The organism is Clostridium sp. CS001 (genome assembly GCF_020443565.1).
In the GTDB taxonomy this organism is placed as follows: domain Bacteria; phylum Bacillota; class Clostridia; order Clostridiales; family Clostridiaceae; genus Clostridium_AD.
The window spans coordinates 1-57671 of sequence record NZ_JAIZZN010000020.1 but is presented as its reverse complement, the minus strand read 5'-3'; the positions used below and the strand labels follow the sequence as shown (position 1 = coordinate 57671).

General features: G+C 31.6%; 45 protein-coding genes and 2 riboswitches (1 of these 47 running past the window's edge). Of the genes, 39 read left to right on the top strand and 6 right to left on the bottom strand.

What is annotated here, in order from left to right; genetic code table 11:
• The 3 genes in view from LGK97_RS13300 to pyrE are tightly spaced (at most 8 nt apart) and all read left to right on the top strand, a layout consistent with a single transcriptional unit that may run on beyond the window.
• Positions 1-387: the 3' portion of a dihydroorotate dehydrogenase electron transfer subunit gene (locus LGK97_RS13300; protein WP_413228439.1), read on the top strand. Its footprint begins 345 nt before the window's first position; 387 of the gene's 732 nt are visible here — the last part of the coding sequence; its start codon lies off the left edge, out of view; it ends in the stop codon at positions 385-387.
• Positions 380-1276: a dihydroorotate dehydrogenase gene (locus LGK97_RS13295; RefSeq protein ID WP_226260254.1), complete on the top strand. Its 897-nt coding sequence runs from the start codon at positions 380-382 to the stop codon at positions 1274-1276. The genes LGK97_RS13300 and LGK97_RS13295 overlap by 8 nt, the downstream gene beginning before the upstream one ends.
• 8 nt (positions 1277-1284) lie before the next feature.
• The gene (gene pyrE, locus LGK97_RS13290) at positions 1285-1854 is read left to right on the top strand and encodes an orotate phosphoribosyltransferase (RefSeq protein WP_319001566.1); all 570 of its coding nucleotides are present in this window, start codon (positions 1285-1287) and stop codon (positions 1852-1854) included.
• 101 nt (positions 1855-1955) lie between these two features.
• Here the strand turns inward: pyrE and pflA are convergent, their stop codons facing one another.
• The gene (pflA, locus tag LGK97_RS13285; protein WP_226260252.1) at positions 1956-2705 is read right to left on the bottom strand and encodes a pyruvate formate-lyase-activating protein; all 750 of its coding nucleotides are present in this window, start codon (positions 2703-2705) and stop codon (positions 1956-1958) included.
• A gap of 64 nt (positions 2706-2769) precedes the next feature.
• Positions 2770-4998, bottom strand: coding sequence for a formate C-acetyltransferase (gene pflB, locus LGK97_RS13280; protein WP_226260251.1), 2229 nt, complete (start codon positions 4996-4998; stop codon positions 2770-2772).
• A 550-nt stretch (positions 4999-5548) separates the two neighbouring features.
• On the opposite strand from pflB, the gene LGK97_RS13275 reads away from it, so the two are divergent.
• From LGK97_RS13275 to LGK97_RS13230, 10 genes are all read left to right on the top strand, one after another.
• Positions 5549-6376 (top strand): tRNA (guanine-N1)-methyltransferase, encoded by an 828-nt coding sequence (locus tag LGK97_RS13275; protein WP_226260250.1) that lies wholly within the window; start codon positions 5549-5551, stop codon positions 6374-6376.
• 224 nt (positions 6377-6600) lie between these two features.
• Positions 6601-7893, top strand: coding sequence for a trigger factor (tig, locus tag LGK97_RS13270; protein ID WP_226260249.1), 1293 nt, complete (start codon positions 6601-6603; stop codon positions 7891-7893).
• Positions 7894-8052: 159 nt separating this feature from the next.
• Positions 8053-8637 carry an ATP-dependent Clp endopeptidase proteolytic subunit ClpP gene (gene clpP / locus LGK97_RS13265; RefSeq protein WP_226260248.1) on the top strand — a complete coding sequence of 195 codons (585 nt, stop codon included), beginning with the start codon at positions 8053-8055 and terminating at the stop codon, positions 8635-8637.
• 19 nt (positions 8638-8656) lie between these two features.
• The gene (clpX, locus tag LGK97_RS13260; protein ID WP_226260247.1) at positions 8657-9949 is read left to right on the top strand and encodes an ATP-dependent Clp protease ATP-binding subunit ClpX; all 1293 of its coding nucleotides are present in this window, start codon (positions 8657-8659) and stop codon (positions 9947-9949) included.
• 231 nt (positions 9950-10180) lie between these two features.
• Entirely contained in the window at positions 10181-11845 is a 1665-nt protein-coding gene (lonB, locus tag LGK97_RS13255; RefSeq protein ID WP_264175041.1) for an ATP-dependent protease LonB, read from the top strand.
• A 170-nt stretch (positions 11846-12015) separates the two neighbouring features.
• On the top strand, positions 12016-14349 hold the full coding sequence (lon, locus tag LGK97_RS13250) for an endopeptidase La (protein WP_226260245.1): 2334 nt from the start codon (positions 12016-12018) through the stop codon (positions 14347-14349).
• Complete coding sequence (gene yihA, locus LGK97_RS13245) at positions 14339-14962, top strand: ribosome biogenesis GTP-binding protein YihA/YsxC (RefSeq protein ID WP_226260244.1); 624 nt, start codon at positions 14339-14341, stop codon at positions 14960-14962. The genes lon and yihA overlap by 11 nt, the downstream gene beginning before the upstream one ends.
• A gap of 288 nt (positions 14963-15250) precedes the next feature.
• On the top strand, positions 15251-15670 hold the full coding sequence (locus LGK97_RS13240) for a hypothetical protein (protein WP_413228438.1): 420 nt from the start codon (positions 15251-15253) through the stop codon (positions 15668-15670).
• 105 nt (positions 15671-15775) lie between these two features.
• Entirely contained in the window at positions 15776-15994 is a 219-nt protein-coding gene (locus LGK97_RS13235; protein ID WP_226260243.1) for a hypothetical protein, read from the top strand.
• 54 nt (positions 15995-16048) lie between these two features.
• The gene (locus tag LGK97_RS13230; RefSeq protein ID WP_226260242.1) at positions 16049-16948 is read left to right on the top strand and encodes a hypothetical protein; all 900 of its coding nucleotides are present in this window, start codon (positions 16049-16051) and stop codon (positions 16946-16948) included.
• A 322-nt stretch (positions 16949-17270) separates the two neighbouring features.
• Here LGK97_RS13230 and LGK97_RS13225 read toward each other — a convergent pair whose 3' ends face one another.
• Complete coding sequence (locus tag LGK97_RS13225; RefSeq protein ID WP_226260241.1) at positions 17271-18230, bottom strand: VCBS repeat-containing protein; 960 nt, start codon at positions 18228-18230, stop codon at positions 17271-17273.
• 107 nt (positions 18231-18337) lie between these two features.
• Between LGK97_RS13225 and LGK97_RS13220 the strand changes: the two genes are divergently transcribed.
• Positions 18338-19591, top strand: coding sequence for an ABC transporter substrate-binding protein (locus LGK97_RS13220; protein WP_226260240.1), 1254 nt, complete (start codon positions 18338-18340; stop codon positions 19589-19591).
• Positions 19592-19697: 106 nt separating this feature from the next.
• Here the strand turns inward: LGK97_RS13220 and LGK97_RS13215 are convergent, their stop codons facing one another.
• The gene (locus LGK97_RS13215; RefSeq protein ID WP_226260239.1) at positions 19698-20105 is read right to left on the bottom strand and encodes a Fur family transcriptional regulator; all 408 of its coding nucleotides are present in this window, start codon (positions 20103-20105) and stop codon (positions 19698-19700) included.
• A gap of 179 nt (positions 20106-20284) precedes the next feature.
• Between LGK97_RS13215 and LGK97_RS13210 the strand changes: the two genes are divergently transcribed.
• From LGK97_RS13210 to trmB, 6 genes are all read left to right on the top strand, one after another.
• Positions 20285-21661 carry a PhoH family protein gene (locus LGK97_RS13210; protein ID WP_226260238.1) on the top strand — a complete coding sequence of 459 codons (1377 nt, stop codon included), beginning with the start codon at positions 20285-20287 and terminating at the stop codon, positions 21659-21661.
• Between the two features lie 164 nt (positions 21662-21825).
• Positions 21826-22830 carry a phosphodiester glycosidase family protein gene (locus tag LGK97_RS13205; protein ID WP_226260237.1) on the top strand — a complete coding sequence of 335 codons (1005 nt, stop codon included), beginning with the start codon at positions 21826-21828 and terminating at the stop codon, positions 22828-22830.
• A gap of 49 nt (positions 22831-22879) precedes the next feature.
• Positions 22880-23908: a hypothetical protein gene (locus LGK97_RS13200; protein WP_226260236.1), complete on the top strand. Its 1029-nt coding sequence runs from the start codon at positions 22880-22882 to the stop codon at positions 23906-23908.
• Positions 23909-24132: 224 nt separating this feature from the next.
• Positions 24133-27684, top strand: a complete 3552-nt coding sequence (locus LGK97_RS13195) for a 5'-nucleotidase C-terminal domain-containing protein (RefSeq protein ID WP_226260235.1) — start codon at positions 24133-24135, stop codon at positions 27682-27684.
• Positions 27685-27953: 269 nt separating this feature from the next.
• Complete coding sequence (locus tag LGK97_RS13190) at positions 27954-28580, top strand: site-2 protease family protein (RefSeq protein ID WP_264175042.1); 627 nt, start codon at positions 27954-27956, stop codon at positions 28578-28580.
• A 213-nt stretch (positions 28581-28793) separates the two neighbouring features.
• Positions 28794-29447: a tRNA (guanosine(46)-N7)-methyltransferase TrmB gene (gene trmB, locus LGK97_RS13185; protein ID WP_226260234.1), complete on the top strand. Its 654-nt coding sequence runs from the start codon at positions 28794-28796 to the stop codon at positions 29445-29447.
• Between the two features lie 92 nt (positions 29448-29539).
• On the opposite strand, the gene LGK97_RS13180 is transcribed toward trmB, so the two are convergent.
• Positions 29540-31540: a methyl-accepting chemotaxis protein gene (locus LGK97_RS13180; protein WP_226260270.1), complete on the bottom strand. Its 2001-nt coding sequence runs from the start codon at positions 31538-31540 to the stop codon at positions 29540-29542.
• 342 nt (positions 31541-31882) lie between these two features.
• Between LGK97_RS13180 and LGK97_RS13175 the strand changes: the two genes are divergently transcribed.
• From LGK97_RS13175 to cbiT, 12 genes are all read left to right on the top strand, one after another.
• Positions 31883-33055, top strand: coding sequence for a permease (locus LGK97_RS13175; protein ID WP_226260233.1), 1173 nt, complete (start codon positions 31883-31885; stop codon positions 33053-33055).
• Between the two features lie 73 nt (positions 33056-33128).
• Positions 33129-33977 (top strand): TIGR03943 family putative permease subunit, encoded by an 849-nt coding sequence (locus LGK97_RS13170; protein WP_226260232.1) that lies wholly within the window; start codon positions 33129-33131, stop codon positions 33975-33977.
• 50 nt (positions 33978-34027) lie between these two features.
• Positions 34028-34206: riboswitch (cobalamin riboswitch) on the top strand.
• Between the two features lie 155 nt (positions 34207-34361).
• The gene (locus tag LGK97_RS13165) at positions 34362-35903 is read left to right on the top strand and encodes a cobyric acid synthase (RefSeq protein ID WP_226260231.1); all 1542 of its coding nucleotides are present in this window, start codon (positions 34362-34364) and stop codon (positions 35901-35903) included.
• A 123-nt stretch (positions 35904-36026) separates the two neighbouring features.
• On the top strand, positions 36027-37019 hold the full coding sequence (gene cbiB, locus LGK97_RS13160) for an adenosylcobinamide-phosphate synthase CbiB (RefSeq protein WP_226260230.1): 993 nt from the start codon (positions 36027-36029) through the stop codon (positions 37017-37019).
• Positions 37016-38209, top strand: a complete 1194-nt coding sequence (gene hemA / locus LGK97_RS13155; RefSeq protein WP_226260229.1) for a glutamyl-tRNA reductase — start codon at positions 37016-37018, stop codon at positions 38207-38209. Before cbiB ends, hemA begins: the two co-directional genes overlap by 4 nt.
• A complete protein-coding gene (locus LGK97_RS13150; protein ID WP_226260228.1) occupies positions 38173-38832 on the top strand; it encodes an NAD(P)-dependent oxidoreductase in 660 nt (219 codons plus the stop codon). Before hemA ends, LGK97_RS13150 begins: the two co-directional genes overlap by 37 nt.
• Positions 38833-38845: 13 nt before the next feature.
• Positions 38846-39721 carry a hydroxymethylbilane synthase gene (hemC, locus tag LGK97_RS13145; protein ID WP_226260227.1) on the top strand — a complete coding sequence of 292 codons (876 nt, stop codon included), beginning with the start codon at positions 38846-38848 and terminating at the stop codon, positions 39719-39721.
• Between the two features lie 93 nt (positions 39722-39814).
• The gene (cobA, locus tag LGK97_RS13140) at positions 39815-41272 is read left to right on the top strand and encodes a uroporphyrinogen-III C-methyltransferase (protein WP_226260226.1); all 1458 of its coding nucleotides are present in this window, start codon (positions 39815-39817) and stop codon (positions 41270-41272) included.
• A gap of 119 nt (positions 41273-41391) precedes the next feature.
• Positions 41392-42357 carry a porphobilinogen synthase gene (hemB, locus tag LGK97_RS13135; RefSeq protein ID WP_226260225.1) on the top strand — a complete coding sequence of 322 codons (966 nt, stop codon included), beginning with the start codon at positions 41392-41394 and terminating at the stop codon, positions 42355-42357.
• Positions 42358-42393: 36 nt separating this feature from the next.
• Entirely contained in the window at positions 42394-43674 is a 1281-nt protein-coding gene (hemL, locus tag LGK97_RS13130; RefSeq protein WP_226260224.1) for a glutamate-1-semialdehyde 2,1-aminomutase, read from the top strand.
• A 142-nt stretch (positions 43675-43816) separates the two neighbouring features.
• On the top strand, positions 43817-44731 hold the full coding sequence (locus LGK97_RS13125) for a transposase (RefSeq protein ID WP_226260223.1): 915 nt from the start codon (positions 43817-43819) through the stop codon (positions 44729-44731).
• 270 nt (positions 44732-45001) lie between these two features.
• Entirely contained in the window at positions 45002-45583 is a 582-nt protein-coding gene (cbiT, locus tag LGK97_RS13120; protein WP_226260222.1) for a precorrin-6Y C5,15-methyltransferase (decarboxylating) subunit CbiT, read from the top strand.
• A gap of 13 nt (positions 45584-45596) precedes the next feature.
• Here the strand turns inward: cbiT and asd are convergent, their stop codons facing one another.
• Positions 45597-46673, bottom strand: a complete 1077-nt coding sequence (gene asd, locus LGK97_RS13115) for an aspartate-semialdehyde dehydrogenase (RefSeq protein ID WP_226260221.1) — start codon at positions 46671-46673, stop codon at positions 45597-45599.
• Positions 46674-46988: 315 nt separating this feature from the next.
• Here asd and speD point away from each other — a divergent pair, with 315 nt between their 5' ends.
• The 7 genes from speD (at position 46989) to LGK97_RS13080 (ending at position 57455) form a co-directional block, all read left to right on the top strand.
• Complete coding sequence (gene speD / locus LGK97_RS13110; protein ID WP_226260220.1) at positions 46989-47807, top strand: adenosylmethionine decarboxylase; 819 nt, start codon at positions 46989-46991, stop codon at positions 47805-47807.
• A gap of 391 nt (positions 47808-48198) precedes the next feature.
• A complete protein-coding gene (gene glgB / locus LGK97_RS13105) occupies positions 48199-50100 on the top strand; it encodes a 1,4-alpha-glucan branching protein GlgB (RefSeq protein ID WP_226260219.1) in 1902 nt (633 codons plus the stop codon).
• A 56-nt stretch (positions 50101-50156) separates the two neighbouring features.
• Positions 50157-51311: a glucose-1-phosphate adenylyltransferase gene (locus LGK97_RS13100; RefSeq protein ID WP_226260218.1), complete on the top strand. Its 1155-nt coding sequence runs from the start codon at positions 50157-50159 to the stop codon at positions 51309-51311.
• 17 nt (positions 51312-51328) lie between these two features.
• Positions 51329-52447 carry a glucose-1-phosphate adenylyltransferase subunit GlgD gene (gene glgD, locus LGK97_RS13095; RefSeq protein ID WP_226260217.1) on the top strand — a complete coding sequence of 373 codons (1119 nt, stop codon included), beginning with the start codon at positions 51329-51331 and terminating at the stop codon, positions 52445-52447.
• 47 nt (positions 52448-52494) lie between these two features.
• A complete protein-coding gene (gene glgA, locus LGK97_RS13090; protein WP_226260216.1) occupies positions 52495-53922 on the top strand; it encodes a glycogen synthase GlgA in 1428 nt (475 codons plus the stop codon).
• Between the two features lie 28 nt (positions 53923-53950).
• Positions 53951-56383 carry a glycogen/starch/alpha-glucan phosphorylase gene (locus LGK97_RS13085; RefSeq protein WP_226260215.1) on the top strand — a complete coding sequence of 811 codons (2433 nt, stop codon included), beginning with the start codon at positions 53951-53953 and terminating at the stop codon, positions 56381-56383.
• Positions 56384-56508: 125 nt separating this feature from the next.
• Positions 56509-56610, top strand: a riboswitch (purine riboswitch).
• Between the two features lie 263 nt (positions 56611-56873).
• Entirely contained in the window at positions 56874-57455 is a 582-nt protein-coding gene (locus LGK97_RS13080; protein WP_226260214.1) for a xanthine phosphoribosyltransferase, read from the top strand.
• Positions 57456-57671 lie beyond the last annotated feature (216 nt).

Here is a 57671-nt window from a genome sequence, read left to right as displayed (position 1 = left end):
TTAATCAAAAGCCTAACAAATTGCGAAATAGATTTGTATGCAGGATTCAGAACTGTGGACTATTCTGTGGATACTGTGGAAGAAAATGTAAATAGAATTTACTTATCCACAGAAAATGGTAAAATCGGTCATAAAGGATACATAACTGATATAATTAATCCACAAGAATATCAAACAATTATATGTTGTGGACCGGAGATTATGATGAAAAAAGTTGTAAGTATGTGCAATGATGCAAAGGTAAATGTATATGCGTCAATGGAAACTCATATGGCTTGTGGAATAGGTGCATGCCTTGTATGTACTTGTAAAACTAAGGATGGAAATAAAAGAACTTGTAAGGATGGTCCAGTTTTTAATGGGAAGGATTTGATTTTTAATGACTAACATAGAATTGTGTGGTATAAGTTTAAAAAACCCTGTTATAGCTGCATCGGGTACCTTCGGCTTTGGCGAAGAATATAAACAGTATTTTGATACGTCTATGCTGGGGGGAATAGCTTCTAAGGGTCTTACGATTAATGAAAAACAAGGTAATGATGGTATACGTGTGTATGAAACTCGTGGTGGAATGCTAAATAGTGTAGGTCTTCAAAATCCAGGTATAGATAAATTTATAAATATAGAACTTCCGAAGATGCAAAAGTATAACACAGCTATAATTGCCAATGTTGGAGGAAACACTATAGAAGAATACATAGCGGCTATAGAAAAATTAAATAATGAGGCTATAGACATACTTGAATTAAACATATCTTGTCCTAACGTAAAATGTGGTGGGATGGCCTTTGGTATTAATTCAAAGGTAGCTTATGATGTCGTTCGCGAGGTGAAAAATATTTGCAAAAAGCCTCTAATGGTTAAGCTCTCACCAAATGCAGAGGACATAGTGGATATGGCATACAAGTGTTGTGATGCTGGGGCGGATGCATTATCCCTAGTGAATACTTTTAAAGGTATGGCAATAGATATTTATGGACGCAGAGCAATATTTAATAATATTTATGCAGGAGTATCAGGACCGGCTATAAAACCCATGGCTCTTAGAATGGTTCACGAGGTATGCAAAGCTGTAAATATACCAGTTGTAGGTATGGGTGGTATATGCTGCCACGAAGATGCAATAGAGTTTATAATGGTAGGGGCACAAGCAGTACAAGTTGGAACTGCTAATTTTATAAAGCCTGATATCTGTAAGGATATAATAGAAGGAATAGAGAAGTATATGTTAAAAGAAGGTATTTCTAATTTAAGTGAGATTAGAGGAATTATTTAGGAGGGGTTATTATGAATATAAATGTTTTAGATATATTAAAAGAATCAGGTGCGTTACTTCAGGGTCACTTCTTACTGTCCTCGGGAAGACATAGCGACAGGTATTGCCAATGTGCAAGACTACTTCAGTATCCTGATAAGGCGGATAAAGTACTAAGTGTAGTTGTGCAAAAGATAAAAGATATAGAGTTTGATGTAGTAGTTGGTCCTGCTATGGGTGGAATAATAGTAGCCTATGAAGTAGGTAGACAAACAGCAAAGCCTGCCATATTTACTGAAAGAGTTAATGGAAAAATGGAACTTCGTCGTGGATTTGAAATTGTTAAAGGACAGAAGGTTTTAATTGCAGAGGATGTAGTGACTACTGGAAAATCCTCTTTAGAAACCATTGAATCATTAAAGGAACTTGGAGCAGAGGTAGTTGGAATATGTTGCATTGTAGATAGAGGAAGTAGCACTATTGATTATCCTATTTATAGCTGCATAAACTTAGAAATTCAAAGCTACGATGTGTCAGAATGTCCACATTGTAAGGCAGGAGAAGCTTATGTGAAACCAGGTAGTAGAGAGATAAAATAAAGTTTAAATCCATAAAATAGGCAAAGACCTCTAGCTTAAAAACTAGAAGGTCTTTGTGTATTTTGAGCTATAATATTGCAGCACCGCAGGTGATGATTTAACTATGCTATTAAAGATTTTGATTTTTCTTTAATGTTAAGTAGATCTTCTAAGAATGTTTGAAGCTCTCTAGTTTTATCTTTATCCATTGGTTCTACACCCTTTAACTTATAAGGAATGGATAGAGATTCATATTTATTTACCCCTAGAACATGATAAGGAAGAAGTTCAATTTTATCTACATTAGGAATTTCTTCACTAATAATTTCAGCAATACTAGTTAGGTGCTCTTTAGAATCTGTATACCCAGGTACAATAACGTGCCTTACCCAAACTCTAGTTTTTGATTTCCTTAATGCATGTAAAAATAAATTGACATCTTTAGTATCTTTACCAGTTAAAGTAACATAACCTTTGCTATTTGAATGTTTTATATCTAAAAGTACTAGATCTGTATATTTTAATATATCAGTATAATCACCTTTGCCAAAACCAGCTGTATCAATAGCAGTATGAATACCATTTTGCTTACATAATTTCAAACACTCAAGTAAAAATTCAGGCTGGACTAGTGGGTCTCCACCGGAGAAAGTAACGCCTCCGCCAGAGTTTTTAAAATAAGGTTTAAATCTAATGATTTTTGAAACAAGTTCTTCTGGAGTCATTTCTGTACCGCCACTTAGTTTCCAAGTATCTGGATTATGACAATATGCACATCTTAATTTGCAACCTTGAAAGAAAACCACTGTCCTTACTCCTGGACCATCAACTAGTCCCATGCTTTCTATAGAATGAATATTACCCTTTACCATATATACTCCTCCTTTGTGGCGACCACAAAAATTTTAAACTAATCTTTATATAAGTTTTTAGAAGTTACATTCTCTCGTGGAAGGTTCTGCTAATAACTTCAAGTTGTTGAGTTTTTGTTAATCTATTAAAGTTAACGGCATAACCAGATACTCTAATAGTTAATGTAGGATATTTATCTGGATTCTCCATTGCATCTAATAATGTTTCTCTGCTGAGTACATTTACATTTAAGTGGAAGGCACTTTGAGCAAAGTATCCATCCATTATGGATACGAGGTTAGTTATTCTTGTTTCTTCATCTTTTCCAAGAGCATCAGGCACTATTGAAAATGTGTTAGAAACACCATCTTGACAATATTCTCTGTATGGTATTTTAGCTACGGAGTTTAGTGATGCTAAAGCACCATTTTCATCTCTTCCGTGCATTGGATTAGCACCTGGTGCTAATGGTTCACCAGTTTTTCTTCCATCAGGAGTAGCGCCTGTTTTTTTACCATATACTACGTTTGAAGTTATTGTTAATACAGACAAAGTATGCTCTGCATCTCTATAAGCTTCATGTTTTTTAAGTTCATTTGAGAATTTTTTAACTACTTCAACAGCTATATCATCAACTCTATCATCATCGTTTCCGTATTTCGGGAAATCTCCTTGAATTTCAAAGTCAATAGTTATACCTTCATTGTTTCTTATTGGTTTAACTTTTGCATACTTTATAGCACTTAATGAGTCTGCAACCACAGATAATCCTGCGATACCAAAGGCCATAAATCTTTTTACTTCTGTATCATGAAGAGACATCTGACCAGCTTCATAAGCATATTTATCATGCATGTAATGGATAGTATTCATAGTGTCAACATATACAGTTGCAACATACTCCATTACTTTCCAGAAACTATCTTTAACTTTTTTATAGTCAAGTACTTCATCTTCCATTTTAGCTATATTTGGAACCACTAATTTGGACTTAAGCTCATCGGTTCCCCCATTAACAGCATATAATAGTGATTTCGCAAGGTTTGCACGGGCTCCAAAGAATTGCATTCTTTTTCCAAGCTCCATAGCGGATACACAACAAGCAATACCGTAGTCATCTCCATATATAGGTTCCATTATATCGTCATTTTCGTATTGGATAGAGTCCGTTAATATTGACATTTTAGCACAATATTTCTTGAAGTTTTCTGGTAATTTTTCAGACCATAAAACAGTCATATTTGGTTCTGGTGAAGGATCTAGGGTAGTTAGTGTGTGTAGGAATCTAAAAGTTGTTTTAGTTACTAATGGTTTTCCGTTAGTACTAATACCACCAAGACACTCTGTTATCCAGTTAGGATCTCCAGCAAATAAATCATTGTATTCAGGAGTTCTTAAGTGTCTTGCAAGTCTTAACTTAATTACAAATTGATCTATAATTTCTTGAGACTGTGCTTCGGTTATAGTGCCATTTCTTAAATCTCTATCCATATAGCAATCTAGGAAAGTTGTAACTCTTCCTAAAGACATTGCAGCACCATTATTTTCTTTTATAGCAGCAAGGTATCCAAAGTATACGAATTGAACAGCTTCGGTAGCATTGGCAGCAGGTTTTGAAATATCAATTCCGTATGACATAGCCATGTTTTTAATGCTTGTCATAGCTCTTAGTTGCTCGTTTAATTCTTCACGGCTTCTAATTAATTTTTCACTAGCATGACCAGTTAGAGCTTTAAGATCTTCCTTCTTTTTTTCTATTAAAAAATCCATGCCATAAAGTGCTATTCTTCTATAGTCACCTATTATTCTTCCTCTTCCATAAGCATCAGGAAGTCCAGTTAAAAGACCAACATTTCTAGCTACTTTTGTCTCATCAGAATAAGCATCAAAAACTCCTTGATTGTGTGTTTTTCTATATTTAGGGAAATACTCTGCTATATCCTTATCTAATTTAAAACCATAAGCTTCTAAAGATTGTTCTACCATTCTAAAACCACCAAATGGGTTTACTATTCTTTTTAGTGGTGCATCTGTTTGTAGTCCAACAATTACTTCATTCTCTCTATCTATATATCCAGGACCAAAATTATCTATACCTGAAATTTCGCTAGTTTCTACATCTATAACACCTTTTTTAATTTCTTCTATAATAAGTGAATGAGCTTTATCCCAAACCTTAATGGTTTTGTCAGTCTTTTCTACTAAAAAACTATCATCACCCTCATATAAAGTATAATTTTTTTGAATAAAATCTCTTACATCTATTTGTTCTTTCCAAAGTTCACCTTTGAAGTCTTCCCATTGTTTAAACATTTTTTATTCCTCCTTTTATATATTAATCTCTACGTAATTGTGAATTCTTTTACATATATAAATTATTGATATATATATTAATAATAGTAGGTAAAAGGTAATAAATATTATTTTAATATATCATAGAATATATTTTCTCGTTGGTTGTTACGCAAGCTAAGTTCATAAGAAATTAACATTAAATATATCAGCTTAAGCATAACTTGCTTATAGGATATATTGTAATATTAAAAATGAAACAGTACAAGTAGTTACATAGAAGTTGTAATATTTAGAAAATTCAAATAGGTTATTAAACACTGATATAAGAGGGGCGTGGATATAAAAAAAGTTTAAAATTTCAAATAAAACAGAGCAAATAAAAAAAATGAAACAACCTTAATGTGTAATATTATTTTTAGTAGTGAAAGATATAATTATGAACAAGAGTTGCAATTATCTGAAATATATATTTTACAAAAAAGTATTATTGTTTTACTGCATAATGGGGTATAATGAATATTGGATGGGTTAAGATAAATGTTAAATTAATTAAATGGAGGTTCTTAATGTGAGTAAACCTAGCATATTTAGTAAGGATTACGCTAAAGAAATGAAAAGGCGAAAAAGAAACATATTTTTATTAATTATTGTACCTATAATAGGGCTTACCATATTTTTAACTACAGGCTTTAATGGTTTATTAAGTAAAGGAATAAGTATAAAAAACAGTATCCTATTAAATAAATCAAAAGATGATACAAAGGATGAAAAGAGCAAGGTAGCGGAAGCACCAAAAAAAATAGAGGAATCTATAAAACCACAGCCCGGTGCTGAAGCCCCTAAGGTGACACAGGAAGCTGTAACAAACAATGAAATTTTTCCGATTTCATTATCTGATGGGCAAAAAATCAATATTGAATATACCATATCTGGAACTGAAAAAACAATAAAGGGTGTATCAGTCGGTAGCAACATATCATATGATATAAGTCCAAGTAAAAAAGCAGTAGTTATCCAGAGTGTAAGGAATCAGGATATGATATATCTTGATTCAAATAGAGTTAGTAAAGACATTACAAGAAAGGTACACACATCAACAAAAGGGCAGGTCTTTTCAAAGGACCAACAACTTGAAAAGCACCCCAATTATGTTTGGTCAATTACACCTAAGTTTATTGATGAAGATAATATTGCTTACGTAAGTGAGCTGCCATGGATAAATGAAAATGCAGTTCAATTTATATGGAAGGTAAATTTAAAAGATAATACACATATACAAGCAAAACCTGCATCTGGAAAAAGTATTACTTTTAAAAATATAGACCCAAAGGGACTAGGTACAGTTGTAGACGGAAATGAAGTATTTGTAACCTCAATGGGAGAAGTAATCCAATAAACAAAAGGAAAGCTTCCAAAAATTATTTTAATAATTATTGGTGAAAAGTGTTAACAAATTTTAATAATGCTAAAATTATGTTGTAAATTATAAATGGTTTGGTTATAATCAGTAATATTAGAGTAAAAAAGTAAAAGTGCTTAATAATATTTGTAAGAACATTACTAACTATGTTATAATGTTGTAGTTAATAAGCATTTGTGGTAATTAGGAGGAGTAATATAATGAACGTTAAAATGGAAAAATTAGAAAAGAATATTGTTAAATTAGAAATAACTGTAGAAGCTAAGAGGTTTAATGAGGCTTTGAAGAAGTCTTGTGCAAAAAATTCAAAAACTATGAACATACCTGGTTTTAGAAAAGGTAAAGCACCAATGAATATAATTAAAAAGTTTTATGGCGAAGGTGTTTTCTTTGAAGATGCTATAAATTTCTGTTGTGATGATACATATCCAGAAGCTTTAAAACAATATGATATAAATCCATTGGACTATCCTCAAATTGAAATTCTTGAAATAGGTGAAGGTAAAGAATTTATTTATACTGCATCTGTATCAGTAGTTCCAGAAGTTCAAGTTGGAGATTACAAAGGTCTTGAAGCTAAGAAAGTTGAATATAATGTAACAGATGAAGAAATTGAAAATCAATTAAAAGGATTACAAGAAAAGAATGCTAGAATTGAAGAAAAGATAGATGGAACTGTTGCAATGGGTGATATAGCTACAATAGACTTCAAAGGGTTTATTGAAGATGTAGCTTTTGAAGGTGGAGAAGGAACAGATTTCGAACTTGAAATTGGTTCAGGATCATTTATAGATACTTTTGAAGATCAGCTAATTGGTTTAAAAGCTGGAGAATCTAAAGAAGTTAACGTAATGTTCCCAGAGCAATATGGCAGAGACGATTTAAATGGAAAACAAGCAACTTTCAATGTATCTGTTAAAAGCATGAAAGAAAAAGAATTACCGGCTATTGATGATGAATTTGCTAAAGAAGTATCAGAATTTGAAACTTTAGAAGAATTAAGAAATGATATTAAAGTAGCACTTGAAAAATCATGTAGAGATAGAGAAAAGAAAGAATTAGAAGAAGCTGTAATTGAAGCTCTTTGCGCTAATGTTGCAATGGACATTCCAGAGGTTATGATAAAAAGAGAAACAGATATTATGCTAAAAGATTTAGAAATGAAATTAAAATATCAAGGATTAGACCTTGAAGCATATTATCAGTATACAAATAATACTGAAGAAAAAGTTAGAGAATTCATGAAAGAAGCTGCTGAAAAAAGAGTTAAAACTGATTTAGTAATAACAGAAATAGCTAAAATAGAGAAAATTGAAGCTACTGAAGAAGAATTATTAGAAAAAGCTAGAGAAGTTGCTAAGCAGTATGGAGACAAAGATTTAGACAAAACTGCAGAATTAATCATGCAGGCACAAAAACAATATCTAATGATTGACGTTGTAAATGAAAAAGTAATAAAAATGTTAGTTGATAGCGCTAAAGTTACTGCATAATATATACAAAAAATGATTGCCAGATATTTATCTGGCAATTAATTTTAAATATAGGATAGAATTATAGGGTTAGAAAATAATCATTTAGGATAGAATTAAGTAGTAAGAATAAAGTACCTATTAAAGTAGTTCTGTTATTAGAGTAGAGGAGGGAATTATATGAGCTTAGTGCCAATGGTTGTTGAACAAACCAACAGGGGAGAAAGATCTTATGATATTTATTCAAGATTATTGAAAGAAAGAATAATTTTCTTAGGAGAAGAGGTAAATGATGTAACTGCTAGCTTAATTGTTGCTCAATTATTGTATTTAGAGTCTGAGGACCCTGATAAAGATATTTATTTATATATAAATAGTCCAGGTGGATCAATCACAGCAGGTATGGCTATTTTTGACACAATGCAATTGGTAAAGCCACAAGTTTCAACTACTTGCGTTGGTATGGCAGCATCTATGGGAGCTTTTTTATTAGCAGCTGGACAAAAAGGAAAAAGATTTGCACTACCCAATAGTGAAGTTATGATACACCAGCCATTAGGAGGATTTCAAGGTCAAGCAACTGATATAGATATCCATGCAAAACGAATTCTTAGAACCAAAGATACATTAAATAAGATATTAAGTGAAAGAACTGGTCAATCAATAGAGAAAATTCAACATGATGTTGAAAGAGACTATTTCATGAGCTCGCAAGAGGCTATGGAGTATGGATTAATAGATGAAGTTATAACTAATAAGAAATAACATTAATTGAGGTGAAAATATGCCAAAGTATGATGATAAAAAACAACTTAAATGTTCTTTCTGTGGTAAAAATCAAGACCAAGTTAGAAGATTAATTGCAGGACCAGGAGTGTATATCTGCGATGAGTGTATAGAACTATGTTCTGAGATAATTGTAGATGAATTTCAGGGAGATGTTGAGCTAGACCTAGGGGCATTACCGAAACCTGCAGATATAAAAAAATATATAGATGACTATGTAGTTGGACAAAATCAAGCTAAAAAATCTTTGGCTGTAGCAGTATATAACCACTATAAAAGAGTAAATTCAAATGTCAATGAAAGTGATGTTGAACTTCAAAAGAGCAACATATTACTACTTGGACCTACAGGTTGCGGTAAAACATTATTAGCTCAAACCTTAGCAAAATATTTAAACGTACCTTTTGCTATAGCAGATGCAACTACTCTTACTGAAGCGGGTTATGTAGGGGAAGATGTAGAAAATATCTTGCTTAAATTAATACAAAATGCCGACTATGATGTAGAAAAGGCAGAAAAGGGTATTATTTATATAGATGAAATAGATAAGATTGCTAGAAAATCTGAAAATCCTTCTATAACTAGAGATGTATCAGGAGAAGGTGTTCAACAAGCATTACTTAAAATATTAGAAGGTACAACAGCATCAGTTCCACCACAAGGAGGAAGAAAGCACCCTCACCAAGAGTTTATTCAGATAAATACAGCTAATATTTTATTTATCTGTGGAGGAGCTTTTGATGGACTTGATAAAATCATAGAAAAAAGAACTAGAACTACTTCCGTTGGTTTTGGAGCTGAAATACAATCTAAACAAGAAAAAAATGTAGGGGAGCTACTAAAATCTATAATGCCGGGAGACTTACTGAAGTTTGGTTTAATCCCAGAGTTTGTAGGCAGGCTTCCTATAGTAGTTACTCTTGAAGCTTTAGACGAAGAAGCTTTAGTTAAAATTCTTAGTGAGCCTAGAAATGCGTTAGTTAAGCAATACAAGAAATTATTTGAAATGGATAACGTAGAATTAGAGTTTGCACAAGAAGCATTAAACGCTATAGCCAAAGAAGCTATTAAAAGAAACACAGGGGCAAGAGGACTTAGATCTATTATAGAGGATACAATGAAGGAAATTATGTTTGATATTCCATCAAATGAACAAGTATCCAAGGTAATAATTAATGAAGATACTATTAAAACAAGAACCCCACAACTAATCTTAGCTGAAAGTGGAACAAGAGAAAAACTAAAACTTACTAAGAAAATCAAGGGTAAAAAGGGTCCAGAAACAGCATAATAAATGTGATTAAGATATTATAAAAGGCAGGGTATATATTAAAATATATCTGCCTTTTTTGTTTTTTAAAATAAATTTAATAGATGGAAAAAAAGAATATATTAGACTTTACTTGAGCATAATATCAAAGGATATAATATCTACTAAAACCTAATAATTTATCATGTGAAAGGAGGAATAGTTTAATAGAATTAATATTAAACTTTAAGTAATATGACTACTCAAATTATTATGATTATACAGCTTTTTACTACAATAGTTATTGGAATATATGTTTTTAATGCATTAAAAGGTCATCAAAGTAGCAAGGTGATTGTAAATAATGAAAACAAAAAAGAAATGGAAAAGTTAAGAAAGATGAAAAGTGTGAGACTTACTGAGCCTCTTACAGAAAAAAGTAGGCCTGCAAGATTTGAAGATGTTATCGGGCAAGAAAAAGGAATTAAGGCATTGCAAGCAGCCATATGTGGACCAAATCCCCAACATGTTATAATTTATGGACCGCCTGGAATTGGAAAAACAGCAGCTGCTAGATTAGTACTTGAAGATGCTAAGAAAAGGGAAAGGTCTCCATTTAATGAAGAATCCAAGTTTATAGAAATAGATGCAACTACTGTTAGGTTTGATGAAAGGGGCATTGCAGATCCGCTTATTGGATCTGTTCACGACCCGATATATCAAGGGGCAGGGCCGCTTGGAATAGCTGGAGTACCGCAGCCCAAACCAGGTGCAGTTACAAAAGCACATGGAGGGATTTTATTTATTGATGAAATTGGGGAGCTTCATCCTACAGAAATGAATAAGTTACTTAAAGTATTAGAAGATAGAAAAGTGTTTTTAGATAGTGCTTATTACAATGGAGAAGATCCGAATATACCGCTTTACATAAAAGAAGTATTTGATGAAGGGCTTCCAGCTGATTTTAGGCTAATAGGTGCAACTACAAGAAGCCCAGAAGAAATAGTGCCAGCAATTAGATCAAGATGTGTAGAAATATTCTTTAGACCATTACTCCAAGAAGAATTAGAAATAATTGCTGAAAACTCAATTAAGAAAATTGGGCTTAAAATTTGTGATAGAGCTTTAAAGCTTATAGGCAAATATGCTAGCAATGGGCGAGACACCGTTAACTTAATTCAGTTAGCTAGTGGTATTGCTATTAATGATGAAAGAGATGAGGTAAGTATTGAGGATATTGAGTGGGTTATAGAAAATGGTCAATACTCTCCAAGGTCAGAAACTAAGATATCTGATAAACCGCAAATTGGGTATGTAAATGGCTTAGCAGTATACGGAGCTAATATGGGTGCATTAATGGAAATTGAGGCTAGTGCGAAAAAGGTAAAACTCAGGAAAGGTACCCTTAAAGTTACGGGAATTATTGAAGAAGAAGAAATAAATAGTGCAAATAAGAGACTAAAAAGAAAAAGTACTGCAAGCTCATCAGTTGAAAATGTAGTTACCGTATTAGAGAACTATTTTAATTTAGATTGTGATGATTATGATATTCATGTAAATTTCCCAGGTGGGTCACCTGTAGATGGTCCGTCGGCAGGAATAAGCATAGCAACTGCAATATATAGCGCAATAAAAGAAATACCAGTTAATAACACCATTGCAATGACAGGAGAGATATCAATTCATGGTAATGTGAAGCCAATAGGAGGAGTAAGTGCTAAAATTGAAGCTGCAAGAAAAGCAGGAGTAACAAGGGTAATTATTCCTAAGGAAAATTGGAAAGATAGCTTTGAAGATATTAAAGATATTGAGGTTATACCAGTGAGTAATATTACTCAGGTTATTCACGAAGCATTGATAAAAGAGAGTCCTAAAAGCATTTCAATTATGTTTGAACCAGAGGTGGCAGTTATTGCAGCTGAAGCAGTAAGTGGATGATATTGATTGATTTAATATGAATAAATAAAGGTAATCTCTATTTAATTGTGGAGGTTACTTTATTAAATTTCACTTTAAAATCTCAAGTATTGAAAAATCATTGAATTATGGGTATACTATAATAGACTATTTAGAAAAATATTAAATTAATATAGAAAAGAGGGAGAAAAATGGAAAAGGGTATAAAAATTCTTCCGCTAATTCCACTAAGGGGTATGAATATATTTCCATTCATGGTGCTGCACTTTGATATTGGCAGAGAAAGATCTATTCTTGCATTAGAAGATGCTATGCTAAACAATCAAGAAGTTTTTTTGGTTTCACAAAGGGTAGCAAAAGTTGAGCAACCGGAGGAAAAGGATATATATAGTATTGGTACTGTTTGTAATATAAAACAAATATTAAAGTTGCCAGGAGATACAATTAGGGTTCTAGTTGAAGGAGTCAAAAGAGGTAAGATTTCTCAGTATAAAGATAGTGGAACTTTCACACAGGCAGAGGTGGAAATCATTGAAGATGAAGTTTGTGAAAATAATAAAAAATGTATTGCATTAGTTAGAGTTATAGATAAGTCATTTGAAGAATACATAAACCTAACAGTCAATAACTTCCCAGATGCTTTACTTAGTATAGAGGAAACAGAGGAGCCAGGAAGATATTGTGATATTGTAAGTTCATATTTAGTATTAAAGCCAGACATAAAACAAGAACTTCTTGAAACCTTAGAAGTGAATAAAAGATTAGAAAAGTTATTATTTATATTGAAAAATGAGATTGAAGTATTAAAAATGGAAAAGAAAATTGGAACAAAAGTTAGAAGTAGAATCGATAAAGTTCAAAAGGAATATTATCTGCGCGAACAGATAAAAGTAATGCAAGAAGAATTAGGAGAAGATGACGAAAACAAAAGAGAAATAGAAGAGTTTGAAAGCAAAATAAATAAGGCAAAGCTTCCTAAAGATGCAAAAGAAAAAGCAACTTACGAGCTAAATAGATTAAAGAGTTTAGGGGGTTATTCTGCTGAGAGTGGAGTAATAAAGGCGTATTTAGATTGGATTTTAGATTTGCCTTGGAATAAATTCACTAAAGATAATATTGACATTAAAAAGGCTAGAGAAGTTTTTGAAGCAGAACATTATGGCCTTTTGGATGTTAAGGAAAGAATAATTGAATATTTAGCGGTGAAGAAGATCAGCAGGACACTTAAGGGGCCAATAATTTGTTTGGTAGGACCGCCGGGAGTTGGAAAAACATCTATAGCTAAATCAGTGGCTCATGCTTTAAATAGAAATTTTGTTAGAATGTCATTAGGTGGAGTAAAAGATGAGGCTGAAATAAGAGGACATAGAAAAACTTACGTGGGTGCAATTCCAGGTAGAATAATATATGCAATGAAACAAGCTGGATATAAAAATCCATTGTTCTTATTAGATGAAATTGATAAAATGAGTTCTGATTTTAAGGGTGACCCTGCAGGAGCACTTTTAGAAGTTTTAGATAGTGAGCAAAATACAACTTTTAGAGATCATTATTTAGAACTGGACTTTGATTTATCAAAGGTACTATTTATAACTACTGCAAATAGGTTAGACACAATTCCAAGACCGTTGTTAGACAGAATGGAGATTATTGAGATATCAGGATATACCTCAGAAGAAAAATTCCACATTGCGAAAAATCACCTTATTCCAAAGATGTTAAAAGAGCATAATATGGAAAGTAATAAAATAATTTTTTCAGATTCATCAATAAGTTGTATTATAGAAAGTTATACTAGGGAATCAGGTGTTAGAAATCTTGAAAGAAAGATTTCATCAGTTATTAGAAAAGCTATAACAGAGATGGTAGAAAAAGATAAAGCGACTACTAATGTTACGACTGCACATGTTAAAAGATATTTAGGGGTAGTTTTATATACTTATGATAGGGCTGAAGAACATGATAGAGTGGGTGTTGTGACTGGACTAGCATGGACTGGATATGGTGGAGATACTTTGCCAGTAGAAGTTAGTGTAATGGAGGGAACTGGTAAACTTGAACTTACAGGCCAATTAGGAGATGTCATGAAGGAATCTGCTAAAGCCGGATATAGTTATGTTAGATCTAATGCGGTAAAATATAATATTGATAAAGACTTTTATAAAAACAAAGACATTCATATTCATGTACCAGAAGGTGCAGTGCCTAAGGATGGACCATCTGCAGGAGTAACTATGATAACTGCTATGGTATCAGCATTAACCAACAAGAAAGTAAGACATAATGTAGCCATGACAGGAGAGATTACCCTTACAGGAAGAGTATTACCTATTGGAGGCCTCAAGGAAAAATCCTTAGCAGCCTATAGAGCAGGTATTGACACAATTATAATTCCTAAGGACAATGAAAAAGATATACAAGAGATACCAAAGAGCATTAAAAATAAACTAAAATTTATAATTGCAAGTAAAGTAGAAGATGTACTTGAAAACGCATTAATTGGAGAGATAAGTAATGGAGATTAAACAATCTGAGTTCATAATTTCAGCAGTAAAACCTGCTCAGTACCCAACGGATCACAGAGTAGAGTATGCTTTCGTTGGCAAATCAAATGTAGGCAAATCCTCTTTAATAAATACTTTAACAAATAGGCGTAAATTAGTTAAGGTCAGTGGGACACCTGGAAAAACTAGACTTATAAATTTCTTTTTGATAAACAATGGATTTTATTTTGTAGATTTACCAGGGTATGGGTATGCAAAAGTAGCTAAAGTTGAGAAAGCTAAATGGGGAAGAATGATAGAAGACTATCTTATTAGTAGACCTCAGCTTCAAAAAGTAGCACTACTAGTGGATGTTAGACATAAGCCAACCCAAGATGATATTATGATGCATCAATGGATTAAACATTTTGGATATGAAGTTGTAATAGTTGCAACTAAAAGGGATAAGTTAAACAGAGCAGAATTAGTAAAAAGTAATAAGGTAATAAGAGAAACTTTATGTCTTGATGATTCTGAGGAAATTATTAACTTTTCATCTTTGAAGAAAATAGGAGTAGAGGAACTTCTAGCTAATATGTTCCCAAATACTGAAACAGAAGAAGAGAAATTTCAAGATGGTGAAATTGTTAAATAATAAAGGATAAGATAATAATATTTAAAAATCAGGAAAATAGACTTGTGTTATGATGTGCAGACTAGTATTTAGCGCACAAAGTAATAAGGTCTATTTTTTTGCCAATTAAATAAGCAAAGTTGAAGTATTTTTTTTTATAAATTAAAAAACCAGTGTCAATTTATTTCAAGCAGAATAGTATATATTAGAAAACAAAAGATAAAGGCTTTAAAGATTAAGAGTTAAACAAAAGAAGAAAACAATTATTAATTGTTATTTAACTAAAACAACTAAAAGGAGGGAAGTAAAGTGGATATGAATGACTTATTAAGTGGACTCGGAAATTCAAGAAACAATTCATCTTGTAATACCAAGCAATGTAATTGCGGTAATGGTGGTAACGGTGGTTTGGGAGGCTTCGGTGGTGGAAACAATTCAATAATATGGATTATACTCCTATTATGTTTCTGCGGTGGAGGATTCGGTCAGGGACAAGGTGGAGGAACTGTATGTGGATGCGAGAAGAAACACTGCAAAGAATTATGTAGATGTGGCTCAAGTAACGGCGGTGGATTTGGGTTTGGTTCAGGATTTGGGTTAGGTTCAGGATCTGGATCTGGATGCTGGTGGATAATAATATTATTACTTTTATTCACATGTGGTGGCAACAGACAAAACAAAGGATGCACAAACAATATTATCAACTTAGATAACTGTGATGAAGAATAACTTAGACAAAGGATTATAGGTGCACAATTAGATAAGCTAAATATAAATTATCTTAAGTTAAAATTTATTTCACATTAAAACATGGCCCAGAAAGGGGGGTTTTATATGTCAAAAAGAAGATGTCGTGAAGAGTTACCAGTAAGTACAGCTGCAAATTTCTGTTCAAATCCAGTTTGTGCGGTGATACTCTTAATTATACTTCAAAAAACATGTCTACTTGAAAACAATAACGCATTTTTATTAATATTAATATTTATAGCTTGTTGTTGTTGCAAAGGCGGAAATGTTGGATCAGTTGCTAATAGACCAAGAACATGCTGTTAGTTTCAAAAACAAGGGAGAGCTTAAGCTCTCCCATTTATAAATGAGGTGATAAATGTGTCAAAACACCATAAACACCGTAGAAATAATGTGAGCAATGAAAACAACAATAACAATAACAACAATAACAGTAACAGTAACAGTAATAGCAACAATAATAACAGTAATGAAAACAATAATACTGACAATAATCCATTTGCGCAAATGCTTAATGGGAGCTCTGCAAATCCACTTATGGGATTACTTTCTACCTTTCTTCTAGGTAACAATGGTGGTAGTAATAATATGCTTGAAGGTTTACTTTCTGGACTTTCTGGTCAAAACAATAACATGTTGGGAAGTCTCACGGGGTCAGGGGGCCAAGATAATAATATGCTAGGAAATCTGATGAGCAGCTTAGGAGGTAAAGACAATAATGTACTCGGGAACCTGTTGGGTAATTTAAATGGTCAGGGAAGTGATATCCTAGGAAGTTTAATGAATAATTCAAACTTTGGAAGTTCAAATTCAGCAAATAATTTAACAACCAACACAAATCCAAAACCTGGAATTGTAAAAAACAATAAAAATAGTGATTTACATGAAAATACTGACATATCAAATGACAATTATAATTCTGATGAAGATGAGCAGGTTAATCCTTTGTCAAGTCTATTCGGGGGTGTAGGTGGTATAGATTTAAGTCAAATTTCGAATATGTTATCCGGAATAGATTTTAATAACTTAGATTTAAATAATTCAAATATTAGCGATATTGTAAATTCTATATCAAATAATAACTCTTTTGAAAGTAATGACGTTGAATTTAAACATACTAGTCCTAAAGAAAGAACACATAGTATATTGAAAAATTTAGAGGATGAAGATACAGGACAACTAATATATATATTAGCTCATTTAGTAGATGAAAAAAAACTTGAAATGATTAATAAAATCGTAGAAGAAAACTCTAACTAATTAGTTTATAGAAATAATATATATATGTTTCAATAATATTTGTACAATTACTTTACGTTCTGAACGAACATTTATCAGTAATTTAAATGTAGTTTTAAAGTTGAAACATATATATTTAAATTATCTTTTATAGTGAATAAAATTAAGCAAAAAGGTTAATATTATAAATGTAATCGGAGTTAAAATCTCCATTAGCATAAAATTAATTATTTTATGCGGAACCCCCCCATCCCCCTTGGGACCGATAATACGGTCCCTTTTGTAATTGTATAAAAAAATAGGTATTGTAAAAGATAAGTATACAAGATTAAATTTTTTTACGTTACTTAATTTTTATGGAACTAATTTTAAATGTAGAAAGTTGGTTATCCATAGGGGTAAGCTTAAGAATTAATTCTATAGTATAGTTTTTTATTTCTTTTGAAGCAGTCATATTAGTTCCTTTAAAACTTAAGGTCCATAGAACTTCATTGGCATTGCCGTCTTTGTCCCATTTATAGTCTTTAAAGACAGCATCTTGGAAGTGGAAGGATAATTTTTCTTTTGATAAATCATTTAAAAGTGAAAGGGCATTGCCATTCAAATCAGGTGAGAAAAGCTCTCTTGATATATTTAATTCTGCTATTGGAAAACTAGACATGAGATTTACGAAACCCAATATGGTGTCCTTTCCCATATAATTATCCACATAATTATAGTCAAAGGCTTTCAAATTATTTTTAATGAAAATATAGCTCACAAGGGTTGCTTTACCATCTTTAATATTTCCAGATATAACTTTAGGTGTTTTATTATTTTTGCTATCTACAAAACCTAGAATATTGTTTGTGTTACAAAGTATATCATCAAATTTTTCACCATTCCAAAGGAATACATGTGAAATAGCCTTATTTTGTATTGATGTGGTATCCCCTAAAGAAGCTTGAGTAAATATTTCAGGTATATTATCTTTAGATACATCCATTAAAGTTAGTCGCATTGGCCACTGGATGCAATAATTACCTACAGTGTTAGTCTGTTTAGAAGGTTCTAGATAATAACTTTTATCTCCGGCGTTTATTTGAACATAATATTTGTCTTTCTCTGTTTTTATGTAGAGAATATCTTTAGTACCATTCCCCGTTAGGTCAGTCTGTATCATTTTACTTTCATCAATAATATTAAATGTAGTTATTGAGGCTTTTCCAAAACACAAGAATGCCACAAATGTTATCACAATCAGGATGATTGCTAAAGAATAATAAATAAATTTCTTCTTAAGAAATATTACCTGTAATTTCATATATTCCACCCCCCTTAAATTATATGTTAGAATAATATATTTAATTAATTAATTTAAATAAAATAAAGTCTATACAATCATATTTATTAATAGATAGAGGTGAACTTATGAAAAAATCATTTAAGGTTTTAAAAAACATATGTAGTATTTTTATAGTTTTAACCATGATGTTTAATCTTTCAGCTTGCAAATCTAGTAAAAAAGAAAAAGATGAAAAATCAAAAAAGATAAATATATTTTTAGATACCACAGATATTTACTCCTCAAATGTAATAAAGTTTTTAATTGATGATTTTAAGAAAAATAATCAAAACTTTGAAATAAAATTAAATGATGTTCTTGGTAATAAAAGTGATATTATGGAGACAATTAATTTGGGAACGGAAATAGATGTAATTTTCACAAATAGAAACACACTGATAAAGCTCAGTAAAAATGGAGTTTTGGGAGATATGCAAACTTTTTATGAAAAAGAGGGTATTGGCAATAGGTTCTATGATATTATGGCTTCTTATGGTAGAGTAGGAGACAAATACTATGGTATAGGAGTTGTGCCATATTCTATTGAATTACTATATAATAAAAGTTATTTAGAAAAACTAAAAATACCTAACCCTAATAATCTAGATGGATGGTTAGATGTTTTAAAGCAAGTAAATGGTAAGGGAATAAAAACTCCAGTAGTAATAACAGAAGATATTGATGTTAATGGTTTTTTATTTTCTTTAATGGCTAGTAAAATCGTAAACATTCATGAAATCGAAGAAAGTTATGATAGCGGTGAGGAAGGTTATAAAAAGATTAAAGGGGTACAAAAAATATTTGATGAAATTAACACATTAGTAAAGAGTAAAGAAATTACAAAAAATTCATTTGAATTTGGAAATGAACAGAGCATTAATAGTTTTATTAGTGGAGAGTATCCATTACTTATAGGTACTTCTTATTCTAATTCAAAGCTAGATGGAAGTGATATTGGTATAATTGAAGGCAATAATGATAATTCTAAATATGGATCTAACGTCCCCATTATTGTGAGCTCACTAGTAAGTGTTCCTTTAAATGCAAAAAATCAAGATAATGCTAACGTTTTTATTAAATATATATATAGCGATGAAGTTCAAGCAAGAATTGCGGAGAAAGGTATTATAAGCGGAAATAAGAATGCAAATAACAAAATGACTGGAATTTCTAAAACAATGGTTCAGCATATGCACAAAGCTAATGATAATAGTATCCTTATATTTTATGATTTACCTGATAAGATCAAAAACAATATACTTATAGCAATGAAAAGAATTTTGGAGGGAGGCTATAATTCTAAAGAGTGGGAGGAAGTTATAAAGCAATCTTATAAATAAGATCGTCACCTAAAAAACAACTAGCAAGTATGTTAGTTGTTTTTTTTGTGCTAATATAAATAAAAAAAGTATAAATTTAACCTTATACTTTCTTATTATTTAAGTATTATTTGCAGCTTTCACATAAACCATAAAAATATATTTTACTTGCTAAAACTTCATAGCTAGTAAATGGTTTTACATCTTCATTTATATTTAAAAGAGTTATACCTTCTATGTCATCAACGATGCCACAACTTATACATTGTATGTGAGGATGCGGGCAAGTATTACCATCATATCTAAAATTACCTTCTCCAACATTAAGTTCTATTACCAATTCAACCTCTACAAGAGTCTTAAGTGCTTTATAAACTGTAGCTAAACTCATAGTAGGATATGTTGGCTGTAGTGACTTATAAATTACTTCCGCAGAAGGATGTTCATTTGTTGATTGTAAGTATTTATAAACTGCAATACGTTGGGGAGTAAGTTTGAGTTTTTTTTCCTTGAAAATAGTTGTAATGTTGTTCATATGCACCATCCTAAAATGTGATTAAATTTATTATATAATAGAAGTTATCATTTGTCAAAACAATTAAAAATTCATATATAAGCTAAATGAAAATAGATTTTTTAAGTTTTATTATATTTTTAATTTATTTATGACATTACAAACATATATTAGTAATAGAGAAGGGGGGAGCTATTATTTTGAAAAAAACCTATGTATTAGATACTAATGTTATTCTATATTCACCCAGTGCAATATTGTCTTTTGGGGATAATGACGTAATAATACCCGAAGTAGTATTAGAGGAATTGGATGGTTTTAAGAAAGATAAAAGTGATCTAGGAGCGAATGCTAGATATGCAGCTAGACTTATTGATAAACTTAGAAAACAAGGAAAACTAAATGAGGGTATAGAACTAGCAAGTGGTGGAAAGCTTAGAGTAGAAATGAATCATGATGATACCAAAATGCCTACATCTTGGAATAAAGGAAAAGCTGATAACAGAATAATACAGGTGTGCAAAGCATTAAAAGAACAAGGTGAAGATGTATGGCTAATAACAAAAGATATATTTCAAAGAATAAAAGCAGATTCTGTAGATATTAATGTAGAAGATTACCATGAAAGATTTGTACCAGAATATGATAATCAATATACAGGAAGGATGGAGGTATTTGTACGACCGGAAAAACTTCAAGAGTTCTATAGTAAAAAAGTTCTAGAAACTAGCGATTTGATTAAATATGATGAGGATCTAGTAGAGTATGTAAGTCCTAATATATTTACAAATCAATTTTTAATAATTCATTCAATGGAAAATCCCAAACAAACTGCACTAGGGAGATACGATGGCAAAAATGTAGTGCCACTGTATAGCAAGGACAGTAAACCTTTAGGGGTAGTACCAAGAAATGTTGGCCAAAGGTTTATGTTAGAAGCCTTAAGTATCGATGCAATAAAAGCGCCACTAGTAATTATTAAAGGGCCGGCAGGAACAGCTAAAACACTATTTTCATTAGCAGTTGGCCTAGAAAAGATATTAAAAGAAAATAGTGATAAATACAGAAGAATTTTAATTTGCAGGCCAAATGTTACTATGGATGAGGACATAGGATTCTTGCCTGGTACAGAGCAAGAAAAGATATCACCCTTTATGCGACCAATATTTGATAACTTAGAAATACTAGTGGATTCTGACGAAAAAGAGCGTTACAAAAATGAGAAAGAACTGTTAGATAAGATAAAAGATCTATTTGATAGGAGAATAATAACTACTGAAGCTGTGGCGTATCTAAGAGGGAGATCTATTGTTAAGAATTGGGTAATTATAGATGAGGCTCAAAATTTATCACCAAAGCAGGTTAAAACCATAATAACGAGGGTTGGCGAGGGAACTAAGCTTATTCTCATAGGGGACCCAGAGCAAATAGATCATCCGTTTCTTGATTCAAGATCAAATGGATTATGTTATGCCTCTGAGAAAATGAAGGGCAGCCATTTGTGCTATCAAGTAACTTTAAAATATGATGAATGTGAGAGGTCGCCATTAGCATATGAAGGATCAAAAAAGCTATAGATACGTTGAGTGTGAAAAAGAGAGCATAAGAATTTATGTTCTCTTTTTCATGAAATTATAACATTAATAATTATGTTCACAAAAATTACATTTAAATTCTATTTTAAAATGTTAGATTTTATTGTACAATATGATAGTATCTAATAAAAAAAAGGATGGGAAACATGAGAAAAACAAAAAAAGGTAAAATTGTAAAAAGAAGTACAAGCACTATTGTGTTATTATTTATAATATTTGAATTGGTTTTTACGTCAATTACAGGGCCATTTATGGTCTATTATGGTCCTTTTAAAAATGTTAAGACTACAGTAGTTGGCTCTGCCATGACTACTCTTACATTACAATGGTTAGCAACATCATTTTTATCAGATGAGAAAATACAAGAAATTATGAATGAACAAAAGGGAGAGGTTATAGTTCAGGAGGACTCAAATAACAAGGATTCAGGTGTAAAGATAGAAAATAAAAATGATAATAGCATAGAAAGATATGATGTAACTGGGAAAAAGTACAAAGGTTATATTCTAGTAATTAAAGACCCAACCAGGGTAAAAGTAGGGTATAGCAGTAAGTTAGGCACAGAAGGACAATTGACAAGTGAAATTGCAAAATATAATAATGCCATTGCAGCGGTTAATGGTGGAGGATTTACGGATGAGGCTTATGTAGGTACCGGTGCAAAACCAGCGGGAATTATAATGTCTAATGGAAAAGAGATTCATAATGATATAAAAAGTGAAAATCAGGAAACACAAGTTGTAGCATTAACTAAATCAGGCAATCTATTAGTTGGTATGCATACAGTTAAAGAAATGAGAAAACTTGATGTAACTGAAGCAGTATCTTTTGGACCGGCACTTATAGTTAATGGAAAGAAAACTATAAAAAATGGAAATGGAGAATGGGGAATAGCACCTAGGACAGCCATTGCACAAAGGAAGGATGGGGCAATAATATTATTAGTTATTGACGGTAGGCAGATAAATAGTATAGGAGCTAGTTTAAGAGAGGTACAAGACTTACTATATGATTATGGAGCTGTTAATGCTACTAATTTAGATGGAGGTTCTTCTTCTACATTATTTTATAATGATGAGGTTATAAACAATCCTTGTGATAGCTTGGGTGAGAGAACTGTGCCTTCAATCATATACGTAGAAAGTAGATAACAAATTAAAATCTTACTATAAGATATTTAAAGTTAAAGGAGAAAGCTTTATGAAATGGATGAAAAGAATAAGTATATGGATAGCAGTATCTTTATCATTGCAATGTTTAGGTCTCTTTTACATAGATCACTATTTTTTAGCAAATGATTCAAAGGTAGTTACTAAAAAAGTTGAAGAAGAGAAGGTTGAGCAAATAAAAAAAGTTGATATTCAGCTTCCAGTAGGAGCAGAAAAGATATTAGTGTCATATGATGCTAAGTATTTATCTTACTATGAAAGTGAAACATTAAAAATTATTAATTGTAAGGATGGAAGTGTTAAAAGTATCGATGTAGATGAAGGAACAAAAATTTCTTTTTATGAATGGCTTCCAGATAGGAATAGACTGCTTTTAGTTGAAAAAAAAGACAATGATGAATCTAGTAAGCTGACATTACATTCCTACGATGTATCAAAAGGTGAAAAAGCAAAGATTACAGATTTAAGCTGGGGTGATTCAAAATCCGAGGTACAAGATATTCAATTATCCATTTTAACAGGAGTTATTTATGTAAAGGTTGCAAACAGAGGTGATAAAGGTGGGATATACAGAATTGACAGAATGGGAGATATAAATAAAGTTGATACTGTGCCTAACTTTGTTAGTAATATTGCGCTAGTGCGTCATGAAGATGAATTAGTTTATGAGGGTCAAGTTTATAATTCAATATATGTCACAGGGAATGATCAAGCTTTAAGTATAGAAGGGGTGGAGAGACTTACATTAATTGGTACAGATGATAATGATAATGTGTACGTTGGTGAATTGAAAGATAAGCTCATAAGCAAGATCTATTACGGTAAAACTTCACAAAAAACTAGTGAGTGGAAAGAAATTAACTTGCAAGTGCCTTCTGAAAAGAAAGATTTATTTGTATCATCTTTAGGAAAAGTATATCAAAATGATTTACTAAGAGGCATAATAAAAGATGTTAATTCTGGAACTCAAACTAGCTACCAAGGTAAACTACTGCAAATATATACAAAGGGAATAGTATCGTTAGTAAATAATAAAGTGTCCTTTGTTTCTTTTAAGTAGTAAATGCATATTAAGAAAATAACAAGTCAGTATTTAGATAGGTTTATATATATCCAATAACTTCAAACTATGCCATTGCATAGTTTTTTTTGTTGTTTACAAAATGTTTTTTAAGTATTATAATATTGATACTGACTTAACCTAAAATTTTCATGTAGATGAATAATGTAGTTATATATGAAAATGTAGGGTAGGTCTCATATTTATTGAATGGAGGGGTTTATTTGTTTATTAATTTTAAGGGGAAAAAACTTACAGCATGGTTATTAACATTAATGATGGTTTTAACTTTTGTTCAACCAGTTAATGTTCATGCAGCAACAGGCAATGAAGTAAATCTACAAATACTTGCAACTAGTGATTTGCATGGTAGATTTGTACCTTATGACTACGCTGTTAATGCACCAGACCTAACAGGAAGTATGGCTCAATTACAAACAATTATTAAAGATTTAAGAGTAGCAAATCCAAATACCATTTTGGTAGATAATGGTGATACTATTCAAGATAATTCATCATCACTATTTAATAATGATGAAATTCATCCAATGGTACTTGCCATGAATGAAATGAAATATGATGCTTGGTCTTTCGGAAACCATGAATTTAACTATGGAATTCCAACATTACAAAAGATTGCATCAAAATTCAAAGGAACAGCTCTTAATGGTAATGTTTTTGATAAAGATGGCAAATCATTAGGAAAATCATATACGATTATAGAAAAAGATGGAGTAAAGATTGCTATTATCGGTATGGTAACTCCACATATAACAAAATGGGACGGGCCTAACTTAGTAGGCTATACAGTAACAAATCCAGTCGAAGAAACTAAAAAAGTAGTAGCTGAGCTTAAAGGCAAAGTTGATGTAATGGTAGTGGCACTTCATGCAGGCGAAAATGAAGAGTATGGAAATGGCGACAGTGCTAGAGAATTAGCTAAAGCTTGCCCAGAACTAACTGCTATTGTAGCTGGACATGCACATTCATCTATTGCTCAGGTTAAAGAAGGAAATGTTATTATTACTGAACCTAAAAATGGTGGATCTCAATTATCAAAAATTGATATTAAAGTAACTAAAAATGCTGATGGTAAGTATTCTGTTACAGAAGCTAAATCAGCTGTAGTTCTTGTAACACCTGTAGGTGGTAAGACAGCGGTTGCAGATGCAGAGCTTTCAGCTAAATTACAACCATATAGTGATAGAGCTATTGCAGATGCTAAAATTGTTATTGGAGAACTTAAAGGCGGAGATTTAGTTCCAGCAAGCGCAATTAAGGGAATTCCAACAGCACAAGTTCAAGATACTGCAATGATAGATCTAATTAACAAAGTTCAAATGTTCTATGGTAAAGCTGAAATATCCTCAGCAGCTGCATTTAAAAGTGATGCAAATATCAAAGAAGGTAAAATAATTAAAGCTGGTACAGCTGATATATACAAATTTGATAATACTTTAATGACACTAAAAGTAAATGGTGAGCAATTAAAGAGATATATGGAGTGGTCAGCTAGCTATTACAATACTTTTAAACCAGGAGATTTAACAGTTTCCTTTAATGAAAAAATAAGAGATTACAACTATGATATGCTTTCAGGAGTTAAATATGATGTAGACATATCAAAAGAACCAGGAAAAAGAATAGTTAATTTAACTAGAACTAACGGAACAACAATAAAAGATACAGATGTATTAACTTTAGCAGTTAATAATTACAGAGCTAGTACAACACTACTTAATGAAACATCAGGTTTATTTAAGGGTGAAGGTGTAGAAGTAGTATATGACTCAGCGAAAACAATGGGTGATGCTGGAAGAATAAGAGATTTAATAAGAGATTATATTGTTGATGAAAAGGGTGGAGTTATAACTCCAGAGCTAGATAACAACTGGAAAATAATCGGCAATGAAGTGGATGCTACTAAAGCAGCATTTGCAGTAAAGTTAATCAATAGTGGTAAATTACAATTACCAAGGTCAGCAGATGGAAGAACGCCAAATGTGAAATCGGTTACTTATGATGATGTATTAGCTGCTAATGGAATTAACATTCTTACATTTAATGACTTCCATGGCGCAGTATTGCAATCATCAGCAACAGATAAGAACTCTGGTATAGCTAAATTTGCAGGAGAAATAAACAAAGTTAAAGCACAAAATCCTAATACTATAGTTGTGGCAGCAGGGGATTTATTCCAAGGAAGTGCAATGTCTAACTTAACTTATGGAGCACCTGTAAACGAAATGATGAAAGCAGTTGGTGTAGTAGCATCAGCAGTAGGAAATCATGAATTTGATTGGGGTACTGATAAGATAGCTAAATGGGCACAAGATGGAGGATATAAATTCCTGGCTTCAAATATCTATGATAAAACTACTGGCAAGCCAGTAACATGGGCTGAGCCATATATGATAGTTGAAAAAGGTGGATTTAAAATAGGGCTTGTTGGACTTGCAACACCAGAAACAGCTTACAAAACTAGTCCAGAGAATGTTAAAAACTTAGAATTTAAGGATCCAGTAGCTTCAGCAAAAGAATGGGCTAAAGTTGCAAAAGATAATGGAGCAGATGTAGTTATTGCATTAACTCATTTAGGAGCTTCACAAGATAAAGAGGGTAAAATTACTGGAGAGGCTACTGACCTTTGTGGCGTTGCAAACATAGATGCAGTTATTGCAGCTCACACACATATGGAAGTATGTGGAACAGTTAACAATACTCCAATAGTTGAGGCATATTACTCAGGAAGAGATTTGGGTAGATTAACTATTAAGGTTGATGAAAATGGAAAGTTAGCAGGTATAGTAGCATCATTGGATAAATTATATAATAGACCAACTACTTTAGTAGAAGATGCTGCTGTAAAAGCAATTGCTGATAAATATTCTAAAGATTTAAAACCTGTACTTGGAGAAGTTTTAGGAACAACAGATAAGGAACTACCTCATGATAGAAACGTTCCAGGCACTTCACTTCTTGGACAATGGACAACTGATGTTATGAGAAAAGTGGCAGGTACACAAATTGGTATAACTAATGGCGGTGGATTAAGAGTTCCAGTAGCTGCTGGGAATATTACAATGGGTAACATGTATGAAGTTATGCCATTTGATAATACATTAGTTACAATGGAACTTAAAGGTTCTGATTTAAAGAGAGTAATTGAAAATGGAATAGATAATAAAGAAATTGGTTGGGTTCAAATCGGTGGAGTTAAAGTATACTATGATTCAAAAGCTGAATTTGGTAACAAAATTACAGCTATGATTTTAGAAGATGGAACACCAGTTGAAATGGGTAAAACTTATTCTGTAGTAACTAACGATTTTATGGCTACAGGCGGAGATAAGTTTGACTTCAAAGGTGCAACAAAGGTAGTAGATACTATGGTTCCAATAAGAGAAGCATTAGTAAAAGAATTAAAAGTGGTTAAGAGTATATCGGTTGTAAACAAGAATAATCTTGTTTCAGGTGCTGCGCCAGTAATAGGAGCACCAGTAGTAACACCACCAGTGGTAACACCACCGGTAGTAAAAGTACCAGCGTTACCTATTAAGGAACAGTATGTTATGATTACTGCTAAAAGTGGATTAAACATCAGAGAAACAGCTTCAGCATCTTCAAAGAAACTTGGAGTATTTAGCCAAGGCACAGTAGTTAAAGTTGTTGGAGAGGTTGGTTCTTGGTATAAAATTAATTACAATGGCAAGGTAGGTTACATTTACAAGGAGTACACAAAAGTTACTACTTCAAAAGTAGCAACTGCCGCTTAAAAAAGAATTTCACAATGAGATACCGTGTAGACAGTATAGTAAAATACTGTCTACACGGTACTTTTAATTATATATCTATAATTTGAGCAAGAAAATATTTATGCCTTGATCTGTTGGGTTTAATAATAATAAATTTGAAATAGGAAGAAACTTTGTTATAATAGATATATTGCAGATTTGAAAAAGAATAAGTGGTAGTTGATACCAATAAATTAGGAATATAAGGAGTGATAAACTTGGGAACAGGACAAATATTATATAAGATTTTGATGATACCAGCAATTTTATTAGCATTCACTTTTCATGAGTATGCACATGCTATTACAGCAGATAGGTTAGGAGATAAAACTCCGAGATTTCAAGGAAGGCTAACACTAAACCCAATGGCACATATAGATCCTATGGGATTTATACTTATCCTAATAATGGGATTTGGATGGGCAAAGCCTGTTCAGACAAACCCAAGTGCTTATAAAAATTACTATAAAGATGATTTGAAAGTTTCTATAGCAGGTCCATTGGCAAACTTAGGTATGGGTTTCATATTTACAATTTTATATGTACTATTTACAAGATTTTCACCATTGCAAGGTACTCTAAATGATATTATTGGAAGTATAATATTTATTACCGGACAACTAAACTGCGTGTTGTTTTTTCTTAACTTGGTTCCAATACCTGGATTTGATGGTTTTCACATAGTAAGGGACTTATTTCCCAAGTTTTTCTATAGTATATCAGATTCAATTTATAGATATCAATTTCTAATATTTATGGCATTAATATTTCCGATATTACCCAATCAACAATCAATTTTTACTTATATAGTTGGAATACCAGCTAACTATTTATTTTATTTCTTTACAAACATGCTAGGAATTATAGGAATTATTTAAGTGGAATATGGAATCGGTCTTTATAAACATAAAGCTTGTTTAGTAAGGTTGCGAAAAGTTGGGGACGGTTCATGATTAATTGAACTTCGTAGGCTTTAATCCAACATATTTAATTTATTTTTTCGATTTATAAAGCTTGTTTAGTAAGGTTACTGTGATATAATAAAAAAGTAAATTTTATAAAATGATGTATTAGTATAAGGAGAGAAATATATGCGCCTAAGAAAAAAATATTGGGCTAGGCCAGAGATGGAAGCTAGTCATATTGTAATAACGGATCAGTACGATCATAAGGGAAAATGGAATGAGGAATTTAAAAATAATAATGAAATACACTTAGAATTAGGCTGCGGTAGAGGTGGATTTATAGCAGAAAAGTCTAAGCAAAACCTTAATATTAATTTTGTAGGTATAGATTTAAAAGATGAAGTGCTAGTGGTAGCCCTTAGGAAAGTAATAGAAGTAAGGAAAGTAGAAAAGGAACAAAATATAAATGTAAGGCTTATGCCATTAAATATAGCTCTTATTGATGATGTATTTGAAAAAGATGAGATAAGCAGAATTTATATAAACTTTTGTAATCCTTGGCCAAAAGAAAGACATAACAAAAGAAGATTAACTCATAGTAAGTTTTTAACTAACTATAAAGAGTTCTTAAAAAGTGGATCAGAAGTTTGGTTCAAAACAGATGATACAGAGTTATTTAATCATTCTTTGGAGTATTTCAAAGAATGTGGTTTTGAAATATTATTTTCAACTTATGATTTACATCATAGTGATTTTAAAAAAAATGTAGTCACAGAATATGAAGCTAAATTCACTGGGCTAGGTATGAAAACTATGTTTTTACAAGCTAAATTATTATAGATAACAGTTTATTTTTTGAAAGTATAGATAAGGTTATAAACATAAATATCCACACTAAAGTCATAGAAATCGACATTAGTGTGGATATTTTTCTAGTTAGTTTTAAATTTATTCAGTTCGGATTCTAAGTGTTCTGCTAACGTTTGGAGTTCCTTTGAGTGTTTAGCAAACTCCTCCATAGTAGCTGTTATTTCCTCTGTTGAAGCGGTAACTTCTTCTGAAGCAGCTGCTGTTTCTTCAGATATAGATGAAATATTTTCAATTTCTGATACTGTAGAACTTTTTTTCTCGTTTATATCAAGAATGGATAGTTTAACTTCTTCAACTTTATTAATCATTACTTCAATTGAACTAAGAATTTCACTGAATATATCCTGCGTCTGATTTACAGCCAAATCCTGCTCCGTTACTATAGATTCAGTTGAAGCAATAGCGTTTACTGCTACTTCAGATTTTTGTTGTATACTTGCGATTATTACTTTTATTTCTTCAGTTGAAGTCTTTGACTGATCAGCAAGTTTTCTTATTTCTTCTGCAACTACAGCAAATCCTCTGCCGGCTTCACCTGCACGTGCAGATTCAATGCTTGCATTTAAGGATAAAAGGTTAGTTTGTTCTGTTATGTCAGCAATGGTTTGAGAAATAGCGTTTATTTGCTTAGTACTTTCGCTCATATCTTGAACTAAAAGATTAACCTCTGCAGTAGCCGTCTTAGTTTTGTTTGATTTCTCAATTAAGGTGTTTATCATGGATAGTCCTTTTGAGCCTAAGTCTTTAGTGACCCTTGAGATTTTATTCATTTCATTTGAGTTAACACTAATTTTATCTAATCTGTTAGATAGGTCTTCCATTTGGGTAGCACCATTTTGAGCATTTTGAGCTTGCTCAGTTGCCCCTATGGAAACGTCACCTATTGCACTTGCCACTTGATGTATAGAAGTTGTTACCTCTTGTGACATACTAGCAAGATTTGTTGAGGTTTCTAGCACAGTGTTAGATGACAAAGTCACATCATTCATAAGTTCTGATATATTATGTAGCATTGAGTTAAAGGATATAGATAAATCCTTAAATTCGTCTTTTGTTGAAGCTGTTATAGATACGGTTAAATCACCATTTGAAGCTTTAGCAAATGCCGCATTTAATTTTTGTATGTTATGATAAATTCCCTTACTTAAGAATAAAGATACAATCACTGCAATTAAGCCCATTATAAATATTATTAGTGAAGTCGTTTTCAATATAGAATTTGTATCAGCGGATAATTCCTTTTCATCTAAGGTAGCTATTAATTTCCAACCTGTTAGTGAATTGGTTTGAAAGGCGCCAAACATATTTTTATCATTATCTGAGTACTTAACAAATCCAGCACTTTCTACCTTTGCTTTATCCCAAAAGGATAATTTTGAAGCCTCTTTTGTGTTAATAAGTTTTGTGTTTGGATGTGCTAAAATATTGCCTGATGCATCAGCAAGAAAAATATAGCCTGATTTACCTACCGTTTTTGTAGCTATTCGTTCTGCTAGTGTAGTTAGAACACAATCCATTCCTATTACACCAACTACTTGTCCATTTTTTTCTACTGTTTGTGCAAGAGTAACAAGATTATTATCGCTTACAGCATCTTTATACGCAGGGGTAATTATTACTTGTCCCTTACTTTCTAATGCTTGTTTGTACCAAGGTCTTTCAGTTGCAATATAGTCAGCGGATATTTCTTCAGGGGGATATGTAGCGAATTTACCAGAAGCAGTTGCATAATAGACAGAAAGTATAACTCCGTCGCTTTTTTTTGCATCGGCCAACAGAGGGGGCACGTATTTTAAGTTATCAGCAGTGTCAGCATTTACAAAAATAATATTATTTGACATAAATGAAACAATGTTAGAAAATCCATTAAGATAATCAACAAGGCCTAGGTTTATCTCTGTAAGTGTTTGTGTGCTTGTAAGATTTAGTTTATCATCAAGGACTGACTTTGATTGATTATAAGAACCAACTCCTAAAATAATCAATGGAATTACGCAGATTGCTATCATGCCAGCAACTAATTTAGTACGAATGCTATTTAACTTAAATTTTTTGGACTTTATACTTGAAAACGATTTCGAATTAGTGTTCTTTGATTTTAATTTTTTAAATTTCATTTTGATTACTCCTTTTCTAATTTATATAAGGGCTAATGCCACAAGGATTGTTTCATGTTGAATTTACCTACATATTAATATGATAGAATAAATTATTACTAAAATCAATAGAAATTGACAAATTGTTAACAAATATATATGTGCACTATAAATATAGCTTTAATAAAATTCAAATTATTATTATAAAATTACAATATAGTAAGATGTTAACCCTTATAGCATAGTATGTAACTTTTGATAATATATTAGTTAAGAATGTATAAATATTTATGGCAAGGGGTTGATAACTTGACTTATGATAATGAAGAAAATTATAGTAGTGAGATTACATTAATAAAGATTTTAAGTCTCATCATAATATTACTACTGGGAATATATTTCGTGAATGGCACTAATATTATTAAATTGGATTCTAGGGTTATTAATGATTTCTCTACGATTTTTCTTAGTATAGTGTTTGAAGGAATTCCCTTTATTTTGATTGGAGCACTAGTTTCATCTGTAATTCAAATATTTGTGTCTGAGGAAATTATTGCGAGAATTATTCCTAAAAACCAATTTATTGGAGTTTTGATTGCATCAGTGGTTGGCCTTGTTTTTCCAGTTTGTGAGTGTGCTATTGTTCCCATAACTAGGCGACTTGTTAAGAAAGGAGTTCCTCTAAATATTGCTACTACATTTATGTTATCAGTGCCAATAATGAATCCTGTAGTTTTATTATCAACACATTATGCATTCATGGGCATGCCATATATGGTAATAGCAAGAGCAATGTTTGGTATGGTTGGTGCAATATCAATAGGTTTTCTTATAGGAGCATTACATAAGGATAGTCCATTTAAGACGGAAAAGATAAAAAGCCCTATAGGGATCATAGGTAAGGGAAAAAATAATTTTAAAAATCATAATATACTCAGTCACAAAAGTGCTAATGCGATTAAACACAGTCATAGTCATTCAAATGTAAATGGTGGAGATTGTTCTTGTGGACACTGCAATAATAGTAGCACTCACAAAAATAAAGTTATAAGAAGCATAGAAGAAATAATAGCACATACTAGTGCGGAGTTATATGACATAGGTAGATATTTTATTATAGGAGTGTTCTTATCAACATGTATGCAAGTTTTCGTACCTAAAGAATTTATACTATCTATGGGTGGTGGAGTTTTATCTTCAATAATAGTAATGATGATACTGGCTTTTGTTTTATCAATTTGTTCAGAAACAGATGCCTTTGTAGCTAGAAGTTTCTTAGGACAGTTTACTACTGGCTCCATTTTAGGATTTTTAATATTGGGACCTATGATAGATATAAAAAATACAATTATGCTTTGTGGTAGTTTTAAATCAAGTTTTGTAGTTAAACTAATTTTTCTAATAATTACTATTTGTTTTATTTTAGCTGTAATAGCAAACCTGGTTCCCCTTGATAAGCTAAACAATATTTTAGCTTTATAAATACTATTTAGTGAAGATATCTGCTAAAACCACTATTTATCTAACTACAGAAATCTTAAAGGGGGAATAATACGTGAAAAAAAAGTTAGATTTAAATGAATTAATATGGTTTTTAATACTAATAGCGTTTACTTATTACTTTTACATGAATTTAAGCACAGGTAAAATAACCTTGTTTGTCCATCCTAAAATGGTTAAATACGTAAAGTTTTCAGTAGTCTTTTTTGTTATATTGGCTATATTTCAAATAAAAAATATATTTAGTGATAAAAAACCGAAATCATTTAAGCTTGGATGTTTTATGTTCTTGATTCCAATTGCTCTAGGGATATTCGTAAGAACTGAAGAAATCAGTGCTACTACTGTAATAAATAAAGGATTTTCATTAACATCTCAACTTAAGATTAATAATTTAAAGCATAAACATACAACTTTAACAGATGGTACAGAGCAATGCGAGCATGATGAAAAACATAATCATGGTGATTATGAATCTAATACTCCTCAAAATAATGTCTTAAAAAGTTCACAATTATCAAAAGGTGAAACTGTTATTATGACTAATGAGGACTTTATAAGTAATTACGAAGATATATATGGGAATTCGTGTAAGTATGTTGACAGAGCAATTAATATGAAAGGTTTCATATATAAACAAAAGGGGCTAATGGAAGAAGAGTTTATATTATCCAGAATACTTGTAAGCTGTTGTATGGCAGATGTTCAGATAGTAGGACTTTTGTGTGATTATAAAGGAGAAGTTGTACTTAATGAGGGTGAATTTATAAGTATAGAAGGTATATTAGGAGAGCGAGAATACAAAGATACTAAAAGTGGAGAATCTGTGATAATTCCAGTTATTAAAGTAAATAGATTAGAAAAGATAGATAAACTAAGTAATGAGTATATTTATAATCATTGATATATTAATCAGATAATGATATGATTAAAAGGTTAAATATCCATAATAAAATTTAATAATAAGATATAGGTTTAATCAAATTTGATTAAAGGGAATTAGGTTGAAATCCTGAACTATCTCGTAGCTGTATTAGATGAATTTATGTACAATATGTCACTTGGAAACAGGGAAGGCGTACTTAAATAATGATTCTTAAGTCAGAAGACCTGCCTATATTTTGCACCATAACTCTACGAGTAATAGAGAGGGCGTTATAATATAGACTTATTTGATAGTTTTATAAGAGTGAGCATATTTATTATTATTTCCCTTTAACGCTTTGTTAAAGGGAATTTTTACTTTGTATCAAGAATTCATATAGAGATAAAGAAGGGGGAAATAGTAATGGCAAAGATAATGGTCCAAGGAACTGCCTCATCAGTGGGGAAAAGTATATTAGTAACGGCACTTTGCAGGATTTTTAAACAAGATGGATTTTCTGTATGTCCCTTTAAGTCACAGAACATGTCACTTAACTCTTATATTACATTGGATGGAAAAGAAATGGGTCGCGCACAGGTACTTCAAGCTTATGCAGCTGGACTTGAACCAGAGGTATTTATGAATCCAATATTATTAAAACCTACATCAGATAAAAAGTGTCAAATCATTGTTAATGGGAAGGTTTTTGGAAATAGCACTGCTATGGAATATCATAATATGAAACTTGAATTTAAAGATATGTTAAAAGAACAGTTTGAAGAATTAGAAAAAAAGTTTGACATTATAGTACTTGAAGGAGCAGGAAGCCCAGCAGAAATTAACTTAAGAGATAGAGATATAGTAAATATGGGAATGGCAGAGCTTATAGATGCTCCAGTAATATTAGCAGGAGATATCGATAAGGGCGGAGTATTTGCATCACTTGCAGGGACTTTGCTTTTACTGAAGGAAGAAGAGAAAAAAAGAATTAAAGCTACTATTATAAATAAATTCAGAGGCGATATTGAAATCTTAAAGCCAGGGCTTACAATGCTAGAGGATATTATACATGTTCCATGTGCAGGTGTTGTACCTTACTTTAGACTAGATTTAGAAGATGAAGATGGCGCAGTAGAATTCAATAAAAAGATTACTGCAGATATTGACATTGCAGTGATAAAGCTACCACATATGTCCAACTTTACAGATTTTGACGCTTTAAAGATTGAACAAGATGTGTCAGTTAGATTTGTAACAACTAAAGAAGAACTAGGTACTCCTGACCTACTTATTATACCAGGAACTAAAAATACCATTGATGATTTAATTGCTTTAAGAGATTCAGGTCTTGAAGAAGCTATAGTGAAATATAGTATAGAAGGCAATATATTAGGTATTTGCGGAGGCTTTCAAATACTAGGAAATAGCTTAAGTGACCCTTATGCAGTAGAAACAAATTCCAAAAATATAGGTGGCATGGGGCTCTTAGATATAGATACAGTATTTGAAGAAGAAAAGATAACTACAAGAGTAAATGCTCGTAGCACTAATATGAAACCTTTTAATTTAGATAGCTCCCTAAGTAACAAAGATAAATTCATAAGTTCTAGTAGCACCAATGTTGAAGTCTATGGCTATGAAATACATATGGGGATCTGTAAATATGGACAAAGTGCAAAACCACTTTTTGAAATATATAATAAGAATGGAGGTAATGCTTCTTGTCATGATGGAGCAATTAATGCTACAGGAAATATTATGGGTACATATATTCATGGGATTTTTGATGGCGTTGAGTTTAGAGAATACATTGTTAACACTTTAAGAATAAAAAAAGCTATGGAACCTAGAAAATCTGATGTATATGAAAGTCTTAGAGAAAAAGAACTAGACAAGCTAGCAGACATAGTAAGGTCTAGTATAGATATGAATGAGATTTATAAGATTATGGGGATTAAAAGATAAAAGGGTGGGGACGGTTCACAACTTTTGGCTGAGGGGTTGAAAAGATTGGGGACGGTTCATGACTATAGGACCAATAGGAATAATATGGTAAATCAAGATAGCACAAGATTGAGAGGAATTAATATGGCAATACTAAATGTGATGAACTTAATAGATTTAATATTAGCGGTTATGTTAGACTTATTAATTGGAGACCCGAATTGGTTTCCGCATCCAGTGATATATATAGGAAAGTTTATTTCAAAGTTAGATAAGTTGGGCAGAAAGCTATGTAAAACAAATAAGCAAATTAAAGCTTTTGGAGGAATTATTGTAGTTATAATAGCACTTTCTAGTTTTTTAGTTCCTTTCATAATTCTACAAGCTTGCAAGGATATTTTTTGGTTATATCATATTATCAATATAATATTGCTTTGGACAACAATTGCTGCTAGATGTCTTCATAAAGAAGGTAAAAAGGTATATGATTCCTTAGCTAAAAATGATATTGAGGATGCAAGGGTTAAATTATCATACATTGTGGGAAGAGAGACAAAAGATCTTAGCGAAGATGAGATAATAAGGGCAGATGTGGAGACTATAGCAGAAAATACAGCAGATGGAGTTATAGCACCCATTCTCTATGCAATACTTGGGGGAGCACCCCTAGCTATGATGTATAAGGGGATAAATACTATGGATTCTATGCTTGGATATATGAATGAAAAATATAAAGATATTGGATTTTTCCCAGCGAAAACAGATGATATATTTAACTTTATACCAGCAAGAATAACAGGATTTTTAATTTGCCTTTCAGCGCCACTAGTTGGTGGGAGCATTAAGGAAAGCATAAAGGTAATGATAAGGGATAGAAAAAATCATAAAAGTCCTAATTGTGCTTATCCAGAAGGCGCAGCAGCAGGAGCCATGGAAGTTCAATTAGGCGGTGAAAATGTGTATTTTGGAGAGAAAGTATACAAACCAACAATAGGCAACAAATTAAAAGAATTAGATGAAGAACATATAATAGCTACAATAAAACTGATGTATTGTGCAATGTTTTATTTATTAATGCTATTTGCAATATGCGTATGTATGAGTAATAGTTATAAGTTTTTGGAGATGATAAGATGATACAACTTATAGGACTAAAGCATGATGTGGAGATAGGAATTAGAGAAAAATTCTCTATTATACCAAAGCATCAAGAAAGGTGCCTAGAAGCTCTTTTAAATATTTGTGAAGAGGCGGTTATTTTAAGTACTTGCAACAGGGTAGAAATATACTTTAAATCTAAGGATGAAGATATAGTGGAGAAGATTTTTAGTGTTCTAAATTGGGATAAGAACTTAATGAAATATATATTCAACTATAAGGAAGAAAAAGCAATACAACACTTAATGGAGGTGGTTTGTGGCTTTGATTCTATATTGCTTGGCGAAGACCAGATATTAGGTCAAGTTAGGGATGCTTATGAAGCCACAAAGAGTGCAAAAGGATCAAATGTAATTAAAAAAGAATTACAGAGGCTTTTCGAAAATGCCATTGCTTGTGGCAAAGAGTTTAGAACTAAATCTAAGATAAGTGATATACCAGTTTCATCCTCCTCCATGGTAGCTAAGCAGGCAATAGACAGGGGGCACAAAAACTTCATGCTTCTAGGGTATGGAAGTGTAGGGGAACTAACCTCAAAATACTTGCTAGAAGGCAAAATAGAGGTACTATACATAGCAGTAAGAAATACTCAAAAGTTGAATATAGAGGATCCAAGAGTAAAAATAATACCATTTGTAGATAGACATAAATATTATGAAAAAGTAGATTGTGTTATATCATGCACATCAGCGCCTCATATTGTGGTTCATCTAAATGAGTTACCAAACAAGAACTTATTATTATTTGATTTAGCAGTGCCAAGAGATATTGAAGAAATTATAAGCAAAAATTCTTTGTATGAAGTATATGACATAGATATGTTACGTAACATCCATGATGATAACTACAAAAGAAGAAAAGCTTCAATGAAGGAAAACAGGAACATTGTGGATAAAGCAATAAAAGAATATATAGATTGGAAAGCTGTAAAAGAAATATCTCCATTTATAAAAAAGATGAAAATCAATGGAGACGATGTTTACAAAGAAAGACTAGAAACCTTTAAGCACAAGAAAGAAACTGTGGACAATGAAAAGTTAGCAGAGCTACTTCTAAAAAGTACTTCAGATGCCTATGTAAATAAAGCTATTAAGGTATTAAAGGAGGAACATTTAAAAGGGAGGTCTAAAGAATGTGTGGATATAATAAGCAGGATTTTCCAGATATAAATTACACTATGATTTCATTAATATCCAGTAAGATAAATGTACTTATTGTTGGCGGAGGAGAAGCGGCTTTTATAAAGTGCAAAACATTTTCCAAAGAAGGCTGTAATGTTACAGTGGTATCAAAGGACTTCTCTATTGTTTTTGCACCTTTAAAAGAAATCTGTAACATACGGTTAATAAAAGGTGAATATGATGAAAGTTATATAGAGCATAACCATATTGTCATTATTGCTACAGATAATGAAGAAACCAATAATGCTATAAAATTACACTGTGATAAAAAAAGCAAGCTGTATATTTACTGTGCTAATTATAAAGAAGGATTATTTGTAACGCCAGTTCAAAAGCACACGCCTAATATGAAATTTGCATTACATACTAAAAGTAGTAGCCCTAAAACAGCGCTATTTATGTCAAAGATTATAGAAGATAAGCTACTAGAATACAATGATTTTATAGAGTATACTTCTGGTATAAGAAATATTGTAAAGAAGTTGGAGAGTAAGAAAGCAATTATGAATTTTATATGCAGTGAGGATTTCTACTTTTTTTATACTAAGGGAGTACAAAATATTATTTTGGAAATGTTTTATGGATCTGAAATTGAAATAGTTGAGAGTTAAGGGGGAATAGGATTTGAAAATTAATATAGGAACTAGGAGAAGTCAGCTTGCCCAAGTACAAGCAAATACTGTTATTGACATGATTAAAGAAAAGCTTAACTTTGATGGTGAAAAGGTACTTATTGAAACTAAGGGAGATAAGATATTAGATGTTACATTAGATAAAATAGGAGGTAAGGGACTTTTTGTAAAGGAAATTGAGATTGCAATGCTAGAGCAAAGAGCTGATATTGCAGTGCATAGCATGAAAGATGTACCATATGATATACCAGAGGAGTTTGAAATAGTGGCAATTCCAGTTAGAGAAGATGTTAGGGATGCTTTTATTGCCTTTAATAACATTAGCTTCTACGACTTACCTAAGGGTGCAAGAATAGGTACTAGTAGTATAAGACGTGGTGCGCAGGTTAAGATACTAAGACCAGATGTAGAAATTGTACCTATAAGAGGGAATGTACAGACTAGGATAATGAAAATAGAAACGGAAAATCTAGATGGTATAATATTAGCAGCAGCAGGACTAAAAAGGCTAGATATGGAGAATATAATTACTAATTATTTTGAACCAACTGATATGGTACCAGCAGTAGCGCAAGGTGCATTAGGTATTGAGATGGTTAAAAATCATCCACAAATAGATATGATTAAAAAGTTAGATTGTAATGAGGCTAGAATTTGCGTAGATGCAGAAAGAAGCTTCATGGCAACGCTTCATGGAGATTGTCATTCTTGCATAGGGGCATATGCGTATCTTGAAGGCGAAACTATGCATATGCTTGGAATATATGAAGTCCAAGGAGAAATTATTAAAAAGCAACTTTCAGGACAAAAGAATAATTATATAGAACTCGGCATTGCTTTAGCTAAAAAGATTTTAGAAAATAATTAAATAAAAGATAAGTTGCGATTAATAAATATGTTAGCATCTTTGACTTGTTATTTATTTGAAGGTGTCTAGCTGAAAGATAGAGGGGAGAAACCAATGGGAAAGGTATATTTAATGGGAGTGGGCCCGGGAGATGAGGAACTAATAACCTTAAAGGCTATTAGAATGTTAGAGAAGTGTACTGCAGTTATGTATGATAGGTTAGCAAGTACAAGCGTACTTAAATATTTAAGCGAAGATTGTGAAATATACTATTGTGGAAAAGAGCCAGGATGTCACTACAAAACTCAAGAAGAAATAAATGACATGCTAGTAGATTTAGCTAAAAAGGGTCATGTTGTTGGAAGAGTAAAGGGTGGAGACCCCTTTGTATTTGGGCGTGGTGGAGAGGAAGCTTTAGCACTTATAGAGGAAAATATTGAATTTGAAGTTATACCTGGAATAACCTCACCGATAGCTGTGCTAAATTATGCTGGGATACCTATCACACACAGAGGTATAGCGCAAAGCTTTCACATATTCACTGCCATGACCGCAGAAAAGCTTAATATTGACTGGGATGCAGTGGCAAGGCTAGAAGGAACCTTGGTTTTCATGATGGGATTTAAAAACCTAGAAAAGATTACAGAAAGTCTTATATCTAATGGAAAAAGTAAAAATACCCCCTGTGCAGTAATAATGAGGGGAACTACCTCAAAACAAAAGAAGGTAGTAGGGAATTTAGAAGATATTTTGGTCAAAGTACAAAGGTCAGAAATATCATCCCCTTGCATTATTGTAGTTGGGGAAGTGATTAAATTTAACGAACAGTTCAATTGGTATGAGAAAAAACCTTTATTCGGAAAGAATATTTGTATAACACGTTCAAAGGCTCAATCAAAGGAACTTAGAGAAAGTTTATTAGACCTGGGAGCAGAAGTGCTTGAGATAAATTCCATTGAATTTACGAATACCTGCTGTAACTTAGATGCTTACAAGACAAAGTTTACTGAATATGATTTTGTAGCTTTAACAAGTGTAAATGGAGTAAATATATTTTTTAATTATCTAAAGGACATGGAATTTGATATTAGAAAATTGAAAGCCAAAATTGCAGCCATAGGCCCAGCTACTGCAGAGGCTATAAGAGATAGAGGAATTGTACCTGAAATAGTTGCAAAACATTTTGTTGCTGAAAGTTTATTTGAGGAAATGAAGACTCATGTAAAAGCAGGGGATAAAATTTTAGTACCAAGGTCTAAAGATGCAAGACCTTATTTGGTGGAGCAATTAAGAGAAATTAAATGTAATGTGGATGAGGTTTTTACCTATGAAACACTATGTGGCAAATCAAGGTATGAAGACGAAATAAAGGATGTAGATGCTATAGTCTTTACTTCACCTTCTATAGTAAAAAATATGATTACCATGGTAGGTATTGAAACTATAAAATCAAAAACAGCATTAGCAATAGGCTCTATTACTGCAAAGGCACTTTCAGAGCAAGGTGTAGAAGCTATTATGTGCGACGAATACAGTAGTGAAGGTATTCTGCGCAAACTTATGGAGATATAAGATTATAGCGAGTTGTTAATATTGTAGCATGGCAGATGATGATTTAATAACACTTAGAGGACTATTTAATAACAACTTGTGGATAAAATCATAATTTATTTAATTAGGAGTGGATAACTATGTTTAAAAGAAATAGAAGATTAAGAGAAACAAGAAATATAAGAGATTTAGTGAGAGAAACAGTATTAACTTCAGCGGACTTTATATTCCCTATATTTGTGGTAGAAGGTGAAAATATCAAAGAAGAAATATCTTCTATGCCAGGGAACTATCACTTTTCAATAGATAGACTTCATGAAATTATTAGTGAAGTTGAAGAAGTAGGCGTACGTGGAATAATGCTATTTGGATTGCCGGATCATAAAGATGAAGTTGGCTGTGGAGCTTATGATAATGGTGGTGTCGTTCAAAAGGCAATTAAAAAAGTAAGGGAATTATCAAAGGATTTATTTATAATAACTGATGTATGCATGTGCCAATATACAAGTCATGGTCATTGTGGAGTATTGGAAGGTTCAAAGGTTGATAATGATAAAAGTTTAAAATATATTGCTGAAATAGCACTATCTCATGCACTAGCAGGAGCAGACATGATAGCACCCTCAGATATGATGGATGGGCGTGTATATGCAATAAGAAAGATTTTAGATGAAAATAACTTTAAACATATATCTATAATGGCTTATAGTGCAAAATATTCTTCAGCATTTTATGGCCCATTTAGAGAAGCAGCAGATTCTGCGCCACAATTTGGTGATAGAAAAACTTATCAAATGGACCCGGCAAATATTAGAGAAGCAATGAGAGAAATAGAGTGCGATATTGAAGAGGGAGCAGACATCATAATGGTAAAACCAGCACTATCATATTTAGATGTAGTAAGATGGGCCAGAGATAGACATGATGTGCCTGTAGCAGCCTATAGTGTTAGTGGAGAGTTTGCTATGGTAAAATCAGCTGCAAAGCTTGGCTTAATTGATGAAAGAGCTGTAGCTATGGAGATGCATGTTTCAATGAAAAGAGCAGGAGCAGATATGATAATTACTTATTATGCACTTGATTTATGTAGGTGGATAAGAGGGTAGGCTTCAAAAATAATATTAAGAAGAGAGGAAATTACTGTGAGAAATTTAAATATTTTTAATGAATCAAAACAATATATGCCTGGTGGAGTTAATAGCCCGGTTAGAGCTTTTAAAGATGTAACTGTAACTCCTCCAATTATTAAAAAGGGTAAAGGGGCTTACATATATGATGAAGAGGGAAATGAATATGTAGATTTCGTATGTGCTTGGGGACCCATGATACTTGGCCATAGTGATGAAGATGTAGTAAGAGCTATACAAAACACATGTGCAGATTCAATTGCCTTTGGTGCACCTACAGAATTAGAGTTAAAAGTAGCCAAGCATATTTGCACTACATTAGATAATGTAGATATGGTTAGAATGGTTAACTCGGGTACGGAAGCTACAATGAGTGCAGTTAAGCTTGCAAGAGGGTACACAGGAAAAAGTAAAATAATAAAATTTGCAGGCTGTTACCATGGACATTTCGAAGGGTTTCTTGTAGAGGCTGGTTCAGGAGTTATGACAGAGGGTATAGCTGGCTCGGCAGGAGTTCCAAAAGAAAGCATTATGAACACATTAATAGCAAATTACAATGATATAGACAGTGTGAAAATATTATTTGAGAAATATGGTGAAGATATAGCCGGTATAATCATTGAGCCAGTAGCTGGTAATATGGGAGTTATACCTGCTGAAAAAGAGTTTCTATTGGAACTTAGAAATTTATGTGATAAATATAAAAGTTTACTTATCTTTGATGAAGTAATGAGCGGCTTTAGAGTAGCATATAAAGGGGCGCAAAGTCTTTATGGAGTATCTCCTGATCTAATAACTTATGCTAAGATAATGGGCGGAGGACTTCCTTGTGGTGCTTATGGCGGGAAAAGAGAAATTATGGAGTTGTTAGCACCTATGGGACCAGTTTATCAAGCAGGAACAATGTCTGGAAACCCTGTAGTAATGGCAGCAGGTTATGAAACATTAACTAAGCTTTATAATAACCCTGGATTGTATGAACACATGGATAAGCTGGGAGATAAGCTTCAAAAGGGCTTACTAGAGATTGCAAAAGAAAAAGGAATACCTATGGTAGTTAATAGATGCGGTTCAATGCTTACAGCTTTCTTTACACAAACGAAGCAAGTTAAGACATATGAAGATGCCAAAACCTGTGATACGTTGCTATTTGCAAGATATTTTGAACATATGATCAGAAATGGAATAAATATTGCTCCTTCTCAATTTGAGGCAATATTCTTATGTGTTAAACATACAGAAGAGGATATTGAAAAGTTTTTGAAGGCATTTGCAAACTTTGACAGTAACCTATAGATAGTTAGGGACGGTTAACAACTTTTAAAAAAACTAAAGTTTTAAAAGTTGTTAACCGTCCCCTAATATTTTTAAAACTTGAATATTAACTCAATGCATAGGCAAGAATTCGAAGAAAAGTCTATGAAGAGAGGTAGTTTTTATGGCAAGAAAGGCAAGACAAAAGACAATAGAATCTATATTTCATATTATGTCTAAATGTATAAGCGAGGTTAAGTTATTCAAGGATGATGAGGATAAAGAAAAATATTTATTAATTATAAAGAAATATAAGACAATTTATAAAGTTAAAATTTATGGATACTGTCTTATGAATAACCATATACACTTATTGATTGATGCAAATGGAGCAGATATATCAAAAGTTATGCATGGAATAAACCTTTCTTATGCAATATATTATAATAAGAAGTATATGCGTGAGGGGCATCTTTTTAAAGATAGATTTATGAGCAAAATAGTGGATAATGAAAAATATTTGAAGACTGTATCGTTGTATATACATAATAATCCTATATCTATTGCAGAATTTAAAGAATGTCCAGAAAAATATGCCTTTTCTAGTTTAGGAATATATATAGGAAAGGCACGAGATTATTTAAACATAGTTGATTATGATTTCATTATGAGTTTTTTCGGAAAAAACCTGAAAGCTGCCAGAAAGAAATATTATAATAAAGTTTTTAAGTGTAATGAAGAAAAATTAAAAGAAGAAATGGAATTTAAAGATGAAGAAACAGATTATAGAAGTCAAAGGAAAATAATTATAAGGGAATCTAAACCAGAGGATATAATAAAATTTGTATCTTCAAAGATGAATATACCAAAGGTTATGATTCATATGAAGTATAGTAGAAATATTGTACATGTAAAGGCACTTATAGTGGTTATGATGAGAAGTCTGTGCAACTTTAAATCTAGTGATATATGTAATATACTTGGAAACATCACTCAGTCTAGAGTATCAAAGCTAAGCACAATTGGTATAGAACTAATTGGAGAAGGTAATAAACATACAAATATTATTGAAGACTTTATTAAGTCTAAAATTTGTTGAGTTATTGTTAATTTTAAAAAAGAAATCAATAACATTGTTGATTTGTTTCAAAAATTAATTAAAAAACTTTCTGATACAATATTCCTATATAATAATACTATTGAAATTGGACAAGCATTTTTTAAAATTAATAGATTTATTCTAGATAAATAAAAGGGCTTAATTTATGTGATTTAAATTAAAGATTATATATAAAAGTTTGTTAGTACAAGCCTAATTAATTATTTAAAAAGTTGTTAACCGTCCCCACTAATTGGAGGTGTTCAAAATATGAGATTTATTAAAGATCATGAATTTATAAGAGGCAATTGCCCTATGACAAAAGAAGAAGTAAGAATATTAAGTATAGCAAAACTAGAGCTTGAAGAAGAGTATAGAGTTTTAGATATTGGAGCAGGAACTGGGTCAGTAAGTATTCAGATGGCTAAGATATGCGAAAAGGGTGAAGTAATAGCAATAGAAAAAGATGAGGAAGCGTTGGAGATTATAAAACAAAACAAAGAAAAATTTAAAGCTAATAATTTAGAAATAATAAGTGCAGAAGCCATGGAGATAGAATCTGACATAACAGGTGAGTTTGATGCAATATTTGTAGGTGGAAGTGGCGGGAATATAGCTGAAATTATCATAACTTATGGGAGCAAACTTAAAAAAGATAAAAATATCGTTTTAAACTTTATTACTATAAACAATTTGTATAAGGCAATGGAAGCCTTAAAATCCTTGAATTACGAGGTGGAATGTGTACAACTTCAGGTAAGTAAGACAAAAGGTCAAAGTTACATGTTAATGGGTAACAATCCCATATTTATAGTAAGTGGTAAAAAAGGTTCACAACTAAACTACGTTTAGTTGTGAACCGTCCCTAAAGAAATCCTTGCGATACTAAAAGCTCAGCAGTAAGCACAGCACCACCAGCTGCACCACGCAAAGTGTTATGGGATAGGCAGACAAATTTATAGTCAAATAGGTTATCTTCGCGTAGCCTTCCTAGGGATATACCCATACCTTTTTCAATATCTCTATCTAGCTTGGTTTGAGGTCTGTCATTTTCTTCAAAGTAAGTTAAGAATTGCTCCGGAGCGTTTGGCAGCCCAAGAAGTTGTAGCTTTCCTTTAAAATTTGCCCAATTTTCTAAGATAGCTTCTTTTGAAGGTTTAGTTTCAAAGGAAACATATACAGCAGCTAAATGACCATCTGAAACAGGTACACGTATGCACTGAGTTGAGATTATAGGTTCGCAGGCATCAACTATTTTATCATTGGACATCTTACCCCATATTTTCAAGGGTTCGTGTTCACTCTTTTCTTCTTCTCCACCTATATAAGGGATAACATTATCGCTTATTTCTGGCCAGTCTGAAAATATTTTTCCGGAACCAGATATAGCTTGATAAGTGCAGGCTAATATTTTTTTGGGTTTAAATTCCATGAGTGCACTTATAGCAGGAACATAACTTTGAATTGAGCAGTTAGGTTTAACCACAATAAAGCCTCTTTTAGTGCCTAAGCGCTTACGTTGAGCGTGAATTAATTCTAAGTGATCAGGATTAATTTCTGGAATAACCATAGGCACATCAGGAGTGCTACGATGTGCAGAATTGTTTGAAACTACAGGAGTTTCAGCTTTTGCATATCGCTCTTCAATTTCACGAGTTTCCTTTGCGGGCATATTAACTGCGCAAAATACAAAGTCAACCATACTGCTAATTTCATCAACTTCATCTATATTTTTTATTATCATATCTTTAACGCTATTTGGCATAGGTAAGTTTAATTTCCATCTTTTACTAACTGCTTCATAATAGGTTTTACCTACAGAGTTCTCACTAGCAGCAATAACAACTATCTCAAAATAAGGGTGATTGCTAAGTAAAGTAATAAGACGCTGACCAACAAAACCGGTTCCACCAAGTAGTCCAACTTTTAACTTTTTATCCATTGCATTAATCCCTCCGATTCCAATGATTCGAATAATTCAAGTAATTTTATTGATATACATATTTATGAATATATAAATGATATACTTATATATATATTCATAGAGTGTTATAAAGTTAATAGTTTTAATAAATATAAAACTTATAAAAAGTGTAATATCACAAGTAATTATAATGCTAAAAACTATATACTTCAAGTGAATAATTATATAAAATGATTATATAAATGATTGTATATAAAAAAATTATATCTTGACATTGAAGCTATAAGTTATATAATTTTTTTAGAAGAAGTCTAAGAGAAATGGGGAATGAAGTTGGCTAAGAATGATAAAAATAAGATAAAACTATATGGATTCAATAACTTAACAAAATCATTAAGTTTTAATATTTATGATATTTGTTATACAAAAACAGAAGAAGATCGAAAGAAATATATAGAGTATATCGATGAACAATATAATGCTGAGAGGCTAACAAAAATTCTTACTGATGTTACAGAAATAATAGGTGCTTGTGTACTAAACGTTGCAAAGCAGGATTACGACCCTCAAGGAGCAAGTGTAACCTTACTTATTTCAGAAGAAGAAATTCCATTATACGTTGTGGATCCTTCTTGCAATAGAGGGATTTTGACTCCTATTCGTGAAAATATTGTGGGGCATTTAGATAAAAGCCATGTAACAGTGCACACTTATCCTGAAAGTCATCCTCAAAATAATATAAGTACTTTTAGAGTAGATATAGATGTAGCAACCTGTGGAACTATCTCTCCATTAAAAGCTCTAAACTACTTAATAGATAGTTTTGATTCAGACATCATTACTATTGATTATAGGGTTAGAGGTTTTACTAGAGATATAGACGGCGAAAAGCATTTTATAGATCATGAAATTAGCTCTATACAAAACTATATCGCTAAAGAAACCATAAATAGGTACAACTTAATTGATATGAATATATATCAATCCAATATATTTCATACAAAAATGAAATTGAATAGTTTTGAACTGGACAACTATTTATTTGAAATTAAAGAAGAAGATTTAAATGAAGAGGAAAAATGTGACATTATACGAAAATTAGATAAAGAAATGGTAGAGATATTTTATGGTATGGATATTTCAAATGCTTAATTACTTAAAATATAACTTAAAAACTTATATTTATCATTAAAATGTATTGGTAAGTATTAATAAATATGAATTCAAAAGGGATAACAATAATACATTGTTATCCCTTTTGAATTTTGAATTTTGAATTTTGAATTTTGAATAAGCTACATAAGTTAGGTTTTTAAAGACAGTACTTTCAAACAATAACTATTTTCGCGTATTTTTGTCCTTATAGCACTTTTGTGGTATAATCACAAGCAAGATATTATAATATTCTGGCAAATGAAATACACGTAGAAGTATGGGTCATCTTTAGCAAAATCAGTAGCTAGAGTATTAATTTTTTATATGTATATGTTATAAATTGTAGTTAATGGCTTATATCTTGCATATATTTAAAGCGGAGGTATTTATGAATAATGTGGAAGCTTTAATTTTTAATAATCATAATTTCAATAGATACAAATTTATGGGTTGCAAACTATCAAGACAAAATGGCGAAAAAGGTGCTGAGTTTTCGGTATGGGCACCAAATGCTAAAGAGGTGAAGGTAGTTGGTGATTTTAATTCTTGGAATGGTCATAACCATTTAATGAAAAATATAAAAAATTCAGGTTTCTGGAATATCTTTATACCTGATATTAGTGAAGGACAGATATACAAGTATGAAATAATAACAGAGCAGGGGATGTCGATATTAAAGGCTGATCCCTACGCCTATCTTTCACAGCTTAGACCAAATACAGCATCCGTGGTAACAAATTTAGAAGAGTTTTATTGGAACGATGAGTCTTGGATAAGAAATAGAGCAGAAAATCCACCTTATGATTTACCCCTAAATATATATGAAGTTCACTTGGGTTCATGGGTAAGGGATGAAAATAATAAATTTTATTCTTATAGGGAAATTGCAGATAAACTCCTTCATTATGTACTTTACATGGGGTATACACACATAGAGATACTACCTCTTACGGAGCATCCTCTAGATGCTTCATGGGGATATCAAGCCACTGGATATTTTTCTGCAACTAGTCGCTATGGAAATCCCAAAGACTTTATGTATCTTGTAGATAAGTTCCATGAAAATAATATTGGGGTAATCTTAGATTGGGTACCAGGACACTTTTGTAAAGATAATCATGGTCTCTATAATTTTGATGGAACACACTTGTATGAATATGAAAATCCTTTAATGGGTGAAAATTATGATTGGGGCACTGCTAACTTTGATTTAGGGAAAAATGAGGTTCAAAATTTCCTGATTTCAAATGCAAGGTTCTGGTTTGATGTATATCATATTGACGGATTAAGAGTTGATGCTGTTTCTAACATGCTATATTTGGATTATGGAAAAAGGAGTAGTGAAGCTCTTAGAAATGCTAAAGGTACAAATGAAAACCTGGAGGCCATATCATTTATAAAAAAGTTAAATGAAGTTATATTTAAAGATTATCCTAATGTATTAATAATTGCAGAGGAATCTACGGCCTGGAGTAAAGTAACAGCGCCTACTGATGTAGGGGGGCTTGGGTTTAACTACAAGTGGAACATGGGATGGATGAATGACATGCTAAAATATATGCAACTCAGCAGAGAAGAAAAAAAGACTCAACATAAATTAATTACATTTTCATTAATGTACGCTTTTTCTGAAAATTTTATTTTACCACTTTCACATGACGAAGTAGTTCATGGAAAAAAGTCTCTATTAAACAAGATGTTTGGAGAATATGAGGATAAATTTGCAAGCCTAAGATTATTTTATGGATATATGATGGCGCATCCAGGCAAAAAACTGTTATTTATGGGTGGTGAGTTTGGTCAATTTATTGAATGGAATAATGATAATCAGTTAGATTGGCTTCTTTTAGAGTACCCTATGCATAAAAATCTTCAACAGTATACTAAAGCCTTAAATGAATTCTATAAAAATCAGAAAGCACTATGGCAACTAGATCATACTAGTGAAGGGTTTGAATGGATTGAACATGGGAATTTTAATCAAAGCGTGATTTCGTTTATACGAAAAGGCAAAGCTGATAGTGACTTTTTAATTATAGTATGTAACTTTACAAAGGTTAATTATGAAAGTTATAAAGTTGGTGTTCCAATGTTTGTAGGTTATACAGAGGTATTTAATAGTTATAATGAAAGCAATAAGTATGATAAAACTAATATTAAACCTATATTAAAAAAATGGAATGATAAACCTTATTGTATAGATATTAAGCTTGCGCCATTATCTATAGTTTTCATAAAGCCTGATGAGAATATAAAACAAGTTAAAAATAACTACAAAGCCAGTGTGTAACTTTATTTTACATCATATCACGAGTAATATTGCAGATTGGAAAGGAGGAAGGTAGCATGATAAAAAAGGAAGTAATAGCTATGATCCTTGCAGGGGGTCAAGGGTCAAGACTAAAACAATTAACAAAGATGATAGCAAAACCTGCAGTTCCTTTTGGAGGAAAGTATAGAATTATAGACTTTTCTTTAAGTAATTGTTCTAATTCTAATATAGACACTGTGGGGGTTCTTACTCAATATCAACCATTGGTTTTAAACTCACATATAGGAATAGGTGCACCATGGGATTTAGACAGAAGAAATGGAGGAGTTAGTTTGCTTCCACCTTATCAAAGTGAGGATGGTGGTAATTGGTACAAGGGTACAGCAGATGCTATATACCAAAATACAAATTACATTGATAGCTTTGACCCAGAATATGTGCTTATCTTATCAGGAGACCATATTTATAAAATGGATTATTCGGAAATGTTAACGTATCACAAAGAAAAAGCTGCGGATGTTACTATTGCAGTACTAGAAGTATCCCTAGAGGAAGCTAGTAGATTCGGAATAATGAATACCAGGGAAGATGATAGTATATATGAATTTGAGGAAAAGCCAGAGAATCCTAAAAGCAATTTAGCATCTATGGGAGTTTATATTTTTAATTGGGGGACTCTTAAACAGCTACTAAAAGCGGATAGCCTTGATAAAACCTCTAGTAATGATTTTGGTAAAAACATAATACCTAAAATGTTAAATAATAAGCAAAAATTATATGCATATCCCTTCAAAGGATATTGGAGAGATGTTGGTACTATTGAAAGCTTTTGGGAAGCGAATATGGACTTGCTATCTGATGATAATGAATTAAATATACATGATGGCAAGTGGAAAATATATTCAGTAAATGCCATGTTGCCACCACAATATATAGGGCCTGAGGCAAAGATTAATAATGCAATGTTAAATGAAGGTTGTACTGTTTTTGGAGAAGTAAGCAATTCCGTGCTTTTCCAAGGAGTACATGTTGGTAAAAATACAAAAATAACAAATTCAGTAGTTCTAGCTAATACCAAAATAGGAAATAATGTAGTTATAGATAAAGCTATCATAGGAAGCAATGCTACCATAAGACGAAATGCGTGTATTGGTAATGGTCGAGATATTATTGTTATAGAAGAAGGTAAGGAAATTAAAGCTGATTCAAATATATCAACTAAATTATAAATTTGTGAGGTGATAGTATGCTTAAAAATTATATAGGAATATTAATGTTGAATGAGAAAGAAGATGGTATTAAAAGTCTTACGAAATCAAGACCTATAGCATCCATACCTATAGGTGGGAGATATAGAATCATTGATTTTGTACTTTCAAATATGATTAATTCTGGCATTTATAATATAGGAGTATTCACTAGCACAAAATCTAGATCCTTAGTGGATCACTTAGGTTCAGGTAAACCCTGGGATTTAGATAGGAAAACAAATGGTTTATTTTTATTTAACTTTGCTTCAGAAAGAGCTCAATTAAGAGATATAGATGTGCTTAGCAATAATATGGAGTATATTCATAGAACAAAGCAGGATTATGTAATAATATCTTCTTCATATATGATATGCAACATTAATTACAATGAAGCTGCTAAATATCATGAAACATCAGGTGCTGATATAACTTTATTGTACAAGAAAACAAATAATGCAAAAAAACATTATATAAATTGTAGCACTTTAAACATTAATGAAGAAAATAAAGTTTTGAGCATTGGCAAAAACGTAGGAACATATGACAAACTAAATATATCAATGGAAATGTTTATAATGAAAAAAAGCACTCTTATAAAAATTATAAATAAAAGCATTCAGACCGGATATCATAATTCTATAAAAGAAGCAATTTATAACAGTTCTTCCGAGTTAAATGTAAATGCATATGAATTTAAGGGTTACCTCCAATGTGTAGACTCTGTGAAAAGTTATTATAAAACTAGTATGGATATGCTAAATGCTAAAATAACCAAGGAGTTATTTTTTAACAATGGGTTAGTCTATACAAAGAGTAAAGATGAAGCACCAACTAAATACTTTAATGGGGCAAAAGTTAATAATGCTTTGATTTCAAATGGATGTATTTTAAAGGGAAGCATAGAAAATAGTATAATTTCTAGAAGGGTAATTGTGCAAGAGGGTGCAGAGGTTAAAAATTGTATAATATTTGAGAATTGTGAAATTAAAAAAGGTTGTAAGCTTACCAATGTTATAATTGACAAAAATACTATTGTAAAAGAAAATACAGTTCTAAAAGGGGATGAGGAGTTCCCGGTTGTAGTAGAGAAAAAGAATCGATCAGAACGATATTAAAATCAATAAAAGAGTAATTTATAATATAGAGAGGAAGGAGTGTTATTATGAAAGTATTATTTGTTGCTTCTGAAGCATACCCTTTTATAAAAACAGGAGGGCTTGGAGATGTTGCATATGCACTACCTAAAGCTTTAAGAAAGCTAGGCATAGATGCAAGAGTAATTATGCCAAAGTACAGTGGAATCCCATCCTCTTTTAAAAGTTGTATGGAAGATATAGCGGAGTTCAACGTTACTGTTGGATGGAGAAATCAATATTGTGGATTGCAATATTTAACTTATGATGACCTACCATATTATTTTGTAGATAATGAATACTATTATAATAGGACTGAAATATATGGATGTTACGATGATGGAGAGAGGTTTTCTTATTTTTCAAAAGCAGTACTTGAATCAATAAAGCATATGGGGGATTTCGTACCAGATATAATTCATTGTAACGATTGGCACTCAGCAGTTGTACCAGTTTTACTCAAAGAACACTATAGTGAAGATGAGAAATACAGCAATATAAAAAGTATATTCACTATACATAATTTAAAATATCAAGGGGTATTTTCGAAAGAAATACTTGGAGAGTTATTAAATTTAAATGAAAAGTACTTTAATGATGAGGAACTTAAATTTTATAATGATGTGTCCTTTATGAAGGGGGGAATTGTTTTTGCAGATGCAGTGACTACGGTTAGCAATAGCTATGCAAAAGAAATACAAACTCCTTTTTATGGAGAAGGTTTAGATGGGTTGCTACGCTTAAAATCTGAAACTTTACATGGAATTGTAAATGGTATAGATTATGAATTATACAATCCTAAAGTAGATAAAAAGATATTTTATAATTATGATGTGAACAATAGAGATCAAAAGGTAAAAAATAAATTAAAGCTTCAGCAAACACTAAATTTGGCAGTAAATGAAACCATACCAATGATAGGCATTGTAACTAGATTAGTGAAACAAAAGGGGTTAGATTTAATTGTGGATAGACTTCAAGAACTACTAAGTCTTCCTATTCAGATAGTATTGCTTGGTAATGGAGATGGATATTATGAAGATATTTTTCAATATTATAACTCCATTTATCCTAGTCGTATATCAACAAATATTACTTATGATGAGTCTTTAGCACAACAAATATATGCTGCTTCAGATATGTTTTTGATGCCGTCATTGTTTGAACCTTGTGGAATAGGCCAGCTTATAGCCTTAAGATATGGAAGTATACCAATAGTTCACGAAACTGGAGGATTAAAAGACACTATTATACCTTATAATAAATACACTGGTGATGGAAATGGATTTTCCTTTGAAAACTATAGTAGTGAAGAATTATTAGATACCATAAATAGAGCTCTAGACTTATATAATGACAAGATAGCTTGGGATAAGTTAGTTGAAAATGCTATGCTTTTAAATAATAGCTGGGAAAATTCAGCTAAAAACTACATGGATTTATATAATAGCTTATAAAACTAAAGATTACAAGGTGGTGGATAATGTGGTAATAGATAAAGAAATATTTAAACTTGACTATACAGAAAAATTACAAACAATGTTTGCTGAAGATGCAATGGATGCGTCTATGATACATAAATATTTTGCTTTAGGTGCATTAATAAAAGATTACTGCTCCAAACCTTGGATAGAAACTAATAAAGAATATTCTAAAAATAATGTAAAACAAGTTTATTATTTTTCTATGGAATTCTTGGTTGGGAAGTTGTTAAATAGCAATTTAGTTAACTTAGGTATAAAAAGTGTATGTAGTGAAGCACTCCTTGAGCTGGGAATTAGTTTGAAAGACCTAGAGGAAATAGAATTAGATGCGGGCCTTGGTAATGGTGGACTTGGAAGATTAGCAGCATGTTTCTTAGATTCTATGGCGTCTACAAATATACCTGGACATGGTTGTGGTATAAGATATAAGTACGGATTATTCAAACAAAAAATAGAGAATGGGTACCAGGTGGAAGTTCCCGACAATTGGTTAAAAGGTGGAGATGTCTGGGAAATTAGAAAAGAAAACAAGTCAGTGGAAGTAAGGTTTGGCGGAGAAGTCTATTTTTCAGAGGAATATGGTAAGATGAAAGTTGTTCATGAAAATTACTCCTCTGTAAAAGCAGTACCATATGATACTCCTATAAAAGGGTATAAAAACAATATGGTAAACACCTTAAGACTTTGGAGCGCAGAAACAATGGAAGAAGATTTTGATTTTTCATCCTTTAGCAAAGGAGACTATGCACAAGCAGGTGAAGATAAATATTCAGTGGAGGCTATTTCGCAAATATTATATCCCGATGACAGTTATGAAAAAGGGAGACTTCTACGATTAAAACAAGAGTATTTTTTCGTAAGCGCAGGAATACAAAGCATTTTAAGAAGCTATAAAAAAACCCAAAAACCACTAGAAGATTTTCACAAGTATGTCGCTATTCAAATAAATGATACTCATCCAGCAGTTGCTGTAGCCGAGTTAATGAGGATTTTAATTGACGAGGAAGGGTTATCTTGGGACATGGCTTTTATGATTACAACTAATACTATGGCATATACTAATCACACAATTATGGCAGAAGCGCTGGAAAAGTGGCCTGTAGAAATGTTTCAAAAATTACTTCCACGTATTTATATGATTATTGAAGAAATAAACAAGCGTTTTTGCAATGAAGTGTATCATAGATATAATGGTGATTGGAATAAAGTAAATAAAATGTCTATTATTTATGATAGATATATAAGGATGGCTTATCTTGCTATTGTAGGGAGTCATTCTGTTAATGGAGTTGCAAAATTGCACACCGAATTGTTAAAACATCAAGAATTAGCGGATTTTTACGAATTCTTTAAAGACAAATTTAATAATAAAACTAACGGGATAACGCATAGAAGGTGGTTACTCAACTCTAACGAAAAATTAGCAAAGCTTATAACAGAAACAATAGGTGACAAGTGGATAAAGGCTCCAGATGAGCTTGTTAAATTAATGGATTATGCAAAGGATAGTACTTTCCAAGAGAAAACACAAAATATAAAGATAAATAACAAGATAAATTTTTCGAATTATTTGTTGACAAGTTCAGGTATATCAGTTGATCCAAATTCCATATTTGATGTTCATGTAAAAAGAATGCATTCTTATAAAAGGCAACTTTTAAATGTATTTAACATCATGCATTTGTATAATCAACTTCGAGAAAATCCGAATTTAGATATAGTTCCAAGAACTTTTATATTTGGTGCAAAAGCTTCTCCAAGTTATTATATTGCAAAACAAACGATTAAACTTATAAATACTTTGGCCACTAAGATAAACAATGATCCTATAGTTAGAGATAAAATCAAGATAGTATTCCTTCATAACTATGGGGTGTCCCTGGCTGAAAAGATTATTCCTTGTGCAGATGTAAGTCAGCAAATATCTACTGCATCTAAAGAAGCTTCGGGGACAGGTAATATGAAATTTATGATGAATGGTGCTATAACTATAGCAACATTAGATGGAGCTAACGTAGAAATATTTGATGCAGTGGGAAAAGAAAACATTATATTGTTTGGGTTAACGGCGCAAGAAGTGATAGAGCATTACAAGAATAAAGATTATAATGCTTTTGATGTATATAGCAATGATAAAAGATTAAGCACCATAGTAAATCAAATGATAGATGGATTTTTAGAAACTGATAAAATGGAATTTAAGAGTATATATGATAGCTTGCTAGTACAAAATGATGAATATTTCGTACTTAAAGATTTTGATTCATATGTAAAGGCTCAGTGTGAAATTGATATGTTATATAGGCAAAAATCTAAATGGCAGGAAATGTCTATTGTAAACATTGCAAAATCCGGTATGTTTTCTAGTGATAATACAATAAAACAATATGCTAAGGAAATATGGGGAGTTCAAGGGGTTAATATTAAATTATAATTATGCGAAAGATGTTGTGCTAATTAATTATTTAGCACAACATTTTTTAATACGGGTTGATTTAATAAGAAAAATGTTGTACTATATACTTATAGCAAACTAAATACGAACGATGAATGCAAAACAAAACCGAATATTCGCAAACTCATATATGCTTAGAAATATGGACTAAGCGTTTCTACCAAGTAACCGTAAAATACTTGACTATGGGTGGTTATAATAATTATATTGAAATAATTGTAGAATCAATTATTTTTATTGATGATTTTTATTGTATACCTCCTAGTTAAATAGGGGGTGTTTTTTATTTTATATACAATTTAAAAAGTTAATTGAATATTACAAAAATTTTTAAAATATTGTTTGATTTTACACTGAAAGTGTTGTAATATTATTATAACATGCAATTACATTAATTTACATTAGAGTTAAGAATAATGGTGCAATCTCATATATGCGTATGAATATGAAGTAACAAAGGAGAAAGTTTATGAAGGCATTAAAAGATAAAATAATAGCAGAAGGTACAGTAATTCGTGGGGAAATCTTAAAGGTTGATAGTTTTTTGAATCATCAAATTGATATAAAGCTTTTTAATGAAATAGGAAAAGAGTTTAAAGAAAGATTTGCAAATCAAGAGATTACAAGAATATTGACAGTTGAAGCATCTGGTATAGGAATAGCGTGCATTGTTGCACAATACTTTGACAACATTCCAGTAGTTTTTGCGAAAAAACATGAGGCCACTAATTTAGATAGCGATACATATGAGGCAGATGTATTCTCATTTACAAAAAATAAGACTTACAAAGTAAGAACTAGTAAAAAGTACATAAATTCTAAAGATAAAATTTTGATAATCGATGACTTTTTAGCAAATGGAAATGCAGCACTGGGGCTTATTGAAATTGTAAGACAGGCAAAGGCAGAAGTAGTTGGTGTTGGAATTGTTATTGAAAAGGCATTTCAAAATGGAAGAAGCTTTATTGAAAAGGAGGGTGTTAGGGTAGAATCATTGGCCATAATAGAATCTTTAGAGGGCAACGAAGTAGCTTTTCAAACCAGCAGATAAGAACATAATAATTATTATTTATCACATTTTGAGTAGTCACGGAAACTAATATGAAAAACTTGAGTTTCTATAAAGTAATTATAGTGTCCTAGGTTTTATGCTCGAAGAGCAGTTGGGGAGAAAAATAGGCATAGCAAACAAGCCTACATGATGCAGAAATTTTCAGAAGAAATATTCAATTGTTAAAAAGCTACTGTAATAAATTTAAAATACTGA

Bases quoted from the DNA above. Each gene is read 5' to 3' on its own strand.
- LGK97_RS13100 (WP_226260218.1), top strand. From the start codon at position 50,157: ATGATAAAAAAGGAAGTAATAGCTATGATCCTTGCAGGGGGTCAAGGG.
- trmB (WP_226260234.1), top strand. From the start codon at position 28,794: ATGCGCCTAAGAAAAAAATATTGGGCTAGGCCAGAGATGGAAGCTAGT.
- LGK97_RS13165 (WP_226260231.1), top strand. From the start codon at position 34,362: ATGGCAAAGATAATGGTCCAAGGAACTGCCTCATCAGTGGGGAAAAGT.
- LGK97_RS13220 (WP_226260240.1), top strand. From the start codon at position 18,338: ATGAAAAAATCATTTAAGGTTTTAAAAAACATATGTAGTATTTTTATA.
- LGK97_RS13200 (WP_226260236.1), top strand. From the start codon at position 22,880: ATGAAATGGATGAAAAGAATAAGTATATGGATAGCAGTATCTTTATCA.
- LGK97_RS13295 (WP_226260254.1), top strand. From the start codon at position 380: ATGACTAACATAGAATTGTGTGGTATAAGTTTAAAAAACCCTGTTATA.
- LGK97_RS13125 (WP_226260223.1), top strand. From the start codon at position 43,817: ATGGCAAGAAAGGCAAGACAAAAGACAATAGAATCTATATTTCATATT.
- lon (WP_226260245.1), top strand. From the start codon at position 12,016: ATGGAAAAGGGTATAAAAATTCTTCCGCTAATTCCACTAAGGGGTATG.
- cbiB (WP_226260230.1), top strand. From the start codon at position 36,027: ATGGCAATACTAAATGTGATGAACTTAATAGATTTAATATTAGCGGTT.
- lonB (WP_264175041.1), top strand. From the start codon at position 10,181: ATGATTATACAGCTTTTTACTACAATAGTTATTGGAATATATGTTTTT.
- hemA (WP_226260229.1), top strand. From the start codon at position 37,016: ATGATACAACTTATAGGACTAAAGCATGATGTGGAGATAGGAATTAGA.
- LGK97_RS13225 (WP_226260241.1), bottom strand. From the start codon at position 18,230: ATGAAATTACAGGTAATATTTCTTAAGAAGAAATTTATTTATTATTCT.
- glgA (WP_226260216.1), top strand. From the start codon at position 52,495: ATGAAAGTATTATTTGTTGCTTCTGAAGCATACCCTTTTATAAAAACA.
- glgD (WP_226260217.1), top strand. From the start codon at position 51,329: ATGCTTAAAAATTATATAGGAATATTAATGTTGAATGAGAAAGAAGAT.
- LGK97_RS13080 (WP_226260214.1), top strand. From the start codon at position 56,874: ATGAAGGCATTAAAAGATAAAATAATAGCAGAAGGTACAGTAATTCGT.
- tig (WP_226260249.1), top strand. From the start codon at position 6,601: ATGAACGTTAAAATGGAAAAATTAGAAAAGAATATTGTTAAATTAGAA.
- clpP (WP_226260248.1), top strand. From the start codon at position 8,053: ATGAGCTTAGTGCCAATGGTTGTTGAACAAACCAACAGGGGAGAAAGA.
- LGK97_RS13150 (WP_226260228.1), top strand. From the start codon at position 38,173: ATGTGTGGATATAATAAGCAGGATTTTCCAGATATAAATTACACTATG.
- pflB (WP_226260251.1), bottom strand. From the start codon at position 4,998: ATGTTTAAACAATGGGAAGACTTCAAAGGTGAACTTTGGAAAGAACAA.
- clpX (WP_226260247.1), top strand. From the start codon at position 8,657: ATGCCAAAGTATGATGATAAAAAACAACTTAAATGTTCTTTCTGTGGT.
- hemB (WP_226260225.1), top strand. From the start codon at position 41,392: ATGTTTAAAAGAAATAGAAGATTAAGAGAAACAAGAAATATAAGAGAT.
- LGK97_RS13235 (WP_226260243.1), top strand. From the start codon at position 15,776: ATGTCAAAAAGAAGATGTCGTGAAGAGTTACCAGTAAGTACAGCTGCA.
- glgB (WP_226260219.1), top strand. From the start codon at position 48,199: ATGAATAATGTGGAAGCTTTAATTTTTAATAATCATAATTTCAATAGA.
- LGK97_RS13205 (WP_226260237.1), top strand. From the start codon at position 21,826: ATGAGAAAAACAAAAAAAGGTAAAATTGTAAAAAGAAGTACAAGCACT.
- asd (WP_226260221.1), bottom strand. From the start codon at position 46,673: ATGGATAAAAAGTTAAAAGTTGGACTACTTGGTGGAACCGGTTTTGTT.
- LGK97_RS13215 (WP_226260239.1), bottom strand. From the start codon at position 20,105: ATGAACAACATTACAACTATTTTCAAGGAAAAAAAACTCAAACTTACT.
- pflA (WP_226260252.1), bottom strand. From the start codon at position 2,705: ATGGTAAAGGGTAATATTCATTCTATAGAAAGCATGGGACTAGTTGAT.
- cobA (WP_226260226.1), top strand. From the start codon at position 39,815: ATGGGAAAGGTATATTTAATGGGAGTGGGCCCGGGAGATGAGGAACTA.
- cbiT (WP_226260222.1), top strand. From the start codon at position 45,002: ATGAGATTTATTAAAGATCATGAATTTATAAGAGGCAATTGCCCTATG.
- yihA (WP_226260244.1), top strand. From the start codon at position 14,339: ATGGAGATTAAACAATCTGAGTTCATAATTTCAGCAGTAAAACCTGCT.
- LGK97_RS13190 (WP_264175042.1), top strand. From the start codon at position 27,954: ATGATACCAGCAATTTTATTAGCATTCACTTTTCATGAGTATGCACAT.